The organism is Paenibacillus sp. N22P23, assembly GCF_059383735.1.
Window position 1 is genome coordinate 57,498 of the sequence record NZ_JBXENT010000003.1, and the last position, 57,671, is coordinate 115,168.

Genomic DNA, 57,671 nt, shown 5'->3' on the forward strand with positions numbered 1-57,671 from the left:
CCGAATCCGTAAATGGCTGTGTTTCGGTTGCCGAAGAAGTGCCGGAAGCTTGTTCCTTGCCGCCGAAAGCCAGCATTCTGTTCATCAGCACCGCCATCTCCTGACGGCTGATTGTCGCTTGTGGAGCAAACAAAGCAGCGCTTCTACCTTGAATTAGCCCATGTTCGAATGCTGCTTTTACAGCATCCGCATACCAAGCATCGGATGCGACATCTGTGAATACCTGTTTCGTATCTTCATCTGCCGATAGCTGCAATGCATTCACCATCAACTGAACGAATTCCGCTCGGCTAATCGCTTGTGTCGGTGCGAACCTATCACTGCTAATGCCTTTCACAAGATGATGCGCCGCAGCCTCTGTAACTGCCCCATAGGCCCAGTGTGTAGAAGGTACATCTTTGAATGCCTTCTTATACGTCATGACCGCATAGGTACTGAAATGAGAGAGTGGTGCAGAGATGCTGCCCCCTTGCTTATCCACCTGCCCACCTACATACTCCCACACACTAGATAACGAGTTGAAATAATAGATTCCCAATAGCTCCGGATTGCCGACTGTCTCAACGTTAACCGGAATTGTTAGAAGGATCGGCTTCTCAAACTTCGTCAGCTTGTGATGCTCCCCATCCTTCGTTACGATAGACAGCTCAAGCTGATAGACTTTACCTGCCAACTGATAGGCCGCTTGCAAAGGAGTTCCCTCGGTATTTTGTTCCTTGGATGCGAGTTGGAGAGAAATCGTCGCTTCCCCGCGTGCATTCGGTTCCACCTGTGCAAGTAAAGCTTGCAGCAACTCAGGAGCGATTTCTGCCTTAACGCCTTGAGCATCCACGACAAGGGTATTGCTTCCGAACATACTCGCCAAGGCTGCCGGAATCAGCAATTCATTCTTGCCGCCTTGCAGCGTAATCGAAACCTTGCCATCCTTGGTGCCGCTCTTTACATCCGCATCACTGAGCTTCTGCTGGGTTTGCAGCGCCTGATCCGGTACATAAACATAGCCCACACCACCATCACCATCATCCGGATCTTCCGGATCGACTGCTGCTTTATAAACGCCTATCGAATCCACATAAAGCGTACCATCGCCTACAGGTCCATCTCCTTGATTGATGTACAGCGAGAACTCTGCGAGAGAACCGAGATCAATGGTGCCGTTGCCTTTCGTATTCCACGGTGCATGCCGGAATTCCGAGAACGGAAGCTTGAGGATGCTAGCCTCTGTACCCGAGAGAACACGGTAAGCCTCCCATGCTTCGCCGTCCGGCTCAATAAATTGGATGGTCAGCTTGCGGCCCGAACCATCCGGCGTCAGCCAGAACGAAACGCCATCATAGCCTGCCCATGACATGCCACTCAAGTTCTTCGTCATACCGGCGAAATTCACAGCTTCCGTCAGCGTGTACGAATAACGAAGGCCGAACTTGCCGGCTTCCTTATGTTCGCTATCCGGCGTCAGTGTGACAGGTCCGCCCCACGTATTGCTCGTATAGGCTTTCTGCGCGAGCAGTTCGCCGCCTCCATAGTAGTCAAAGTTGTCGATAATCGGTACATTGCCGAGCTTCAGATCATCGACATAGAGCACATGACTGCCTGCCGAGCCCGCGCCTTTATTGACGAAAATCGAGTATTCCGTCAGTGCCGACAAGGAGAGCAAGCCGTCTCCGCTTGACCACTGGTTACGTGCAAAGCCGCCAAACGGCACTTCATATACAGCGCCATCCGATCCGGAAGGGACAAGCTGCGCTTCCCAATAGTCGCCGTCTGCGTCCTTCAACTGCAGCGTGACTCCATTCTGAGAGCCGTCACCTTGGAGCCATAGCGCAATGGCATTGCCGCCGGAGGCCAAGTTCATTCCACCAAGCGACTTGGTTACGCCGGCATATCCTTTCTCGTCTGTCAGCGTGTAAGCCAGCTTAAGGCCGTAGTCGCCTTCGGACTTATGTGCAGCATCCAAGCTTACGACGATCTCATCCCCGTAGCTGTTGCTCACATATGAGGCTGACGCTAAGCTGCTCGAGCCCTGATAATATTCAAAGCCCTCGATATCGCCTATCTTAGCAACTTGAATCGAATCGAAATACAACGTACCTTCACCCGCTCCGCTGCCGCCCTTCTCCACATAGAGAGAGAATTCGGCAATGGAGCCCAGGTCGATCACGCCATTAACAGGTGCGTTCCATCCCGGTCTGGCAAAGGCATGGAAAGGAATTCGTACGAGCCTAGCTTCATCGCCTGTCACGCGCAGCTTCGCTTCCCAATACTCGCCGCTTGTTTCTTTAAACTGCACGGTGATCCCGCGGTTCTGGCCATCAGGCTTATACCACAGCTCGATGCCATTGTTCCCGCTCCAATCGATGCCGTCCATATTCTTCGAAATGCCTGCATAGCCCTTCGCATCGGTAAGTGCATAATGCAGCTGCAATCCGTAATCTCCGCTATCCTTCACATCAGGAGTGAGGGACAAGCTCACGACATCTCCGCCGGAATTAGGTGTATAGGCCGCTTGAAGACGCGTATCATCTCCTTCATAAGATTCGAAGGTGTCGATAGTCGGAAGCCGGTACAGCTTGATGCTGTCAAAATAAACGGTATACTCCGCCGGCGCTCCATCCACGTATAGCCCAAAGGATGCTACCTTACCGGCATCGATTGCGCCATTGCCTTGCGATGCATGACTATCTTTCCACCACTGCGGAATGTAGAACTTGCTGAACGGTACCTGTACAAGAACCGGGTCGGTGCCGGAAATACGCAGATCCGTCTTCCACACCTCGCCTGCCGTATCAAGGCCCTCCGTTAATTGCAGCGTAACGCCCATATCGACTCCACCGGGCTGAACCCAGAACTGCATGCCGCTGTTACCCGACCAGTCGGCGTTGTCCAGCGCCATCTCGAGACCGCCCCAGCCTTGGCTCATAGAGGTCTCCAGCTTCAAGCCATAATCGCCTTCATTCTTATGCGATGAATCCAGTGTGAGCGTAATCGGCGAGCCGGACTCATTGACGGCATACGCGCTGCGAAGCGAAGCGCTCGAGCCGCTGTAGCCTTCAAACCCATCGATCAGCTGGCTCTTCGACAGCTCAGGAGGGGCTTCGAGCTTCTCATCACCTACGCCAATAGCAATTCTGCTCACTTGCGGGTTCCAGGTCTGATCCGCTTGGCTTAACGGGAACTGCACCTTCAAATACCGCGTTCCCGCAGGCAGCTTATACGCCGTATATTCGGTGCGCGTCCACCAGCCATCTCCGCCTTTACTTGCTTTCACAGCCGTGCCGTATTCCGTAAAACTAACCCCGTCCGCAGACGTGAAGAACTTGAAATCCCCCACGAGATACGCGCTTGGATCCTGCCTTGCATACGTAAGCAGCTTGAAGTAATTCATGTCGCCGCTCGTCTTGTACTGGAAGAACTCCTCCGTGTCGGAGCTGCGGGTAAGTCGTTTGTTATCGCCGCCAAAGTACGCATCCGGATTGTCCGAGCTGAAGCTCAGGTTGATGCTGCGGTCATTCATTTTGACAAAATTGTTCATATCATCGATCAGCACGCCGTTAGCCAGCTCCGGACGTTGGATGGAATCCGGGAAGGTCAGCGCGCTGCCGTCCGTGCTGTACTCGATTTCCACTTTGCCAAGCTGAGAGGCGCTGTAGTCGCTTGGAAAACCGATTTTCACAAACTTGGCCGCTGCGGGCAGGCTGCCCGAATACTGAACCTGATGCCACGGGCCGCCGTTATCAACTACTGCAGCATCAAGTGCTTCATAAGACTCGCCATCTGCGGAAGTGAAGATGCTGTAAGCCGTAGAAGCCAGCTTCTCAGGATCGATGTAGGCAGTCGCCTCAACCTGCAGTCCCGTTACTCCAGAAGCAGATGTCGGCAGCGCATACACAATATATTGCTCCTGCGAGGTCTCCAGCTGCTTGAATCGCGAAGGGTCGCCGCTGAATCGTACCGGATTCTTCGCTTCGAATTCCAAGTCGGTCGAATAATCATACAGATTCGAGAAATTGCGCATGACATCCTTGATGACATGCTTAGCGGCAACCGGTCCTACCACAGCCGAATAATCGGATGAGCCGGATGTGTTATTCGCTTTCAATCGATAGTAATACGAGGCGCCGGTAACGGCTGACGTATCATGGAACAGCTGTGTCTCTCCCTCAACCGCATCGGATACGCCGTCGCCGACAACGCTCCAAGGTCCATCCGCAGCATCCGCTCGTTCAACGGTATACGAGCTGGCTCCGACAGAACCGAGCCACGAGATCGTAGATACCTCTTCGATCGGCAGCAGCTGCGGCGTATCCGGAACCGGCAGCGGCGGTACCTCGTCAATGCCGCGGATCTGATAAGCGTGCTTGCTCAATGTCCGCAGCAAATTCGTCTCATCGAAGCCGTCGCCGGAAGGGAAACCCGGCCAGCGGTATGCTCCGTAGAAGACGCCATCCTTTACGCTTTCCGTATGCGGGTAGAAACCGCCATCGCGGTTATGCATGCGCAAGCTCCATACCATCGCGCCGCTTGCGCCGCTTTCCTCTACAATGCTCAAGAACTCATCCACCTGCGCAGTCGGCTTAAAGCCGAACTCACCGATGATGAATGCTTTCTTGCCGCGTGCCTTGCCCATATCTAGATTCGCCTGCGCACCATAATCGGCATAATGATCCGGGTAATAGTGATTGGAGACGATGTCGATGTTGGGATCGCTGAGCGAAGCATCGTCAATGCCGTATTTTCCGTCAATGACCAAGTGATTCGTATCCAGGCTCTTAATATAAGCGGCCATATCGCTGGTCCATGTTTGTGAAGCCGGCACCAGCTCATTGCCTGTCTCCCAGCCCAAGATGGCAGGATCATTCTTGTAAGCTACACCTGTGTAGCTGTTCACCCTGTTCAGTACATAAGCAATGACCGACTTGAAGTCCGCAATCAACTGCGGATCGCTCCAGAAAGCCGCTTCGCTCTTGCCGCGGAAGGCCGCATATTCCTTAATGCCGCCCTGCCACTGATACTGATCGACGAATGGCAGAATAATGCGCACGCCGTACTGATTGGCCAGCTGCAGCATTTTGTCCAGTGCCTTGAACACCTCTTCGTTAAACTGCAGCGGACCGCCCGGCGTGGCAGGTCCCATAACAGCCCGCTCCTCCGTCGTGTCATCCGCTTTCTTCACAGACAGCACATAAGGCCGCGTCACATTGCCGCCCATTTGCACGAGTGCTCGGAACGCATCCTCCTGCTCCCATGCAGTTGGAACCCGCCAATGAATATCTTCGATCATGCTGAGCGTTGGCACGTTGGCCGAAATAAACCGGAACGTCGCCTCGCCGTCCTTCAATGTATCGCCGTCACGCGTAATAAAATCCTCAAAAACGGATGCAGCGGCAGGCAAATTTTCCGCCTGAACCGGCCGCGGAGCCGAAAAAACCGATAAAAAAGATGACACCGTGAGAGCCAGGGTCATCAAAATAGGTATATAACGTTTGAGCAAGATCGTTACCTCCCGAACATGGAATGTGTGGAGAAGCAAAAGCTTATTTTACCGAACCGCTTACAATACCTGAGAAAATATAACGCTGCAGAAACAAATACATGATGACAGTAGGAATCAAGATGATCACGACAGCGGCGCTGATTAAATTCCACTGGGCGCTGTTCACCCCGGCAAACTTCATAAGCGACGTCGAAACAACGCCAAGCTTCTGCGCCGGCATGTACAGATACGGAATATACATATCGTTATAGATGGAAATCGTCTTAATGATCGTGACCGTTGCCGTTGCCGGAATGAGCAGCGGGAAGATGACCGAGCGGAATATCCGCACCAGACTCGCGCCTTCCATCATCGCACTCTCGTCGAGATCAAACGGAATACTGCGAATGAATTGCAGGAAGATATAGATTTGCACCACGTCCGTACCCAAATAAAGCAGCACCGGCGCCATATGCGTGTTGAATAGGCCAAGCTCCTTCACGATCGAGAACGTAGCGACTTGTGTGGTCACAGAAGGAATTAGCGTAGCAAGTACGTAGCCGCCGAGCAAATATTTCTTGAGCTTAAACTCAAATCGCCCAAGCGCATAGGCAGCCATCGTACCAATGATGATGTTGCCGATTAGCGCCAGCACGAGGATAATGCTCGTATTCCAGAACGCGCGCCCCATATGCCCGATTCGCATGACTGTTTCGAAGTTCTCCATGTTGAAGAAGCTGCGCGGCATCTCGAATACGGACGACGTGTTATATTCCTCCGTTCCCTTGAAGGCATTCAGAATGACGACATAAGGCGGGAAGAGAACGAGAAAGGCAGCCAGCGTCAGCAGCAAATAGTGCATGGCAAGAAAGGGATTGTTGCGTTTAAAGATCGACATGAGCTTCCATCATCCCTTCTCTTCCCGAAGAATAAATTTACGCTGGATCGTAATGACGACAATGACAATCAGCAGCAGCACGACGCCCATCGCCGAAGCAAGACCGTAGTTGCTGTAGTGGAAAGCCGTATCCACCGTCTTCGTCACAAAGGTATCGCTGGCTCCCGCCGGTCCGCCCTTGGTCATAATAAACGGCAAATCGAACACTTCAAGCGCACCGGTTACGGTGAGCAGCATCGAGAGCTCGACGATCTTGAGAATACTCGGCCATGTGATGTAGATGAAGGACTGTCTTTCATTCGCTCCATCAATCAGTGCAGCCTCATACAGATCATCCGGAATCGACTGTAATGCACCTAGATAAATGACCATATTAAAGCCGAGATACTTCCACATGGAGATGAAAGCCAGCGAGATATTGACCGTATGCTTGTTGCCCAGCCAGCTCGTAATGAGACTATCGAGACCGAGCGCGGTCAGCAGCCCGTTCAGCGAACCGTCCTGCGAGTCGTACACATACGAGAACATATACGCAATGGCTACGCTGTTCATGATGTAGGGCAGGAAGATCAGCACGCGATAGATGTTTCGGCCGCGCAGCTTCTTATTGAGCACGACGGCGAAGTAGAGGGCAAGGATATTTTGAATAATGCCGCCGAAGAAGTAATACAGGTTGTGGGAGAACACGCTGAAAATCTCACTATTGCGAAAGATCTCCCTGTAGTTGTCTAAGCCAACCCACCCCTTCACCGCACTATAGCCATCCCAAGAGGTTAAGCTTAAATAGAGCAGCATCACGCCCGGATACAAGGAGAAGAGGACCAATAGGGTGACAGGCAGCAGCAGAAAGGTGAATAGCACGATGATCTTCTGCTTCTTGTAAATGGAGGAATACATGCAAAGCCCCTTCCTGGTTCAGTAGAAACATGCAATAGAAACGGGGCACGACATGAACCGTTCACGTCATGCCCCTCTCTGCTCGTTATTTCGCTGCTACTGCGGCGCGTGCTTCTTTCCAGCGCTTGTTGTAATCGGCGAATACTTTGGCCACATCGTCTGCCATAATGACATCTTGTGCGAAGCCGCTTGTATCGAATTGCATTTTGTTACCGATGCTGACGTACTCGTCGCTCTCTGCCACCATTTCAACGACTGTCGGCTTGAAGGACATGAATTCCGCCAATTGCGGCAGCTTGGATTCTTTATCCTTCAGCACCGGAATGAAACCGCCGAAATCGTCATAGCCGGATTCCTCGACAAGCCATTTCAAGAAGGCTTTGGCTGTCTCTACATTTCCGCTGTTCTTGCTGACTGCGTATGCGTAGTCAGGGCTCAGAAGCGCTTTTGCTTCGCCGCTGTTGTCGATTGGAAGCGGGAAGAAGCCGACATCCTCTGACTTCGCGCCGTTATCGATGACTTGATTGATAACCCAGTTGCCAAGGAGGTACATCGCCGTCGTGCCGGAAGCGACATCCTTCTTCGAGCCTTCCCAGTTCGTGGACATGAGATCTTTCTCGACGTAGCCTTTATCTACGATGGTCTTGATAATGTTCATCGCTTTCCAGTGCGGGCCATCTACAGGGAATGGCTCGTCTTGACCGGCCATCGTGTTGTGCAGACCCGGGTCATTGGCGAACAGGAACGCTTCTTGATCCCAGCCCATCAGCGGCCATTTGTCCTTGAAGTTCGTGGAGAGCGCAACGATACCAGCTGCCTTGAGCTTCTCACATGCGGCATAGAACTCATCGAGTGTCTTCGGAACTGCCGTAATGCCCGCTTTCTCGAATGCTTTCTTGTTGTACGTAATGCCCATTGCGGAGCTTCCGGAAACGATACCGTAAGTCGAGCCGTCCTGCGTGTAATTTTCTTTAAAATAAATGCGGTCATTCAGGCCCAAATCATCCAGCGGTGCGAAGAACTCCGGCAAATTCGCTTTCGTTACCGTCTTCGGAACGAGAATGACATCAGGCAGCTCATTGGATGCCAGACGAACCTTCATGGATTCCTCATAGTCCTTGATCGCTTCGAACTCAACCGTTGCTTCCGGGTACTTCTCCTTGAAGCGCTTAGCGTATTCCTTCAGCTCGGTTTCTACCAAATCGGTACGGTTCGTCGCGAATACGATCTTCCCTTTAATCGCGCTCTCCGCAGCCGGTTCCGCCTCGTTCGTCGCAGCGGCATTCGTTGTTGTATTGGTTGTGCTCTCTGTCGCAGCCGCTTCTTTATTCCCCTCGTTACTTTCGTTGTTGCCGCCTGATGAACAGCCTGCAAGCGCAGCCCCAAATACGACCGTCGACAACACCAGTGATGCCCACTTCTTCATTTCCTTCTTCCCCCTCATCAGTACTAGAGCGTTTTGTTATCGTTTACATTTTGAATTATGGAGGAATTTGAGAACGCTTTCTATGCAGCCGTTTTGTATTTATTGTCTTCTTTTTGGGTTCACTGATTATTAGCTGCCGCTCGTCTGATTCCTATATTTCTGCGGCGTGACGCCGACTGTTTTCTTAAATAGCTTGTTGAAATAGATGCCGTCGGCGTAACCTACGAGCTCACCGATCTGATAAGCCTTGAGATCGAGCCTGTCCTTCAGATACTCCTTGGCTCTGGCCATCCGCACCGAAGTGATATACTCCGTAATGGTTTGATTCGTCTCCCGCTTGAACAGGAAGCTTAGGTAGCTCGCGTTCAAGAACACGGTCTCCGCGAGTGCAGTCAGCTCGATTTCCTCCTGATAATGCTCCTGAATCCACATCTTCACCGTCTCGATGACGCGCTTGCCGCTCGCGTTGCGGGTCGGTTCCAGCGCCTTCACAACTTGATCGACGATCGCGATCAGCCATTCCTTCAAATCTCGCATCGCAAAATGAGAGGCCACCGTCCGATGAAAATCAAACGTCGCCCCCTGCAGCTCATAGAGCGCATCCAAGAAGCCGTCGATCTTGGTCGTGAGCGTATAGAAGAGATGTCCGGCCATATGCATGATCTCGTCATAGCCGGCTTTCCCCCGCTCCGCTTCGGCAAAGAACAGCGGAATGACATTCTTGATCGTATGGGAGTCGAGCATCTCGCAAGCGGTCTTGAACTGTTCATCAAGCGCCGGCATATTGAATTTCCACAGCTCTGCCTTCACGGACGGATCCTTCAAATTCAGCGCGAATGTCTCGCGCTCCTTGTAGAACTGATGCCTGCTCGCAGCGAGCGCTTCTACGTATGCGCTGTGCCAAGTCCCGCCTTGGCCTTGCGGCAGCACGCTCTCCCCGATGGCGATAAACCCGCCGCTGCGGTTGTGCAAATAGTCCATCATACGCAGACTGATGGCTCGCACACTTTTCTCCGGCTGTTTATTGTCCTCCTGGACGGACAGCAGTACGGCGATCAGGTTATTGGCCATGACGACGACATGGTGGAAGATCCCTTTGATCTCATCGAGGTAATGCAGCAGGCTCTCATGTGCGAGCATGTTGGAGGTGCGGAATACCATCACGGCTCCGCGGCCGGATTGTTGAAGTTCAGGCTGGATAGGCTCTGCCTGATCGGTTGCGCCGCTTTGCAGCAGTTTTCTAAGCTGCTCCTCCAGTTCTTGCCCCTTCTGCTGTTTCGCGACTACAGCCAACTGCTCCTCGTTCTCCCGCCGCTCGGACAGCCGCCGGTCTACCGTTTGCAGCAGCTGCGACAGCTCCTGCATATCTACCGGCTTAATCATATAATCATCCACGCCAAACTGGATGGCTTTGCGCGCATATTCAAAGTCATTGTAGCCGCTCAGAATCAGGCACCGAATGCCGGGAAGCTTCTCCTTCACAAGCTCGATGAACCGCAGCCCGTCCATATAAGGCATCTTAATGTCCGTAATGATGAGATCTACCTGCAGATCCGGAGCGCCGATTGCTGCCAGCGCTTCGGCCCCGTCCTCGTAGCTGCCGACAATGCGGTAGTCGCTCGAGAATCTCGTAATCATTTTCTCAAGACCGAGTCTTATAATTTCTTCATCGTCTACGATGGCAATGTTAAGCATCTTACAAGCCCCCAATATTCTGATCTATGCTGTACGCGGTTGATGGATAAGGCAGTGAGAGCGTCACGATCGTACCTTCGCCGACACGACTGTCGATGGTAACGCCGTAAGCGTTCCCGTAGCGCAGCTTGATTCGCTCGTTCACGTTCTTCAGGCCAATGCCTGATTTCATCTCCGTTTGCTCCGTTTGCCCGTTCAAATACTGCTGCAAATGCTGCAAGGTATGCGGATTGATGCCGTTGCCCTCGTCTTGGATATGGATGTGCAGCATCTCCCTCTCCAGCGTCGCATAGACACGGATATGTACTTTCGCTTTCTTTCCTTCCACGCCATGCAGGATCGCATTCTCCACAATCGGCTGGAACGTCAGCTTCAGCATGTGATAGCGCAGCACCTCAGGAGGAAGATCCGCTTCCCACTGAAACTGATTCTTGAAGCGGTATTTGAGCAGATCGAGATAGTTGCCCAGATGCTGAAGCTCCTCCTGCACCGTCACCATTTCTTTGCCCCGATTGATGCTGTACTGCATCAGCTTGCCGAGAATGAAGGTCATATCGGCTACATCGTTATCGTCGTTCAAGAGCGCTTTCATCCGAATCGTCTCGAGCGTGTTGTATATAAAATGCGGATTGATTTGGCTTTGCAGCGCTTCGAGTTCGGCTTCGTTCTTGCGGTTCTGGATGACGTAAATCTCGTCGATCAGATCCTTAATGCGCCTTAGCATGCGGTTGAACTGCGTGCCAAGCACACCGATTTCGTCCTTATTCTTGACCTTGAAACTGATATCGAGATTGCCCTGCTGGACAGCTCCCATAAGGCTCGACAGCTTGCGAAGCGGGTGTGTAAGCCGGAATGAAATCACGATCGAAACGATGAGTGCACCAATCATGATGATGATGGTTGCGCCTGTTGTAAGGTTGCGCGTAATCTTGGCGTCCTTGTGCAGATGCTTGACCGGGATATAGACAATCGTGCGCCAACCGGTTATTTTGGATTCGTTGTAGGTTGCAATATAGCTTTCGCCGTCAATCGTCGTCTCCACGCTGCCCTGCGTTCCCTTGATATCTGCGAGCAGCTGCGGGTTGGAGAGTGGCTTGCCAATGGACTGCTTGAGGCTGTCGTAGATAACCTGATGCGCATTGTCGATGATAAGCGTTCTGCCTTTGGTGATCGAATCCATCTGCTTGACCGTATCCTCGATGATGCTGAGCTTCGTATCGACGATGATCGTACCGATCGACTTATAAGAGCTGACGTCGCGAATATCCCGAATAACGGAGAACACATAGTAGGGGGTATGGCCCGGAATCGATATTTCCTGCGTGCTCAGAATAACCGGATTGCCTTTGCTTTGAGCCGCCAGTTTCTTCCATTCGGGGAAACGTTCCTTCAGGTCAGAGCGGACTGAATCCGTTTTCATTCTGTAAAAGACGTTGCCGTAGAGATCCAGAATATAGGTGGAGCTCATATCCTTGTTCATATTGTTCATCAGGCCGATGTAGAAATCGATCTTCTTCTGCTTCGACAAATCGAGGCTCGGCGAGACGAGAAATTGCTGCAGCTCCGAGGAGAACAGCGGGATCTTCGTAATCATCATCATGTTGGAAATATTCTCTTCCAGCTTACTCTGGAAGTTGTAGATCGCTTCGTTCATGTATTTCGTCGTATTGTCATTGATCGAGCTGATATAGTTCTGGTAAGAAATATAGCTGATGGCAATGATGGGACTGATAATGAAAAAAAGAAACACTGCCGTCAGCTTCTTCTGCATACTGTTTTGCACCATAAAAAAAGACCATAACCGTCTTATCGCACCGCGCATGAGCCATCCTCACCATCATCCTATTTTCAGTTCATCGTACATCACCTCTCTTATCCTTTCAATGCAAATAATAGAAATAGAACGGTTTCAGAACGAGTGAAAACCCGCTCCTTCGTTAGGAAGGCCGCGGGTTCTCCAGTATTGCTGGGGGCTTCTATATGTTGCGCCGATACTGACCTCCGACCTCATAAAGCGCTTGTGTGATTTGTCCGAGACTGGCCACTTTGACCGTTTCCATCAGCTCCTCGAACAAATTGCCACCGCTGACTGCGATCTGTTTCAAGCGCTGCAATGCCTCGGGTGCGGCAAGCTTGTGCTGTTCATGGAAGCTGCGTAAGCCCGCTATCTGCTGCGCCTTCTCTTCTGCCGTCGCCCTGGCAACCTGCAGCTCCGCCACATGCTCCTTGGGTTGCGGATTCAGAAACGTATTCACGCCAATGATGGGGAGCTCGCCGCTGTGCTTCTTCATTTCGTAAACGTACGATTCATCTTGGATCTTTCCGCGTTGATACTGGGATTCCATTGCCCCCAGCACGCCGCCGCGCACATGCAGCCGCTCGAATTCCAGCAGCACTGCTTCCTCTACCATATCTGTCAACTGCTCGATGAGATAGGAGCCCTGCAGCAGATTCTCGCACCGCATGAGCCCGAGTTCTTTGTTGATAATGAGCTGAATCGCCATGGCGCGGCGGACAGCTTCTTCGGAGGGGGTCGTGACGGCTTCATCGTAGGAGTTCGTATGCAAAGAATTGCAGTTGTCCATAATCGCCATCAGCGCTTGGAGCGAGGTGCGAATATCGTTGAAGTCCACCTCCTGGGCGTGGAGCGAGCGTCCCGAGGTTTGGATGTGGTATTTCAGCTTCTGGCTTCGCTCATCGGCACCGTATCGTTCCCGCATCACGACCGCCCATATTCGCCGCGCTACTCTTCCGATTACCGAATACTCTGCATCCAGACCGTTGCTGAAGAAGAACGATAGGTTCGGCGCGAACGCATTAATCGGCATCCCTCTGCTGAGGTAATACTCGACATAAGTGAACCCATTGGCCAGCGTGAACGCAAGCTGCGTAATGGGATTCGCCCCTGCCTCGGCGATATGATAGCCGGAGATCGAGACAGAATAGTAATTGCGTACCTCGTGCTCGATAAAATAGTGCTGGATATCGCCCATCATCCGAAGCGCGAACGGCATGGAGAAGAGGCATGTGTTCTGTCCTTGGTCTTCCTTGAGAATATCTGCCTGCACAGTGCCGCGAACGGTGCGGAGGGTTTGTTTGTGGATTTCAGCGGTTTCCTCCGGGGCGAGTGTACGGCCGAGTTTGCTTGCTGCCGCCTCCAGCTGCTGCTCAATCGCGATATTGAGAAACATCGCCAGCAGCATCGGTGCCGGCCCGTTAATCGTCATTGATACCGACGTTGCGGGATAGCATAGCTGGAATCCGGCATACAGCTTACGCATGTCGTCCAATGTGCATATGCTGACGCCGCTCTCGCCGATTTTGCCGTAGATGTCGGGTCTGTATGCCGGGTCTTCCCCATACAGTGTCACGGAATCGAAAGCGGTGCTGAGCCGTTTGGCCTGCTCGCCTTTGGAGAGATAGTGGAATCTGCGGTTCGTCCGCTCCGGGGTTCCTTCGCCGGCGAATTGGCGCTTCGGGTCTTCGCCTTCGCGCTTAAACGGGAACACGCCTGCCGTGTACGGAAACTCACCGGGGCGATTCTCTTTGTATGCCCAGTGGATGAGTTGGCCCCAATCCTCATAAGACGGGAGTACGACCCGCGGAATATCCAGGCCGGACAGGCTTCTGGCGTACAGTTCAGTTGTGATCGCTTGACCGCGAATCGTACTGGTGAACGCTTGGGCTCGGTATGCTTCAACTAGTGCGGGCCACTGCTTCAGAACCGTTCGCGACGCTTCATTCAGCTTGGCGAAATACGTATCGCGCAGCCGTTCAAGTGAGGGAATCGCAGTCTCATCACCTTCCGAACGCGCCGCCTCAATTGCGCCATCGATGCGGTAAGTCATTCGCGCGGCCGCCGCTTGCTCTTCGGTTAGCTGCTTGTAGCGGCGGACGGTTTGCACAATTTCACTCAGATAGCCGCTGCGTTCGTCCGGGATGATTGTTTGTTTCTGTGATGGTTGACCGAGGTGACCTTGCCGGCCGGACTGGCCTGTCGGCGTACTTACGGCGGTAACGGTGGATGCTGGCAGCACGCACGCATCAGCGTTTCGTTCGCCAAGCTTTTGCATAATCGCAGCGAATAACCGGCTCATGCCGGCATCGTTGAATTGGCTAGCATTCGTGCCGTAAACCGGCATGTCCTGCCAATTCCGGTCAAACAGCTGCCTGCTTCGCTGAACCTGTTTCTTCACTTCTCTCAGCGCATCCTCGGAGCCTCGGCGGTCGAACTTATTGATGACGATCAGATCGCCGTAATCGATCATCTCGATCTTCTCCAGCTGGCTCGGCGCGCCGAATTCGCTCGTCATGACATACACGGAAAGGTCCGCGACTGCAGTGATTTGATTGTCCGCTTGGCCAATTCCGCTCGTCTCCACGACGATCAGGTCATAGCCTGCGGCTTTCGCCGTTATGATGGCGTCTGCTATCGCTGCGGACAGCTCTGATCTAGACCCGCGCGTAGCAAAACTACGCATAAAAACGCGATCCGAATACACCGCGTTCATCCGAATCCGGTCGCCAAGCAGGGCGCCGCCGGTCTTTTGTTTGGTCGGGTCTACCGACAGTACGACGATCGTCTTATCGGGGTCATGCTGCAGATAGCGATGTACGAATTCGTCGGTAAGGGAGCTCTTGCCTGCGCCTCCGGTGCCTGTAATGCCAAGAATTGGCGCGTTCCCCGCTGCCAGAGCAACTTCTGCGAACAGTAGTCTGAGCCGCTCTGCTTCATCCCCATCAGTAGCTGTCACCCGCTTCTCTGCTAATGTCATGAAAGTCGCGGTCGTACGGTCATTACGGGCTGCAAGCTTCGCTGGCGTATCCCCGAAATCGACCACAGTCGAATAGTCGCATGCTTCCAGCATGACATTAATCATCCCTTGCAGACCTAAACGCCTTCCATCCTCAGGAGAGAAGATGCGCGTTACACCGCAGCGATGAAGCTCATCTGCTTCTGCAGGCAGAATGACACCTCCGCCTCCTCCGAATATTCGAATATGGCCGGCCCCCGACTCCCGGAGCAAATCCACCATGTATTTAAAGAACGCCACATGTCCGCCCTGATACGAGGATACCGCGATCCCCTGAACATCCTCTTGAATGGCCGCTTTTATAATCTCGCGTACGGATCGATTATGCCCCAGATGGATGACTTCTGCGCCGCTAGCCTGCAATATTCGTCGCATGATGGTGATGGATGCGTCATGCCCGTCAAACAAAGCGGATGCTGTCACGAAACGAACCTGATGTACCGGCACATACCGACTGACCTCTTCGTTCATACCGATCGCCTCCGAATGCTACCGTTGTTTGTTATCTTTATGCGGCGAAGAGTGTCCTTATATCCAAAAAACCGCCCAGCGGCGAGACGGACCAAGCTCTCGTTCCGCCGACCGACAAAAAAAGCCGCCCCTTCAAAATGAAGAGGCGGCTTTGCCTTAAAAGCTAAGTTTCCTTGTTCGCATCCGATACGCGGTATGCACCGTAAATGGCCAAATCGTCCTCACCCAAATGGTCGGGAATATCGGTATTGGGCGTGCCGAGCGCTTCATGAATTCGCATCCAGAGCAGTGTGCGTTCATAGCGCTGATGAATGCTCCCAAACCGGTGATTCTCCAAGAGGGCCTTCGCTTCGGTCAGCGAACCCCGAGCGACTAACATAGCCGCTCTGCGCTCCACCAGCCCATCGTCTTGCAGCGCATCTACCTGCTTGAACCAGCGCTCCCGTTCCTCCAATGTGGAATGCCCAATAGCTTCGAGCGTCATATCCCGCTCAATAAACAGCTGCGGATGCAGCTTCCATGCAGTGGATTCGATGCTCTCGTACGCTATTCTTGACGCCTCGTACTCCTGCTTCACGACGCGCAGCAGCCTTCCAAGCAGCGCGTAAGCGCAGTCCACATTCAGCGTTTGCAGAAGCCCAATTGCATCATCTATCTGATCTTGCGCCGCCAGCCATACTGCATGGTAATAGCTCCAGAGCGAGCGGTTCGCTTCGCCCGGATCTTCCGCCCCTGCCCAGTACAGCGCTTCGCCGAGTCTCTCCATCCCAGATGGCGGCCAGCAGAAGCTCTCCGGTTCAGGCGGGGCAGGAAACACCTCGCATGTACCTCCGCTGTAAGCGGTCAGCAGCTCCAGCCAAGGCAGCGTCATCCCCCGCTTCACCCAATCGAATAACGGCACCCGGCTAAGCTCTACGAGCTGCGGAGCCGGAAGCGCAAGGCCCCGAATATCCAGCGGCACCGTGCTTGGTATCCAATATTCGGTATGCGTATGACGAGCACCGGGCTGCAGCTTCGTGTTGTCCGCCTGCTCAAGCAGCGGCCCCGCTTGAATCTCGACATAGCTCTCATTGCGCTGCGCAGTCTGATGCGCCCAGGCTTCATGTCTCCCTGTGCCGTATAACCACAGCTTCATCCCCGGTGTCTCCGCCGGGTCAGCGATATGGTATAAGCCGCTTCCCAAGCTCGGCGTGTACATCCCGAATGCCGTGCAGTCGGATGTCTTCCAGAAGAACCCCTGCATCCGATCGAAGTCCGTCAAACGGTATTCACGATCGCCGCTCCACTCCAGCTCTTCAAGCACATCCGCATGCCGAAGCACATGTCCTGTCGGAAAGTGAAACTGTGAATCCGCGCGCGCCGGGAGCGCAGCGTTCGACCAAGACATCCACGCATGCGCCTGCGAGGTGGGATTCATAAACGTTGTCCGCTGAGTTAAGAAGCGGTCCTTCTCGCCCAGCGAATATTCTACCGTCCAATGCATCCCGTAGCGCACTTCCCGCTCGCCGCACCACACATACAGCCGATCCTCGATTTGCTCGGCAACGGCATGCACGGCTTCGATCTGAACAGGTGTATGCGCAATAGGGAAGCTTACCTCGATGCCGCCGCTAATAAAAGCCATACGAGGCAATATGCGTACCGGCCGCACTGCTCCTGCGTTGAACAACATTTCCTTGCCGCTCTGTTTGTCGAGAATGGAATGGATTTTGCCGCCTAAATCCGGGCATACCGTAACCTTCAGCCATTCATTCTCAATGGCGATCATCCGCAGCTTGCGGAGAACCGGCCGCTCTGCCGTCTCACTAAAACTCACATACGGGTAGATGCCCTCTTCATCGCATACGGTTGGCACAGGCCCGCAAGGCTGCGACTCATGAACGAGCATCGGCTCCATCCACTCAGATTGTTTCAGCATGAGAATTCCCCTTGCTTGCAGCATAAATCCACTGATTCACGCGCTGACGCATGCGCAGCAGCCAAGCGCTGCCTTTCTCATAGTCCCTAAACGTGAGGGGACCCGCCATATTCTCTTCCAGCAGTGCAACCGTCGCTTCTTTGCCGATATAGCTCTCCAGCAATTGAAGCGCGCGAACATCTTGGAATGCCTCACGCAGAACTTCCAAACGAATGGACGTGATCGGACCGCTCTTGCCCGGATAGACCAAGAACGCGTCTCCCGAAGGGAAGGCATGGTCGGCATCCGTCACCGTGAACGGATCAATGGCTCGGCGCGAACGCTGGGAGTACCAGTGGTTGTAGCCCCAATGCAGAAACCCTTGTATATTGTGCTTGTACAGCTGCACGCCAATAATTCGGTTGCGCGCCGAAGGCATATTGAAGAAACGATTGGATTCGTTATGCTTGTACTCGCAGCAGCAATAATACGCCCAGAGCGGATCGGCCTCTCCGGCAATATAAGTGTGAATATGCTCCGTCGATACAACGGGATGCGTCAGCAGCCCTTTCTCATAGAACTCATATTCCGATAAGGCGTCAATGATCGGAAACTCGCCGTCAAATAACGAGCGGACAAGCGTACTTGCATTCGTATACGATTCCAAGTCATGGAGAGTCGGCTCATCGGACAAATGAAAATAACAGCTTTGCTCGAGGCCATGCAATCGAATGAACTTCACCAGTTCAGGAATGAACTGCGTGAGGAATTGTTTATATTCTTCTCCGGCGGCATCCGTCTCCCAGCCGAAAATTTGCACATGCTCACCCTCGAGCTCCGCAAAGATCTTCGGTGCATGCTTCGCTCCCCACTGTGTGAACAAATGGGAAAACTCAAACCGCTGAATTCCATTACGGCGGCATAGCGCAACCCATCTCTCCAGCAGCGAGAAATTAAACAGATACTCGCTGCCTATACGCTTCACGCCAATCAACTGGACAGTCGGGCGATATTTCCCGTAATCCAGCTCAAGCGGCGGAGAGAACAGCGGCGTCAAAATCAAATTCATGCCATATTCGGCATAGTGAGCAACATAGGTCTCGACGATGCTCCAGTGCGCTTCCGAGAACATCTCGACATTGTACTGGGTCGCAAGGCAATCGAAATAGAACCATTCCGTATGGAGAAGACGCTGTTCCGGCAGCTTGACGCCGATGACATCCAGTCGGAAAGTTTCCGACCCCAGTTCCACTCCCGCTTCATCCGTGAACCGGATGACAATAGGATGGACGCCGGGTACGGCATCGTTTTGGAGCTGAACGGTCACCCACACGGAGCGCCACTGCTTCGGAAGTGCATGTACAGTGCCATCCTCAAGCGGATACAGCGGATCCGGATAAAGCCCCGGCGTTGTCCGCAGCAAATAATCGTCGGGGTCGTTGTAGTTTGTAAGCTCGGACGGTACAAGACCGACACTTCTAATCGTTATCGCATCCGCCAAATCCGACGATTCGGCAATTACTCGAATGTTCTTCATCAGATAAGCGGCGCGGTAGGCGACCTGAAAGGAATAATACTCGCCAAGCAGCGCTGAGCCTTCATGAAATGCAGACTCCGGCAGCTCCTCGTCGGCAAATACCTTCATAAGCGAATGGACGCATCTCGTCTCAAAATTGGCAGTCTGTGTCATCTTATCCCTCCTCCGAAAGTGCCGCGAGCAGTTTAATGTGCACCTGTTCGAAGTGCGCCGGATCCTCGTTTGCCTCATTGAAGCTGATTAGGCAGCTATGCGTCAGTTCATCTGCGAGCGCCTTATCCTTCTTCGCAAGCTGCATCAGAAGCTCGTAATCCTCGATGCCTGCACGCATCGCCTCTAGGCGTACGCTTCCGATCGGACCGTTCGTTCCCGGGAACGTAATATGCGTATCTCCCGGCGGGAAGCAAAGATCTGTCTGCTCGTACGGGTCTTTATCGTCATCGCAATGGTTAAGTCCCCAGTGCAGGAAACCTTCCAAATCGTATTTATAGTTGCCCCAATGCAAATACCGCGTCCGCAGCAAAGGCATGTCCCACAAGCGATTCATCGAGGAGCCGCCCGGGAAGCAGCAGGTGTAGAACCACAGCTTGTCGCCAAGCGCTCTCAGCTTCTCGAACTGTTCGCGATGTTCCAAGTAGTAGATATTCTTCGGTACCAGAATGTCGACCGAACCGGCCAGATCGTAGGTTTCAACTGCTTCGAGCAGTGGAATGCCCGGCATGAATTTCCGCACGATCCCCGATAGGATGCGATACTCCTCGACGCTGCTTCCGATCGGCTCGTCCGCTACATGCTGTACCAGCTTGCTCAGCCAGCCATTCTGCTCGAGGAACGTACGCCACGCAGGCAGAAACTGCGACAAGTAGGCATATCCTTCCGTCGATATTGCCTTGATCGCCTCGCCGCCGTTCCATGTATTCCAAATAAAAAATTCCGAGCCCCAGAAATCTTTGCGCCCGGCGACCAGACCGCCTTCAATATGGGTAAACCCAAGGCTGAAGTACATCCGAATAAGCCGCTCCGCCCTAGCAAAATTAAACTGATAGCGATCCTCGCCGACAAGGCTGACCTGCACCGCATCCATCGGCACCCAGAAATGCGTTTGGCGTCCCCGGCGCATCAATCTGCCGTACTTCTCAATCATCGCCCAGTGCCCTTCCGACCATAGCTCAACGTTATAGCGCTTGGCCATATTCGGCAGGCTGAACCAGTTGGTGACGGCAAGTGTTTCCTCCTTCGGTACCACGGCCTGATAGACCTCCATTTCGACCGGAATGAGGCATGTCTCTTCTCCGATCGTAACAGCCACCTCACCTGTGAAATTTCCGGTCCCGGCATCGACCGGAATCTCCCAGCACAGATACAACGCTTCCGTAGCGCCGCGAGTCATGACGCCCTCAGTCAGCGGCTTCATCGCCTCATATACGCGAAACGGCGCTTGTCGCGTGGTATAGCCTTCCGCCGATTCACCTTCATTCACGCAGTGACTAATCGGACCCGTGTTCTTCTCTACATAAATATCAATTAATTGATAGACCTCCGGCTGACGCAGGAATACACTGCCCGTCGAACGCACAAACTCGCAATGAATCTCGGCATTTGGCACTGCATCGTTAAATAGAATCTGGCATGCAGCATAGCTGCCTCTTGCTGTTGCCAGCTTGATCGCTGTGATGCCGTCCTCCGAAACGACGCTATCCGGGTAGATCCATTCATTCATGCTGAATATTTGATATTTCATGCGTACAGTTCCTCCTGCTCTATTCGCTATTCATGCTCTTCGTTGACGAATCCGCCTTCATGCTTCGTAAACGATCGATAATCCTGCCTGATGAGCTCCCCGACAGGCTTACTCGTCTTGCGATCCATATGATAGATGCCGAAGGTATCAATCCAATTATTGTGGTTCACATACCAATCATACATAATCCAGTAGTCGATGCCAGCTAAGAATCCATCTTTATTTCTCGTCCCATCCGGCAAAATGACCGCTCGCTCCATTAACGCCTTCAACGTTTCCTTATAGGTCTCGATTTGGGTATCGCTCACGATGTTGTTCTCGCCGGACCAGTGTCCGTATTCGGTGTTCACGATTGGCTTATTCGGCCATAAGCGATGGGCATCCTCTAGGAACTGACGCGTTCCTTCGTAGTACGTGCTTCCATGGAAAATACCGAAATACATCGTCCAGCTCGCCACATCAAGCGGCTCCATCGATGGATCATGCGCGCCGGGCTGATCTGCCGCAGCGCTTTGCGTCGTCAAACGGCCGTCTGGGTAGCGTGTCTTCAGATCATGAACAAGTCGTTTGTTATAGACTGTCCGCAGCTCCACCTCTACCGATTCGTTCTGCGTGCTCCACATGAGCACGGAAGGACGATTGTATTGGGAGAATACCATTTCCCGCCACATTTGATCGCTCAGCCGTTTCTCTTCCTGCACCTCGAAATGCTCCCGTGTAAACTGCCACAGCGGAATTTCGCTTGCCGTGGCAAGCCCGAGCCGATCCAGCAGCATTCCCGTAAATACATGGTTTGGATAATGGGCGGTGCGCACGTAGTTGACATGCAACTCTTCGCGCATTTGTACCAGATCATCGCGAATCCGATCCCATGTCGCTGTCCTGCCAGTGTCCGGCCATTCCTCATGACGGGCAATACCGGCTAGAAAGATCGCGCGCGTGTTAAGCAGCATGTCCGTTCCTTCGGTCGTGATCGTCCGAATGCCGAATTGCGTATGGAAGCAATCCGTCTGCCCTTCGGTATTGGAAAGCGTGAATTCCCCTATATATAAATTAGGCTTCCAGAACGCCCACAGCTTCGCATCCTCCACGCACACGTCGAACACAACCGCTCTCGTCTCCCTCGCACGCAGCGCGAGCTGAGCAGATAGTTCGCCATTCCATGACGCCTGAGCGCCTTTGATTTGCGAGGCGTACGGGGAGCTGAGAAATGCCTCAGCGGTTTGATCCGCCTCAAACAACGAGCCTTGCAGCTTACAAGCAGCAGGCAGGTCTGAACGATTCTCCACGACCGCCGTCACGCGTATATTCCCCTCCACATCAAGAGGAACAACATCTACTCTCGCCAGATGGCACGCTGCACTGCCGCTCAAATATAAATCATGTATGACACCGGTATAGTTGAAAAAGTCCGTCCCAGCCGTAGCCGGAATAATATCGCTGCGGCTGCCCCAAGGCGGATTATCCACGCGAATGACGATGGTATTCTCTCCGCCATAGCGAACGTGCATGGAAAGATCGAGGGCGAAAGGCGTATAGCCGCCTTCATGATATCCGATCCATTTGCCGTTCACCCACACATCGGCAACGTAGCTTATGGACAGGGCATGCAGCGTAACCGCTTTGCCGGTCCATTCCGTTCCCAGCATGAACGAACGGCGATACCAGACACCATTCTCGTAGGTTTCGCTGGAGTTTGCCGCTTCAATGCCTTGGAGCTTATTCTCGGGAATAGGCAGCATGATCGTTTCCCATGCGGAATCATTGTAGCTGATTTCCGTACGGCCTCCCGCTTCCTCCCTTGCTTGAACGAACCAGCGCTCATCGCGTTCGGACATGGAGAAATCATGGTCAGCCTCGAAACGCTGCTTCTTCCATATGCCGCCCAAATCCAGCTTTAACCGCTCCTGTGGATCAAAGGAAGGAACGGGAATCCCGTTCTGGAACGGAACATGGACCCCATCTATCGGCTGCAAAGATAATGTCGTACGAATGCCGGTATAGGTGCAGATTGGATCTGTCATCGCAGGAAATCCCCCTAAGCTCGTTTAGATTGCAGGTCCATAATGACCGTCTTCCGGCTGATAAATACGAATATAGTCGACTTCCAGCGTCTGAGGAAATACGGTCGTCTCATCCGGATACCCCGGCCAATTGCCGCCAACAGCAAGGTTCAGCATCAAATAGAAAGGCTTGTTGAACGGAGCCGGATAAGGCTCGACTGCGGACGTTTCCGTCTCGCGCGTATACCATTCGCTGCTCTTATAGAACAACTGGCCATCGATGTACCAGCGCATCTGAGTTGGCGTCCAATCCACCGTAAATATATGGAAATCATCGGCGAAAATACCTTCTTCCAGCGTATAGCAATCCCCTTTATAGTAATGCGGGTTGCCCATATGAAGCGTGCCATGCACTTTGTTCGGCTCATGCCCGCACATCTCCATAAGGTCGATCTCGCCGGCACTTGGCCAGTCGCCATGAACTTGCAGGTCGGTAGACATCATCCAGAAAGCCGGCCAAATGCCTTGACCATACGGCAGCCTCGCGCGAATCTCAAAACGTCCATACGTCCAATCCACCTTGTTCCGCGTAACCAGCTTCGCAGAAGTATAAGGGCTACCCTCGTATTCCTCTTTGATCGCTTTAATAATAAGCTTAGAGTCCTCGATATAAGCGTTTCTGGCTTCTCTCGTATAATACTGCAGCTCATTATTCCCCCAGCCATGACCATCAATATCATAATCCCATCGCGTCAAATCAATCTCCGGCCCATCAAATTCCTCGTTCCAAACTAGCTTCCATCCGTTATCTGATACCTGTATTTTGTCAGTTGTCATTGTTGTACCTCCATTTTTTATTATGTGCGCGAAGCGTACATACACGCGAGCAAAGTCATACAGCGAGCGGCCCCCTGCTCTAAAAATCCGTGCGGGCAGCGCACGGGAGAGGTGTGGGGGCCAAAGCGGAGCAAGGCGGAGTCAGTGTGTAGAAGCGTCAGCGTTCGCCTTTGTCCTCGGAATTCATCTCCTACGGAGATTAATTCAAAGAATTCCGAGGACAACAGCGATCGAAACAATGATTCCGCACGCGCAGCGACCTAGCCCCCACTAGTCCTTACTCTCCCGTAATCCCCGTACGATCCACTCCCTCTACGAACCATCGCTGCAGCAAGAAGTACACAACCAACAGCGGCGCAATCGTCAACATCGTACCTGCCATCTTGATCGCCTCGTTCAGCTGACTTCCCGGCGTGCCCGGAGGGAACATCTTCGAGTAGCTGTCACTGAATCGCTGCAGCTCAAGCGGCAGAATCGTCAGCGAATTGCCGAAATACAAAGCCGCCAAATACGATTCATTCCAGTACCAGACGAACGAGAACAAGAAGACGATGATGAAGGCCGGACCGGCTGTCGGCACGGCGATGCGATAAAACATTTTAAAATAACCCGCGCCGTCGATCTGAGCCGCTTCTTCCAACACGGCAGGCAGCCGTTTGAAGAATTGATAGAAAATCATGATGAACAGCGCGCCCTTCAAGCCTTGACCCAGAAGTGCCGGGTAAATGAACGTTTGGAGCGTGCCCAGCAAGTGATAATCCTTGAACATCAAATAAGTCGGGATCATCGTCACCTGAGGCGGGATGATAAAGGTCGCGATCATGAGCACGAACCATAACCGCTTCAAGGGAAAGTCGAATCGCGCAAAGCCGTAGCCAATAACGGCTGACATGATCGTTTGTGCAACAGCAGGCACGCTCGCCACCAGAATCGTCTGCAGCAGTGATTTATTGAAGTCCAGTACTTGCAGCGCCTTGGTGTAGTTCTCGGTATACAGCTCGGTCGGTATCCATTTGACCATCGAGTTAACCAAATCATCCAAGCTCATAAAGCTGTTTACGAACATGTAAATCAGCGGATATAAATAAATAAAGCCGATTCCAATGAGAAGCAAATAGACGACCGCTTTAAAAACCAGTCCGTCATTCTCCCCTACGCCGAAAACGATCTTGCGGATACGGCTCAGCACGGCCTTTACGTTTGAATTCACCATACTGTCCCCTCCCTAACTCTTTCTCGTGCGCAGCAGTGCAGTCCAGATGCCGAGCACAATGGCGATAATGATGAAATAAATCCACGCGATCGCCGTTGCATAGCCAAATCCGGTTGAGGTATTGAACATGTTGTCTCGAATCATGGCGATAATCTCATTCAGTGCGAAGGTCGAGATATACACGATCGTATAAATGAAATTGACGACCACAAGCGGCATCAGCATCGGAAGCGTCAGCTTCCAGAACATCTCCCAGCGCGAAGCCCCGTCGATTCTTGCTGCTTCATAGAGCGCATGATCGACCTTTTGCAGACCGGCTAAGAAGATCAAGATTTGCACGCCCGAGAACCAAAGCACCATAATGATTTGTTTGAACAAGTACATAACCGGCCCGGCAACAGCGGGCGACAAGCTCTCCTTAACGAGCGCAAACATGCCGTATGATTCGATGTTCGGTATGGTCGTTACGCCTTGACTGAGCAGCTCGTTGATAACCGGGCCGCTCGTAATGATCACCGGCAAGAAGAATATCGTCCGGAATACCCCGCGGAAGTTAATCTTCTGATTGATCAGCATCGCGATGATCAGGGAGAAGGTCACGATAATCGGCACATTGAGTGCCATATCTCTTAAATAATGAAGTACCTTCTCGACGAACGTAGCGTCCGACACAAACGCGTATTTGTAGTTATCCCAGCCTACATAATCTGTCTTAATACCAAGCGGCGTCACTTTCACCTTCTGGAAGCTTAGATATAGCGAATAAATCATCGGCCGCAGCGCGAATAAGAAGAATCCGAGGATCCAAGGCGCGACGAATGCCGTACCCACTAATGCTTTTCTCCGTTTGTTCGTTAATCGAATGGCAGCCATTACAGATTCACCTCAATTACTTTAAAACCAAGCGCCGGCACGGAGCCGTTCTGGCTGTCATAGGATTGGTCGTTATAGTTCACGATAACGGCTTTCCCGTTTGAATAAGTAACCTGGACAACACCGTCCGTAAGCCATTCCCGTTTTTTCATGGTGGCGTATTGCACGGGTTTCAGCGCATCATTGACCATTCGGTATGTGCTCACGATATTCTCTTTCCAATCCGCGAACGACGACGCGTAGACGTCACTGGAATTGGTATGCATCAAGCGGAAAGACGGCTCGCCCGTTAAGTAATAGGAGGGGTACGAACCGGTTTCGATCATCTTAAGCACCTCTTTACGCGGATTGGCGAAGAAGTTGATCGGCTCGGCAAAATAGTTCCTGTATCCCTTCAGCACAATCTGCTCGAACGGCACTTCTTCGCTCGTATACGTATACTGCGAGGAGTGCATCGGAATATTGAGCAGCTCATCGGCATAACGGAGCATATAATCGTTTGGCCGGTACATCGCCATTGAAGTCATGGCCGGTTTGAGCATGTCCATGAGCTCGCCATAGGCGGCCGCCGTTTGGCTGCGGCTTGATACCGTACTGTCTACCCGCTCGGAGAACAACTCAAAAGGCGTAATATCCACTGCAACGGAGCCGATACCCTTATTGCTGTACTTGCCGAGATTATCGCTTACGACCTGCTGCGCATAGTCAGCCGACATGTAATACATCGAAGGGTATACTTCCTGATAAGTCGGAAGCGTAAGCAGCGACTTATCCAGTTTCCTTGCGGCTCCGGCACGTGCGGAGAAGTTCTTCGATTCTTTATAAGCGGTCGTGAAATCCGTATAGTAATAAAGCTTGCCGCCAAGATCATCAATGCGGCTCTTCAGTCCGGCAAAATCCGCTGCCGATCCGAGTGCCGATTCAAAGCTGACCGGAGCAGGATTAGTGCCCGATACTCCGCCTTTATTCCAGCCTTTATACACGACAGATGGTCGTTTGACTCCTTCTGAATGGAGCTGGTCCAGCATGGATTCAAGCTGCGCCGCCGTCGTCATCGGAATAATGCCATTAGAGAATAAGCCTTTCTCCGTTTCCGCTCCAAGGACGTCCAAATGAATCGGAATATCGAGTTCCCCCGCAGGCTGCGGCTCAGCCGGGAAAGCTTCCTGTTTAATTAGATAATTACGGTAATCGTTTGCCATTCCGATATAGCTCGCATCTTCTCCCTCCAGGAAGGAGTAGCGCAGCTGCATATCTTCCGGGTTGCGGTTCTTCTCGTAGACGACGATTCCGCCCATCGTGCGGCTTGTCGGCTGCAAATACGATTCGCGGATGAGAAACTGCGCAGTCGTCCAGTTATAAGGTGTGTTCACACCATTCGCGTAGCCGAGAATCTTGGCATTATAGCGGCCATTCTCTACAATCCCAAGCAGTGCATGCTTCCCTTCCCCGTGGACCATTCCGAATACCGGAAACTGAGCCGTATAAGGATCCTTCGCCCCGTCCTTGAGATTGTCCGTTACCCGCGCAATTTCTACCCCGTCATTCGCGCCGTATATTTTCGTTTCATATTGGGTTTTGAATTTACCTTTATTGTCCGCAAACTTGATTAACGCGCCTGACCCGTCCGGGATAAACATGTAGCCGTCGATATCTCCGCCTTTCGTTGCGCCGAGAAACGGATATAGAATCAACGAAGCAAGCTTGCTGTCCGCGCCTTCAATAATGCTCTTCTGCGGAACGTCGACGACAACTTGACTGCCTTCTAGCTTCACGACCAGGTCTAGGCCGATCTTCAGATCGTTGAAGCGAATCGTCGCCTGAAAGCCTTGATCGATCGGCTTCACTTGCACGCTCTTATTCGTCTGACTGGTCAAATCTGTGCGAATCGGGTTGTTGTCGGCTTTATTGAAATAATCAAAGGAAATCGCTGAATGAATGAAATTCAGCCACGTTTCGTTCGCATCCGGCTTGGCGATATCGGAAGCCCAGACGTAACCCGACTGTTTATTTACCACTTGAATGCCAAGCGTATCTTCCTTCAGCTTCAAGATCAGCCGCTCGTTCTCCGCTACCTGCCGATAGTCGGAAGACTGCGGACTTTGGGGGGCAGGCTTGTCTGGAAAAGCAGCTGCCAGCACTTCGGCCGAAGACGTATCCTCTTGTTCCTTCGAGGATCCGCCCATATACAGATGTGCAAAGAAGGCCACGCATGCGGCTATCAATGCGAATGACAGCAGTCGTTTGATCCATTTATAGTTCCGCACGCGTAATCATCTCCTGTATGACAGAGTAACCGAAGTCGTAAACCTGATGTAAAATGACGTACACGATAAAGACCACCAAACTGACGATAAGCATCGTGAACAACGTGATGAATAAATTGCGGAACGTTTCCCGAATCGTATAGTCATGCACTTCCTTCACCATGATGAAGAGAAGGATGGCACACCATGCCGTAATGATCGTATTCGCGAAGCTAAACAGAAACGAATCATTCAGCGTCAGCCAGTTGGATGCAATGACTACGAAAGGATGAAAGATCAGATAAGGCGCAAGGGAATAGATCGTCCCTTGATAGACCTCGGAGAACTTTCCCTCACCTTCGCTGATCGTGCTCACGAGATAGTTCGAAATCACCCACACGGCAAGCGGCACGATCATCATTGCCAGCTCTTTGGTCAGGTTAATGGAAGTGGAATCAACTTGATTAAAAATAAAGCCGGTATTATACAGCGTGAACACATATTCGATCAAGAGCAGCGCATAGAGCAGCGTTGCGGATAAATTCGATACTTTGCCTTCTTCCTTCATGCCATACAGACCGTCCATCGGTTTCTTGATGAATCGGAATAGGAAGAGAAGCTCTTGGATGATTCGGATGTTCAACATACGTTTGTTCATGCGGATTACCGCTCCGAATGCCCCTGTCTTGCGATGGATACGCTTTAGAATTGAACGCAGCAGCATAAGGCCAATGACGATTAAGATGACATTCAGCAGATGCTGCTGCAGCCAGCGGTTGCGAATCTCCCAGAAGGCGTTGGAATAACCGTCAACGTCGTTTGCTTTCTTGTATTCATCCATAGCGTCAGCGTATTGCTGCTGCTTAATATAAGCATCGCCGAGCCCTCTGTGCGCCAGGAAGAATAGGCTGTTTCGCTGATCTACTTCGTGCCAAGGCTGCTGGCTCTTCACATAGAAGCCTTCCTTGTACAGATCCAGCGCAGTATGGACAAGCTCTGCAAATTCGGTCGGCTCGTACATTTGGATGATATTTCGTTCTTTATCCGTAATGTAGATATGACCTCTGGAGTCAAGTGCGATGCCAGACCCGTTCAGCAGTAAGCCTCTGCGGGACTTGCCATCGTCAGGCGACCCGGATTGGAACAGCAAGTCGCCTTCAGAGCTGATTTCATAGAAATAGCCCTTCTGACTGACTAGGAAAATATTGCCGCTGGCGGAAACGAACATGTCCGTGTAGGTGGGGTCCCAGAATATCCCCGAAGGAAGCAGGTTATACCCGGAAATGTTCAGCCGTTTGATCGATTCGCTCGAATCCCCCTGCGTCACGGTGTAGACTAATCCTTTGCCTTCAATCGCGATATTGGTTGGCGTGTTCGGTACGCTCTTGAACAGCTTCTCCATCTGCTTCTCGGTGAAGAAGAACCGCTGCAGCCTCAGCTTCAATGTCGGCTGGGTTTGGTTGGTTCCGAAGAAGCCCACAAAATCGCCGGCCGGACTCATTTGAATGACCCCGTTGGTCGTACCCTCGCTAATGATATAGACGTTTCCCCGTTTATCTACGGTGACCTTCATCGGCTTGAACGGTGTGCTCTTTCCATACAAGGGTGAGTCGGGCCTAATGAACTTCTGCACCACTGAACCTTCGCTGTTAAACTTTAAGACTTGCTCCAAGCCGTTGTCCGCTACGAAGATTGCGCCATTGGTGTCCACGAATACACCTGTTGGCGACTGGAGCACGTCCGTGCCGATCGATCGGATCAGCTTGCCGTCTCGCGTTAGCTCGACGATTCGTTTGTTGCCCGTATCTGCGACATAGAGCACGTCCTTCTCGTCTATGTAAATATCCGATGGTCCCACGAAATCGGTATCTCCGGCTTTCTCGATCGCGCCTACCGGTTCATAAGCATCGGGTGTCCGGAACGCATCTTGCGAATATGTTTTATAGGTTGCTTCTGCATGTGCAAAGCCCGGAAATAGCGATAGGCAGATTGCAAATGCAGCCATAAGCATGGATATGGATAATAATCGCGTTCTCATGAGTGCCTCCCTGCCTACTTCAATCCGGAATGTGCCATGGTATTCATGACCTTGCTCTGCAAGAAAATAAAGATAATCAAGTTCGGCAGGAACATCAGCAGCGATGCGGCTGCGGACATCCCTTGTCCGGCAACCGTATTGCCATTCGTGCTGACCAGCGTGCTCATATAGAAGCCCACTGTTTTCAAGCTCTCGTCATTGACGTAGTACGATGATGTATCGATGTTATTCCAGACAGCCTGAAACGCTAGAATCGCTACAGTGGCCAAAGCAGGCATAATAACCGGAATGATGACTTTGCGGAATACGAGAAACTCGCCGGCTCCGTCCATTACCGCCGCTTCCTTCAATTCATCCGGCACCTGATCGATGAACTGCTTGAGCAGGAACAGACCGATCGGCATCGCCAGCAGCGGCAAAATATGAGCCAGATAAGTATCCATAATGCCGCTCTCATCCACGACCAGAAACCGCGGGATCTGTACGGCAATCGGCACAAACATGAGTGCAACCGTATTAATCTCAAACAAAGTCGCACGCAGTTTGAATTTCATTTTGGACAAGGTGTATGCCGCTAATGAACTGATGAATACCGATAGAAACATGACGCTTAACGTAACGAACAAGCTATTGAATACATACCGGCTAAACGGAATCCCCGAATCACCCGTAAATCCCGCAAGCTGCTGGAAGTTCGCAAGCGTTGGATGATGAACGAGAAACTGCGGCGGAAACGCGAACAGCTCATTGACCGGCTTGAATGCATGAAACACGATAAAGACAATCGGAAGCATCATCACCATCGCAAGCGGGATTAAGATGACATAAAATTTCAACTGACTAGGGTGGAATTTCGACGGATTTATTTTCGTGCCCTGATAAGACATGAAGCGTACCTCCTCAATGATTTCCTATGGAAAACGTCCTTCGTAAAGCCGCAAGACGAGCCAGGCTTACTCTTTCTCGCCAAACAGCTTCCAGGAAAACTTGGACAATCCATAGATGCCAACCAGCAAGATAACCGACAGCGCTGAGGCGTAGCCCATCTCGTAACGAATTAATCCGTAATCGGCAATGTGATTGACCATTACCTGCCCGGAGTTCTGCGGTGTCGGGTTACCGCCTGAGAGCTGCACCCCGAGATCGCCGGATTGAAAGGTTGTGACGACCGCCATAACGGCACCGAACAGCATTTGCGGTTTCATAGACGGAATCGTAATATGAATGATTTCTTGGAATCGATTCTTGATGCCGTCGATATAACCGGCTTCGTAGATCGATTGATCGATGTTCAGTACGCCGGCAAGCATCGCAAGGAAACCTACGCCCATGCTGCCCCATAGCGAGACGATAATCATGATCGACATTAAGTACTCCGGCGATTGCAGCCACTGAATCGGCATATTAATGAGCCCTATGCGCATTAAGAACGCATTCAAATATCCAGTCTGATCCCCACTGAAGAAGATCGACCAAACGACTGTCATTGCGACACCGATTGTCATCGACGGCGAATAAATGATCAACGCCAATATGGTCCGCGGCTTTGGCGAAATTTGCGCCAGCATCCAAGCGAGCAGAAACGAGATGACATAACCGCCCGGCCCTACGATAAGCGCGAATTTAATCGTATTGGGAAGGACGTTCTGCATAAAAACATCGTCCTGCGTAAAAATCGCCGTATAATTCTTGAAGCCGATCCACTTGGGCAGCTCGATCGTATTGAAGCTCGTAAACGACAGATAGATCGCTACTAAGACGGGAACGACGATAAACATGAAGAACATAAGAAGGTAAGGCGATAAATACCAATAGGCTTCGTATTTTTTTGGTTTCTTCATTTCTTTTCAACCCACTTATCTATCGTATTGATTGTCGGAACCGGGTTTGGTTTCACGAGTTTACCGTCTTTGTAGAACCCGAATTCCTCCATCTTCTTATCGATCTCGCGATTCGCCCGAATGACGGAATCATCGATAGCGGTACGCGGATTATCTCCGCTGAACACGACGCTGTTGTACACATTGCTGAGCTCCCGCTCTACCATATAAGCGCCCGGTACACGCGAAGCTTCGCGTACCCACTTGCTCTGTTCGAGAATGACCTTCTTATCTTCCTCCGGCCATGCGGACTGGGCGAAAGCATCCATGTTCGCGCTGTTCCACATAAACAGCGGCCCAAACGTCGTTTGCTGCAAGTTGGCATACTCCACCTGAACGCTCGTGGATACCCACCATTTCAGGAATGTCCACGCCTCATCCTCATGTTTGGAGCCTTTAAAGATCATGCCTGTTGCGCCGCCGGCAGGTGACCAGCGCTGCACGACACCGTCTTGGAGCATGCCGGGGTGAAGCGCGATCTTCCAGCTGTTCGCAATTTCCGGAGCAGCCGCTCTAAGCTGCAGATAGCTCGTCAAATCGGAGATCCCGATCGGCAGTGTTCCATTCCGGAAGTGCTGGTAGAAGCTCGGTACATCCTGCGGCAGGTTATAGATGGTAAACAGGTCGGTCATGAATTTAATGCCCTTCAGCGCCTGCTCGCTGTTGATCGCCGTCTTCGTTCCCTCGCTATTAAACAACTCACCATTCGCCTGATAGATGAACGGGGTCGTAGCATTCAATGGTTTAAAGCCTTTGTACTGGGCAAGCGGATCAAAGAAGTTCATGCCTAAGCGCTGCAATTCGGGCAGCATATTGACAACATCATCCCAAGTGTCCGGCACGGCAAGCTTCAAATTATCCAGAATATCCTTACGATAAAACATCACCCAGAAGTTCTGCGTCTCCGGAAGCGCATAGATTCCGTTCCCATAAGCAAGCGGAATCATCATGCCTTTGGAGAAAGGCTTCACGACTTGATCGAAATCATCGAATTTGCGTAAATCGACTGCCGCATTACGTACAGCGAGATCGTAAGGGATCCAGCTCTCTACACCTAGCGCCGCATCCGGCTGACTGCCCGTTGCGTTAGCCAGAACAAGCTTGTTCTGATCCGGCATGATCGAGAGCTTAACCGCTACTCCCGTCTCCGGCGTAAATTCCTCATCGATGAGCTTCTGCATCAATTCGACTTCAGGTCTTGAGCGATTGATCCACACGTTCAGCTCTGAGCTCGACTTTGCCGAGGCGGAATACGACTGTTTCGTAAACGAAAGGAAGAACCGTTTAATCGATTCTTTCAAGTGGGTAAAAAAGCCTGCGCTTGCCTTCGGCAGCTTCCCTTGCTGGTAGACGTAGAGCTTGTCCATCAGCATTGGAGACTGGGAAACTCGCTGCAGCAGATCGCCTAACAGCTGCGAAACGGAAGACCCGCCTTCCGAGAATAAAGGCATCCGGTTAGGCAGCTTATCCGGTGCTGTCGCAAGCGAACGAAGCTGCTTCGCCGCTGTCTTGAGGTTGACTAATTCGACGATTTCATCCGAATCAGGATTCAGCTTCTGAATCGTGCTGTACGCCTGATCAAGCTGATCTGCCCATGCGTTCAGCGTTTGATCCAGGTTCGGAATATACTCAGTCAAATTCCAATCCCGATAAGCATCCATGCGATTGCCGGTCAGTTTCTTGATCTCCAGCGACAGCCGGCTGATTTCTTTCATCTGGCTCTCGATATCTTCGATCAGCGGCCTAATCGGATCTAAGTCAACGGTCATCGTGAATAGATGCTTGCCTTTGGTCAAGTAGAACTCATAAGGTTTGCCGTCCGCTCCCAGAGTCTCGTTCTGCCATTTCTTGCTGTAGAGAAACGCACTATGCGCTGCCTCTTGGAAAGGGACTTTACCGTCTACTTTAATTTCACGAAAAACAGGCATGCCTTTCAAAGCGTCTTGCTTATATTTCATAGCAATCTTGTAGTAGCCATCCTGCGGGGCATCGATTTCCCATGAAGCGGCTTGTCCGCCGTCCATCCATGAGCCGCCAAACGCATTAAGCAGCCGCCTCTTCGTATCGTAAGGGGTCATACCCGGTTCAGTGACGGGAACTGCCCGCATCGAGGAGCTGTTCTTATACTTCGGGTTCTCCGCTTCAATGACAAGCGGTGTCTGCATGTCCTTGCTGTCGTCTGACTCGTCCCTCTGCTGTTTCGAATACGTCTCATAACTATCTATCTCAGAAGGGGAGTCTACTGTGATGTCGCCCAGCAGCAAATCTCCTCTTGTACTAGCAATGGTTATGGTATTTAAGCCTTTGTTCAATTTGTACTTAAGCGGTCTCATGTATAGGTAGCTCGCGTCCATCGCGTAGGTATGCTGCCATACTTTCACCTTCTCCGGACGGGGCAGCAATTCATTGCCGTAACGGTCGTACTTTTCTTTGAGCAGCTGGTTCTCCCACAGATTCGGGAAAAGAATTCTACGGCTTTCATAGAACGGATAGCTGTGATTGACCTGAATATAGCCTTCTGTCGACATAATGCCGTCATCGGTTACAAGATAGTCAAATCCAATTTGATAGAGCCCTTCTTGCTCGACTTCGACCTGGACGGTCACATGCGAGCCTTGCGATAGTCGTACAGTTTCGGATGGATAACCTTGGCTGCCCGACATTGCGACAACAAGGTCTTTGTTCTGGGGATCTGCACTGGGTTTCACGAGCTGATGAGCATGAGGAATGACAGGAACTTTCGACCATTCCTTCAGCATTTGGGAATAGGTTTTCTCAAGCTGCATCGCTTCAGAGGTCTCAGTCTTGGCCAGCGTAGATTGCTCATTGGCGGCAGCTTCGCCTTCAGCTGCAACCGGCAGCGGATGACAAGCTCCGATAAGAAGAGATGCGATGAGGGATGTTGAAAATAAAGTGCGCAACGGTTTTTTCATAGTTTCTTCCCTACCTATGCTTATTAATGCCATAAGTGTGAAAGAGGATATCTTTCACACTTATGGGCGATATTTGCTATGAAATTTATTGATTCTCGAGCATCTTCGCTCTTGCGCTTGCAACAAACTCGTTTACTTTATCCTCGAACTCTTTGGCTTTGTCAGCAACTTTATATTCGCCGGACATCAGCTTCTCCGTGAACTTGTTCTCGGTATCCCATGCCGCGAAATCGTTCCAGCCCGGAACAATCGGATAAGGAACCGCGTTCGCCATCAGCTTCATGACTTCTTTCTCGCCCGGCAATGTAAGGTTGGCTTCTAGCTTCGCCCATACCTCTGGTTGATCGGCTACCGGATACTTCGTAACCGGCTGTCCGGCAGCTTTCTCGATGTCGATACGTTTCAAGAAGCCTTCTTGACCCCATGTCATGAATTTAGCCAGCTCGTAAGCCGCTTCAGGATATTTGGTCGTAGAGGAAACGCCTACGAAGTCAACAATAGTCGGAATGCGCTGACCCGCTTTGCCGGCAGGCATCGGATAGAAATCAACATCGCCGGCGCCTCCTTTCTTCATCTCACCCGGGATCCAGCCCATGTTCCAAGAGAAATCGACTGCCATCGCAACATGTCCCTTTTGGAATGTCCACGAGCCTTCGTCGCCCCACAGCTTCTTCTTCTCTTCGCCTGTCATCACATCGTCGACTTTCGTGCGGCGAAGCTCTAACTTCAAATTGTAAGCGTCGATCCATTGCTGGTTCGTAAAGTGGAACTTCTCTCCGTCATACGTGTTCCAACCGATTTCATTGTCATTGTTCATCGGTACCCACTCTTGGAAAGCCAAATCGCCCCAAGGTCCGCCGATTCCGTAGTAGTGTTGATCCGGCTTCGAGAACTTCTTCGCCAAATCGATCATTTCGTCAAACGTCCAGTTATAAGTAGGCAATGGAACATTGTTTTTCTCAAACAGCGTCTTATTCACGAATACGCCTTCTGCAAATTGGAAGTTTGCCATCGCATAACGTTTACCGTTAAATACCGCCATTTCGGCAAGGTTCTTATACACTTGTTTGGATTCCTCGTCTTTATCCCAGTAAGGGCTCAGATCGAGCAGCCAATCGCTTGTAATCGCTAGTGGAATATCTTTCATCCCGAAAACGTCAGGCATCGTGCCGGCTGCAGCTGCAGCTGTCAGTGTAGGCTCAGGCGGGAATGTGATGCTCTTGTCATGCTCGACCGTAATGTTCGGATACTTCTCCATAAAGGCCTTCATCATGTCGTCTTCGATCTTGCTGTCGCCGCCATCAGCGTATTTCAGCGTAAACGTCTCCGTCATCCATGCCGGCTTTTCTTCCGGTGCGTTCGTTGCTTCGGTTGCCGTTTCATTGGCCGGTTCCGTGCTCGCTGTATTATCAGCGGCATTCTCGGTCGAATTGTTCTTGCCTGAGCATCCTGCTAGCATGGACGATACAACTGCGAGAATCATAAACACAGTGACAAACTTGCCGGATTTCATTGAGAATCCCCCACTTCGATTTATGTTGATACACACATAAAGTGTGATGTATCCGATAGTAACGGAAGGCTGCTCGCCTTCAGAAATATTGGAATCGATTTCATAAATTAATCCATTAGAAACGATTCAATAGGACTTAATACTCATCCCATTAGTGAAATCGATTTCAATTTCACTGGAATAGAAACGCATGATCACGCTCTATTAAACTCCGATGATTGACGTATGATCAATTGAGACTCCACGATCGACACGCGCGGCAAGTCAAACATGCCGTTCATACTGCGGATCAGTTTATCCGCAATTAAAGAACCCATGTCGTTCTTCGGTTGGTTAATCGTACTTAAGGAAGGGGTCAAATACTTGGATACCCTGTCGTTATCGACGCCGATAATCGCCAGTTCGCTTGGGATGCTGATCCCTGTTTCGTTGCAGTATTCGTACACGCCGAGTGCCATTTCATCATTAGCCGAGAAGATGGCCGTAAATGCCGCACCTTTCTCCCTCAGCCGTTTCATCGCCGCATAGCCGCCGGTTTCATTGAAGTTGCCGTTCTCGACAAGCTCCGGGTGAAACGAGATACCGTGTGCGCCTAATGCTTTAATATAACCTTCCAGGCGATCATAGCTGTCCTTGGCATTGGCATACCCGCTTAGGAAAACGATATCGCGATGCCCTTGTGCAATCAGATGCTCAACTGCTTCTTTAGCCGCTTTCACATTGTCCGTATGTACGCTAAAGACGTTCTCATGATCCATGCTGCGACCGACAAGGCCAACCATATAGCCTCTCTCCGCGACGTTCAGTACTTCCTTCTCCGGCAGAAGCGAGGCGACCAGAATCAGACAATCGACACTCCGATCCGTGAGCAGCCGCAGATATTCACGCTCAATCTCCATATCGTTCTGAGTATCACAGATTACGACTTTATACTTCTGGGAATAAGCCTTATTCTGAATGCCCTTCACGATATCCGCATTGTAGGAAACCTTGATGTCCGACACGATAACGCCGATGGTCATCGTTTTCTGCTGCCTTAAATTCTTGGCGGCAGCATGCGGCACATATTTCAGGTCCTCAATGACTTTGAGAACCGCATCTCTCGTTTTCGGTTTCACGATCGGATTGTTGTTGAGCACCCGGGAAACCGTCGCCTGAGAAACGTTAGCGATTTTTGCGACATCTACAATCTTAATGTCCATTTTGCATTCGCCTTTTCTCTAAGTTTAGGACACCTGGTCAGCAACTGGTAAATCCAGTCTTGTATACGCTTTCTTTGGTGCCACCGTTTTAAGATACCATCCTTTGAAATCGATTTCAATAATTTATTTTAAAAGACTGGAGCGGAAACCTATACTCAGGCCTCCACTCCAGTTACGCTGCTATTTAGTTCTCATCCTTGAACTTCTCGTTCACTTGATCGATCGCAGCTTGCAAGCCAAGACCCATCTGCTCATCGGCAAATTTCTTAAGCGCTGCTTTAATATCCTCATCGCCCATAACAAGCTTGGTTACCAGACCATCAATATCTCCGCCGCCTGTGCTAAGCGAGCTTGCAAACGAATTGACAACCCAGTTCACAGGAGCTTTCTCACCGGTTTTCAGCGCCTCTGCCTCAACGCCATCCAAGTACTGTTGTACTTGCTCTGTCTCCGACGGACCATAACCTTCAATGTAACGCACGCCGTCACCCCAGATGGACAGACCGTTGAACACGGTTGAAGACGGGTACTTCTTCGCTAGATCAAAGCCTTCTTCACCTGAATGTTTATTGGTGATTTTATCGCCGTTTGGCTCCCAGTCAACGCCTTCAAGTCCGTAGAACACGGTCTTCTGGCCTTCTGGGGACGCAAGCCAGTCCAGCAGGGCGAGAATGCGTTCTTGCTTCTCGTCACTAACTTCACCGTTAAAGAGTGTGCCAGACCAGTAGTCAAAATAGCCGTACAAGTAGTTTTTGCCGTCCGCTGCCGGAATGTTTGGCAAGATTTTCACGTGATCGATAATTTTCAAGCCCGGATTTGCTGCTGTCCAGCCCGGAATCATACCTGTCATCGTTTTCACCGTTGTTACGATTGCAGCTGCCTTACCTTGATTAAACTTGCCGTCTGCATCCATGTTCGGAACCGCGAAATCCTTATCCATCAGACCGGATTTGAACAGATCTCTCTCGCGTTCAACCACTTCGGCATAGCCATCCGTCATCCAACCCGGAATCCATTGGCCGTCTACCTTCTGCCACCAGCCGCCGCCCGGAGCAACGTTGTGGAATACGCTGTCATGCGTCCAGCCGATATTGTTAGTCGTAAGTCCGATTACGCCTTTCTTATCAGCCAACGTTTTCAACACATTCTTCAGCTCATCGTAGGTCGTTGGATCCTTCAGACCCAGCTCTTCCATCCAATCCTTACGAATCAGAATACCGCGGTCGTTCGGAAGCTCATTGCGGTTAGCGAGCATCCTTGGCACGAAGTAACTCTTGCCGTCGGCAGCATTCGCACCTTGAACATCCGGAAGATCGATATACTTCTTCAAATTCGGGAATCTGCTCATATCATCAGGCAGCGCCTTTATGATGCCTTGGTCAACCCATTGATTGAACAAGTCACCGCTTGTCGCATCGGAGAAGAATGCATCAGGCAGTTGACCGGAAGCGGCCCACAGCTTCGTTCTGTCCGAGTAATCGCTCCAAGATTCGTTTACCGGTTTGATTGTAATATTGAATTTATCTTGAATCATCTTGAGCATATCATCTTGTTGGCCATCTTTAATCGCGGAAGCAATGTCAAAATACGCGATGGACACTTCCAGATGTTCTTTGTACAGATCAGCTTCAGCAGCGTTGCCATTCCCCGTTGCCGCAGCATTGTTCGTAGCATTATTCGTAGCAGCTGTATTGCCCGAATTGTTCGCTGTATCATTATTCGACCCACAGCCTGTCAGCAATCCGGTTGCAAGCAGCGCTGCGCTAAGACCTACGGTAAGAGTTTTCTTGTTCTTCATATCTCTTGTTCCCCCTCAAGTAATGTATCTTTCAAGGCCCCGTTACTGGTAATCAGCTACAAAGGAATTATCCTTTGATCGAACCGATCATCACCCCTTTCGTGAAATACTTTTGCAGGAAGGGATAGACGGCCATAATCGGTAAGCTTGTTACCATGATCGCAGCCATTTTGAGCGAATCCTGCGGAATTTTCACTTTCGATTGGTCGATAACCGATACGCCGTTATTCATGCTTAATATTTGAGAAATACTAGTCAACATGTTGCGCAGCATAAGCTGCATCGGATATTTATCCGCGTCGGTCAAGAACAGCATCGGCGTATACCAGTCATTCCAGCGATCCACCGCATAGAAGAGCGAGATGGAAGCAATGACCGGCATCGAGGTCGGAATGACAATGCGCATCAGGATCGCGAAATCCCCTGCCCCGTCGATCTTGGCCGACTCCTCCAGACTCGCCGGAAAATCCCGGAAGAAGGAGAGCATGATCCAGATGTAGAACGTATTGAGCGCCGATGGGAGAATCATGACCCAATAGCTGTTCTGTAAGCCAACGCCCTTAATCGTCAAGTAGTACGGAATAAGGCCGCCTCCGAAGAACATGGTGAAGATGATAAAGCCCATGATATATTTCCAGCCCGGCATCCCTCTCTTGCTGAGCGCATAAGCGGCAACCGTCGTTAGAAACAAGCTGATGAACGTACCTAGGATTGTAACAGACATCGAGACCGCGAAAGCTCTGCCGACGCCGTACTTAATAATCTGCTCGTACCCCTCAAGTGTAAAAGTCGTCGGCCAAATCAATCCTGTTGGCGTTCCGAATGAGCTGATTAATACGGTGTAGAACGGAAATATGGCCGCTACTGCTGCGATGATAAACATGGCATGCAGCAGGATATCTGCTTTGCTCTTTCCCCTATTTGCCAAACGATGCTCTTCTTGACCGCCGACATTCTGATTTACAACTGTAGTTTCTGCCATTACATCAGCCCCTCCTGACCCATACGTTTCACGAAATAATTAGCAATCAGCAAGAGGGCCAGACTAATAACCGACTTAAACAGTCCAACTGCCGTAATAATACCGAATCCAAGATTGACTTTGCCTGAGAACGATAAGCGGTACATAAACGTATCGAGAATATCCGCAACATCGTAAACACCGGGACTGTACAGGTTGAAAATTTGGTCAAAGCCGCCGTTCATGATGCCGCTGACTGCCAGAATAAGCATCATTGCAGCAACGCCGTTAATCGATGGCCATGTAATGTGAAGCATTTGCTTCCATCTGTTTGCGCCATCCATATAAGCAGCCTCATACAGCTCAGGACTAATCCCCGCAATAGCGGCGAGATAGATAATGGCTCCCCAGCCGGCTTCTTTCCATATATTCGTCGAATACAGCAAACCTCTAAACGTATCAGGATCAGATAGCAAACTGACATTCTCAAGGCCAATATGCGAAAGCACCAGATGAACTGCGCCTGTGTTACCAAGGATGTTCACGAGAATACCGCCAAGCACGACCCAGGATAGGAAATGGGGAAACGTGAATACGGTCTGGTACAGCTTCTTCAGCTTGGAGCCTGCGACTTCGTTAAGCAGTAAGGCTACGATAATGGCCATCGGAAACTCGATGATGAGCCTGCCGATACTGATGACAATCGTATTCTGGAACGCCGTCCAGAAATCGGAATACTTGAAGATGTATCGGAAGTTGTCCAGTCCAACCCACGGACTGCCCAAAATACCTTTGTTGTACATGAATTTCTTGAAGGAGAGCGTGACGCCATACATCGGGATGTACGCGAATATCGCGTAGTAAACGACAATCGGCACCAAAAACAAATAAAACATTTTATACTGCAAGATCCGCTTCCAAAGCACAGTACCGTTCAAATGAACCATCTCCAATTGTATATATGTCGAATTCCCTGCTGATCTGTTTGGTATAGAACTATATTAACTACTTTTGAAAGCGCTTCCCATGTACAAAACATAGCAGCTTTTGTCCTTATAATCGGACATTTAATGCGAAGCTTGTCCTTTTATCTAATAAAAAGACAAGAATACATAATAATTGTCTATTTTCGCAAAAAAAGACGGCTGTATGCCGTCAATCCGAATAATCGGCCCAGTATTCGGAAGCGAGGGATGCTCTAACGAACCGTACGGCGCTTATTTGCCCATTAATAGCTCCGATAATTTTCTAACGAACCGTACAGGCTCTATTTGACGGTTTTGGCTTAGTTCGGAGCCGATGATCTCCCAATAAGGCCTCTACGGTTCGTTAGAATCTCGAAGCCCCGAAATTCGGCCAAATAAGGCCTCTACGGTTCGTTAGATTTTCACGGCATGGCCGTCTCCTACATGCTCGCCCGATATTCTCGCGGCGTCTTGCCGACAATTTTCTTGAATATTTTGCTGAAATAATAGGCATCCGGATAACCGGCACGTTCCCCGACACGGTGAATGGGCAGATTGCTGTTCCTCAGCAGTTCACAGGCATGCCGGACGCGAAGCTCAGCCAGGTAATCGGTAAACGATTGGCTGACATGCTTGATAAACAACTGACTGATATAATTTCGGTTCATATAGAACTCATCCGCAAGCATCTGAAGCGATAAATTCTCATGGTAATGGCTGTTCACGTACTCAATGAGCGCCACGAACGCATCGCTGCGGAATTGCCCTTGATGATACATGCCGCCCAAGTACGCACCGGACATCCGCTTCAAATCCTGGATCAAATCTCCGATACCCTGATACCGCTCAATTAATCGTTCGTAGTCCACCAGCAGGTATTTAGCTAGATTATCCGATTCGTTATTCTGCGAGTGAATAATGGTCGTTAATACCGTGTTATGGAGGAAGAAAGCATGCTTGATCTGATAAGAGCCGGTACGGAACAATTGCTCATACTGATCATACAGGGATAATAATTCAGACAAGTCACGGTTCTGAAGCGCAGCTGGCAGCTGCTTAAAATCCGAGAACCCTCTCGTCTCTCCCACTTGAAGAACAGTTGGTTCGCCGGTTATAAAATATTGAAAGGCTGCCATCTCCGCATCCTCGATCGCTCGCTTCAATTCGGATACGTCATAGAATAAACCGCTGATCCCGATGCCACGGAACGTGGATCGGCTATCCGTCAGATGGTCGTACAGCGATATGGATTGACCTTCTTCCATCGCAATATACAAGCTTTTGCCGCCGCCGAAGCTCAGCTTCATATGATGAAACGGACGCAGCAGATTCGCATCCATAACGTCTAGGCCGACAACAATGCGCAAGCCGCTTGTAAGATCCAAGCCGGCATTGTTCAGCAGCTTGCCCACCCGCTCGATGCCTTCTTGCTTATCCTCCATGATCCAATCCAGCACAGAGGGGACATCTTTGGCAGAACGCTCATCCAGCCTCTCCTTCGCTTTCTTAAGAAGAGGAATGATTTCCTCCTCCTCAATCGGCTTCAGACAATACCCAATCGCACCCAGGTTCATACATTTCTGCACGTACGAGAATTCTGCAAAGCCGCTGACCACAATGAACAGCGTGTCCAGCTGCATCTCATTGCATTTCTTAATGAGCTCCAGGCCGCTGATCTGCGGCATCCGGATATCGACGAAGGCCAAATCGGGACTTATCTCTTTCATGAGTTCAAGCGCTCGTGGACTTTGCGTTTCGGTAGCGACGATCTCAAAGCCAAAACGGGACCAATCAATGGTATCCAGCAAATTTTTGACGACCCACTGCTCATCATCTATGATCATAGCTCTATACATAGTCAGCTCTTCCTTCCATCTGCACGGGGATCCGGATCGTAACGATGGTGCCTTTATTTTCTTTGCTCCATATATCCAGCCCGTAATTATGGTCATAATGAAATTGCAGTCGATGATGGACATTCAGCAGTCCAACGCCTGCTGTCTTCGCGGCAACCGACGACACTTGACGATTCGAATGAAGCTGGTTCCTCAGTCTAGCCAGCCTCTCTTCGTCTATGCCAACGCCGTCATCGCGGACGGTCAGAATCAGATCATGCCCGCTGTTAAGATCGTAGTGAGCGGTTATAGTCAATTCGCCTTGTTCATATCTCGGTTCCAGCCCGTGATAGACGGCGTTCTCGACAAGCGGCTGCAGGATCATTTTCGGTACAACAGCATCCTTCAAGCTCTCCGGAATCTCGTAATGAAAGGTAAATCGATTCGAGAAACGAATCATTTGAATGTTCATATAGGCTTCCGCAATGCGGATTTCATCCGATAGCGACACGGTATCTTGACCTTTAATGCTATAGCGGAAAATGCGTGACAACGCCCCGGTCATCTCGCGAATTTCCGGCACACCGCGCTCGGATGCCAGCCCTCGGATCGTATCAAGCGTATTGTAGAGGAAATGCGGATTGACTTGACTCTTGAGAAAATCAAACTCGGCCCGCTTCTTCTCGATTTCCGATTTTAACAGCCGTTCATTGGAATCAACCAGCTGATCCGTAAGATCCTGCACGTCTGAGAGCATTTGATTGTACCGGATGCCGATGACTTCCGCTTCCGTTGATCCTTGCAGATCCAATCGTTTGTTCAAATCGTCTTTATGATGGATCCTCATATAATGATAGAGTTTGCGCAGCGGCAAAATCATATTGTTCAAGATCAGCACAAACGGAATCATGAGCAGCAGAATTCCGACACCTAAGGCGATCATCGTCTGCTTGCGCAGCTTGCGGATATCCTTGAAGAAGACATCATCCGGAATCAAACGGACGAATTTCCCGCCGATCTGGGGCAGTTCCTTCACTTGAATATGCTGCAGCTTGCCATCTACCTTTACGACACCGCTCTTATCGCCATCGCTTGGAAGGTTGAACGGCTGCCCGATCTGATCATGAACATTGCTCATGAATATCGTGTTCTTCCGATCCAGCAAGTAAACGCTAGTTCCGGGCTGCAGGGACTTGAGGTCATAGCCTCCGGTAAGTGTCGTCGCATCGATAAGCAAGATAATCTGACCGATCTCGCTTGTGTAGCTGTTATGGATGTCGCTGGAGAAGATGTTCGTCCCAACAGCGAAGCAGTAACGCTCGATCCCTATGTTGTTGCAGGTTTGGATCGCAGAGAAATACGAATCCGCTCGCTTGGGCATCGCTTCCTTAATCTGACTCAGCGTACTGCCCTGCAGCGAGAAAGTCTCCCCATTCTTACCAATGATCAGAAAATCTAATATCCCCGGCTTAACCGTAGATAAGTTGATAAACAAGTTCTTTATCGTCGGAAAACGCTGAAGTTTGGACAACGTATCCTCGTCTAGCAAATAATCCTGGATGGACTTGTTATAGGCAACATTGTAGGTCAGCCATTTGACGACATCATAGTTCGAGAGAATCGTCTGCTCGATCTGGCTGAACATATCGTTTGTGTACACTTCGTTGTTCTTCGTCAGAAACGCAGCGCTCCGGCTGTAGTTAAACAACAAGATCACGGCGATAAGGCCCATCGTCAAGACGGCAATGAGATACATTTGCCCCCGAATCGGCAGCTTGCGCAACACATTCATAGTCTGTCATCCTGCCTCGATAAGTGTATTGAAACGTTTCGACTCTCATTATAGCACACAAGATGAAACCGCTGTCAGTGTCCTTATATGGGAAAATAAAAAGCGTGCAATTCCTATTCATCGAAATGAAAGGAATTACACGCTTCATATTCATGCTTCTTATTTCACAAGCAGTTTAACTGCATCGTCCATCATTTGCTCGCCGGCGATTTTACCGGAGTAGAGCCAAGCGCTTGAAGCCGGTACTTCGTAAACATGATTGTTCTTCACAGCAGGGATGTTTTTCCATACCGGGTTTTTCAATGTTTCAGCCGCATCGGTTTTGTCGCTGTTCACAAGAATGATGTGATCTGCAGTCAATTCCGCAAGTTTCTCCATCGCAACCGGATTCCAAGATGCTTTGGTTTTCTCTGGAATTTCATTCACCAGGTTCGGAGACGTCACGCCGAGATCCTTGTACAGAACCGCGCCGCTTGATTTCGTTTCGTCTACGATGTAGAAGTTCTTCGCTACAAGCCATAGAACGGCTACGGACTGTTTGTCGATTGCGCCAGCCAGCTTCGCTTTCGTGTCAGCTGCTTTCTGATCGTAGTCGGCAATAGCTTTCTCTGCCTCATCGCTCTGATTGAGCAGGCCGCCGATTGTTTTAAGCGTTTCACGCCAGTCGTTGTTTACTTTGTCGCCAAGCACGTACGTTGGAGCGATCTTCGCATATTGCTCGTAAAGGCCTTTCTGTACGGCAGACTCAGAACCGACGATGATCAAATCAGGAGTCAAGCTCAGTACATTCTCAACCGGCAAATCCCAACCAATTGTCGGAACATCCTTCAATTGCGGAGCCAAGTAATCTTGAATGCCGTTTGCAACCGACCACTGTGCGACCGGTGTCTTGCCTAGGGTTACTACCGGATCTTCTAGGTAAGAAGCGAGGATACGCTTCGGTTCAGCAGGAATTGCAACATCGTGGCCCATAGCGTCCTTAACCACTTTCTCGGTTGGAGGCTCAGCCGCCGTGTTGTTGCCAGCGTTATCAGCAGCGGTATTGCCGCTGTTCTCCGTTGCCGTATTGCCGCTATTGTTCTCGGATTTGTTTCCGCATGCGGACAGAACCAGCATAATTGCCAGCAATCCCGTCATGATCAAACTGAACTTTCTAATCGTACTTGTCTTAAACAATGTAACTGCCCCCTGATGGTGAATGATTTCTTTACTATACTGCATGATAATGAATCTCATTTTCAAAGTCAAGACGGATTGACATTTTAAATTAAGAACGGGCGATACGGTTGTTCCAACCAAGCAGCATGTCCTGATAGACACCGATTACGGCCGCTTCCTCCGCTGATAATATGTTGTCATGTTCCCCCTGCTTACGCGCATAGTGTTCTAAGATATAGGAAATGGTCATGTAACGTTCTCCTCCTTCTCCCGTCTTGATGAAACTTGTGGTACGCTTGTCATAATGATGCTATCAAGGAGTGCCCTTCATGCCAAATCAAACCCTTTCCCCACCGCGGGAAATGAAGCCGCGCCATATATTGTTTACCGGCGGAGGCTCAGCAGGACATGTGACCGTAAATACGGCACTGATCCCGACACTGCTTGAGCGAGGCTGGAAGGTCTCGTATATCGGCTCTAAGAATGGTATTGAGAAGCAGCTCGTGAGCCGACTCACTAACGTTGATTATTATGGCATTTCGACGGGAAAGCTGCGCCGATATATCGATTTGGAGAATGTGAAAGATCCCTTCCGTGTCGTCAAAGGCGTCTTCCAGGCTTTCCGTCTTATTCGAGGGCTGAAGCCCGACGTGCTTTTCTCCAAGGGCGGATTCGTTTCCGTACCGGTTGTCATTGGAGCTTGGCTGAACCGGGTGCCGGTCATTATCCACGAATCGGATTTGACTCCCGGGCTTGCCAACCGAATCGCAGGACCGTTCGCCAAGCGAATCTGCATTACCTTCGCAGAGACTGCCAAGCATATTAAAGGCGACAAAGCGGTTCATGTCGGACCTATCATTCGCAGCGAGCTGCGCAAGGGAAGCGCGTGGAAAGGCATCCAGTGGTGCAAGTTCACACCAGGCAAACCCGTCCTTCTCATTATGGGCGGAAGTCTCGGCTCCCAGCGCATCAACGAAGCCATTCGGCGCAATGTCGCTGAACTTACACGGACTTATCAAATCATTCATATCTGCGGCAAAGGCGAGCTGGATGCAAGCTGCGACGGCATTCCCGGCTACCGGCAATATGAGTATATCCATGATGAACTGGCAGATGCGCTCGCTTGTACCGAATTGGTCATTTCGCGTGCAGGCTCGAATTCGATCTTCGAATTTCTTGCACTCGGCAAGCCGATGCTGCTCATTCCATTGTCAAAGGAAGCGAGCCGCGGTGATCAGATTCTGAATGCCGAGTCGTTCCGGCAATCCGGTTATTGCGAGGTGCTGCAGGAGGAAGAGCTGACCGATGAAGCGTTCTTATCCCGGCTTGCCGAGCTGCATCGCAATCGTGAGGCAATCAAAGCCCGGATGAAGCAGCACGGGCAAGATGATGCCGTCAGCCGATTAATTACATTGATTATGAAACAAGGTTAATCGGCTGACGCCGTACTTTGACGGCGTAGCGCGTTTCATTCCGGAGATTTCTAAGCTCATGTATAGATGTGAAACTTATAAATTCTTAGAAATTGAAAAATGGCTCGTTCGCAGATTCCTGCAAACGAGCCATCTTAATGTGGGGTTACAGCTTGATCGGACTAAGGTCCGTAATAAATGTAAGGTCAGCTTGTGTGTAGCGTTGATTTTCGACCAAGTTACCAAATTCGTCGAGTCCGGTTACAGACATCAGTGCATTCGCGACTTGCAGCGAAGTCACCGACAATTGCACTTCATACGTGACATTGCCTGCAATAAAAAATTCCCGTACATCATACGAATCAGCAAGTACTTCATACATGGAATAATATAACGTATAGAAGTCACTGGAATCGACGGAAGCGAAAATTTGAGCAATAATCCAAACCGAATCTTCGGTATCCAGATTCCTCGTGTTCACCACGATATTGGAAGCTGCGGTTCCGAATGCTCGGGTATTGGTAACTACACCTGTTGAATAAGCCAAGCACATCAACTCCTTTCAAGTAGACATGCTGTATTATATGACAAGCTATCTGAATTGACTGGGGGTTTATGTAATAATCTAGGAACCTTTCTTCCTCGCGTTCAAGCTTACCATCATCTCTGCATAACGGCTTTCAGTTAATCGATAGAAGGAGATACACATGACACAAAGCAGCAGTCCAATGGCCGGTAAGATGGACATCATCACATGAATACCGGTCAACACGGAATCCGTTTGCTCTTGATCAGCCACGTAGCCTGAGAGAGAAAGTCCGTATCCCGCTATCGCTCCTGCGATCGCAGAGCAAAGCTTCGCATTGAACGTTCCGACTGAGGTCACGATGCTCTCTGAGCGTTTCCCCGTTTTCCACTCTGCATATTCAATGGTATCCGCCTGCATCGATGTGATTAGGACAAGAATAAACCCGAGTCCGAACATACTGATCGCATTGACGGCGAATAGGACCAACGTATTCTCAGGCTGGATAAAGAAGAGCACCAGATTGGCTGCAATTCCAATGATACCCCCGATAATAAAGGTCGTTTTCTTCCCTCTCTTCGCGGCAATCCTCGGCGTAATACCCATCGCTACGAGCATCAGAAGCATAGCGCTTAGTAGAAACAGCGGAAGCTTGTCTTCGTCACCAACATTATATTTCATAAAATAAATCGCCATCGTATTCTTCAATACCAGCGGCGTTGTAGCGAAGAAGCTGGCCAGCGTCACAATAAGCAGCGGCTTATTTCGAATCACCACGTTTACGCTGGCTTTCAGCGACTCGTGCTCCGTTCTTGTTCCAGCAAGTCGCTCGTGCGTGTTTCTGAACATCAGCATAATAAGCATGGTGCATATAAGTGCAAAAATAATCGCGGTCCACAAGTAACCGTTTGCATCATTGCCTCCGCCAAGCGCCTTCACGATCGGACTGACCGCTCCGCTGGCGATAATGATGCCGACTGCACCGAGAATTTTGGGAAAGGCGATAATTTTGGTGCGCTCTGCCGGGTCGTTCGTAAGCGTTGGTGCAATGGACCAATACGGTACGTCGAATAGGGAGTACGCGGTATTCCAAAGCATATACGTGACATAGATGTAGACAATTTTCATTGGCATGCTAAGATCCGGCGCATAGAAACACATGACCGTAAGCAATGCGACGATCATGCCTCCAAGCAGGACGAACGGTCTGAATTTGCCCCATCTCGTATGGGTGCGGTCGATAAAGACAGCCACTACCGGGTCAAGCACAGCATCCCAAATACGGGCAATAAGAAACAACGTGCCGACAATAGCTGCATCAATACCGAACTCATCCGTGTAGAAAACCATGAGGAATGTAGATACGAGACCATAAATCAGATTTTGCCCAAGTGCGCCTAATCCGTAAGACCATTTCTCCGTTGCGCTTAATGCCTTCATCCCGCTGTCTCCTCCGGTTCATCTTTCATTGCTGCCTACTATAAGTACTAGTACTACTCGCCTATCAGTGTAATTTGGTTGACCGATTGTTGCAAGATGGTATGCTTGAATTCTAGTGATCGCTCAACGAAAAAAGATGCCCACCGCCCCGGGGAACTCCCGTACGATTGACATCTTACTAGTACAGCAGCTTCTTTACGCCAAGGATGATGATCGCCCAGAGCGTTAGTGATACAGCTATCGCTGCAAGATAGCTCCATTTGAACCGCATAGCCGCAAACTTCACCTCTTATCTATCCCAATAGTATCGCCAAAACTGATTCTGCACAATCGTGCCGCCTCTGGAAGAAGCAGCCGTTCGAGATATCCAGACATCGTTTGCAAGGAGGAATCAACAGCTAATGAAGCTTACGATTACGTATGAGCATGAAATTTCGATTAATGCCTTCTATTGGACGCCTAAATCCTATCGACAGCCTCTGCATGCCCATACGAGCTTAGAGATGGGGTTATGCATGTCGGGTAGGGGGACGTTTTATTTTGGCAATAAGCAGTATCATGTCCGGGAAGGCGACTTCTTTCTTGTTAATAACGAGGAGCTGCATATCGCGCAGTCCGATCCTCATCATCCAAGTCATTACCTGTTTCTGAATTTCGACAGCGACCTGCTTATGAAGGAAGATCCGAGCCTGCTGCTTCCTTTCTCTTACCATTCGGAGCATTTCAGCAACCTCATTGCAGCAGATACCCCGCTTGCCGCGGCCATTGCACCCTGGATGACGATGATCGAACGGGAGCTCCGTGAAGGAAAGCCGGGTTATAAAGCATTGGCCAAAAGTGCGCTCATTCAGCTGTGCTGCCTGCTCCTGCGGCATTACCATAGCGGACTTACCGCCTCGCAGCAGCGAACGATGGTTCAATCGGTCAACCAGACCAAGGCGCTCGCTTCGCTCGTTGAGCAGCGCTACCGCGATTCTATCAGTCTGCAGGATATCGCGCAGGAGCTCGGCATCAGCGTCTCCCGCGCCAGCCGCGTGTTTCACGAGACGACGGGTCGGCGCTTCGCGGACTATGTCGCGATGCTTCGGGTCCAGGAAGCAAAGCGGCTGCTTGCCGGAAGTGACAAGCAGGTGGCCCATATCGGATTCGAATGCGGCTTTCAGAGCTTAGCGACCTTTTATCGTGTATTCAAGGATTCGACGGGCATTTCACCGGTCCATTTTCGACAAACGCTCGGCCTTGACCCGGGGGCAGGTCCCGCAAAAAATGAGAGTTTCCCGCCTGTACCTTGAGAAGATGCGATCATCTAATTCCGTTACAATAAAAGCATGATTGAATAGAGAGGAATGGTGCAGCAATGGCGGGATGGGATTCGTTGTTCCCACTGATTCAACTAGAGATCAAACAGCGTGGAGAAGAAGGCTGTGATGTGACCGGATTCGAAGAGAAGCTGCAAGCGGCTGACAAGAACGAATCCGCACTGATGGAGGTCTATAGGGAACTGATGGCACTGTCGATTCGAGCGGATTTCCCCTACTCGGAGCCCTCTGATCTGGAGACCATACGCGCTGAAAGCCCCGTAGGGCCGACAATTGCAACGCCTTCGTTGACCGATGATGAATGGCTCAATAAATTTAACGGCGCATGGCTCGGTCGTTCCGTAGGCTGCGCGCTCGGCAAGCCGCTCGAGGCAGGTCCGTACATGAGCGGTTCGGGCGGCAGACCCGGCTGGGCGAATGTAAAGCTGTGGTTCGAAGGCGCCGATGCATGGCCGATTCAAGGCTATACACCGGTCGAGTCCGCAAGCGTCGCAGAGTACCCCGATCTTCATATTTCGATGTGGTGCAAAGCGAGCACGCGCGAGCATATCGCTTATATGGAAACGGATGACGATATTCGCTACACCGTGCTCGGCCTTCATATGCTGGAGGAACGCGGTACCGATTTTGACTCATGGGATGTCGGCAAAATGTGGCACAGCAAGCTCAGCTACGCCCAAGTCTGCACGGCTGAAACACAGGCGTATTTGAACTTCGCGCAAGTGACCTCGCATATCGGCGATTCCAGCCCGCAAGAGCGTCTTGCCTCCAAGGATTGGGTGAGAACACACCTGAATCCGTACCGGGAATGGATCGGCGCGCAAATCCGCGTCGACGGCTATGCCTACGGCGCTGCCGGCAATCCGGAGCTGGCGGCGGAGCTTGCTTGGAAGGATTCCTCGTTCTCCCATGTGAAGAACGGAATCTATGGCGCAATGTTCTGCTCGGCTATGATTGCCGCTGCTTTCGTAGAGACTGATGTTCGCCGCATCGTCGATATCGGGCTCAGCGTCATCCCTGCGGGAAGCAGACTAGCACATGATGTTCGGTTCGCCATTGAAATTGCAAATTCAACGACGGATCAAGTTGAGCTTGTCAGCCGCATCTGGGAAGCGTTCAAGCAATACGATGCCGTGCATACGAACAATAACGCGGCGCTCTGCGCGGCTGCCCTGATCTACTCCGGCGGCAATTTCGAGAAAGGTATTACAACTGCCGTTCTCGGCGGCTGGGATACCGACTGCAACGGCGCGACAGTCGGCTCCATACTCGGTGCCATGCTTGGAGCCGGCGCACTGCCTGCTTCGTGGACGACACCGCTGAACGATAAGCTGTACGCGGAAGTGACAGGTTTTCATCCGATTGCGATTTCGGAATGCGCTCGGAGAAGCTATGACGTGTTCCGCAAGATTCAAGCACAGACGTCGGCGGTTGAAGTGTAGTGATGTGGAGCTAAGCGGCTTGATGCGCTTAGCTCTTTGTTTTTTTGGGGCATCCATTTGCGTGCTATGCAACCTGTAGGTACTCCGCTTTTTGAGAAAATGCTGCAATTCCTGCAACATTAATGGTATTTTTCCTTTGATAGGATCGATTTGTTGCCTCATCTGCAACATTGTCGCCTCGATCTAGCCCATGAGTACTTTTATATGAGCAAATGTTGCATTCTCAGCAACAAATAGTGAATGGAGGCATTCTCGAGGTGGATTTGTTGCATTTCAGGCAACATTCCGATGATTCTGACTCAGCATGGATCCACCTTGCAGCGACGACATCTACCGCCGTAGAACAAAACAAGGACCGCCTCAAAAGTCGCCATGCAACTTTTGAGACGGCCCTTGTATGCGGCCTGCTACGAAGCAGAATAAGACTTGGACTTGTCTTTCTGATCCTTCTTCATGCCATGCTCTTTGCAGGCTGCATGGATTTCCTCGCGAAGCTGCTCGGCTGTTTTCCCTTGCGTCTGGATGCCCAGACGTGTCGCTTTTTCCTGCAGATGCGCCAATCGCTCCGCCTTCTTCGCTGCCTTGAACTTCTCCCACTTCGTAGGATCTTTCTTAATGGCAGCTTTGAGCTCATTGTGCAATTGCTCCGCTGTTTTTCCTTCGGTTGAGATCCCGAAGTAAACGGCCGCTTTCTGCAGATGCTCCAGCTTGCGGGCTTCACGATGCTCACGGCCTTTGCCGTGATCGCCATGCTTCCAGTGCTCTTGCTTCTGTTCATGCTGCGCCTGCAGCTGGTCGGAGGATGGTATCGCACCTTCAGCGCTATTCGCGCATACCGTTCCTGTCGTCAGAATCAGCGCGGCAGCTGTGCCGAGGATGGCCAGCCGCGTACGCAAACGATTTGTTGTCAAGTACATCAGCTCCTTTCGCGGGCTGTGAAACTGCCCATTCTGCGATAGCTTACCCGATCTTTCAATGAATTATCCAATTGTTTCCTTATGTTATAAAAAAGCTGCCCTTGTCATCTCGCACTCCTCATCTTGCATGCCGCGAAAATCTAACGAACCGTAGGGGCGTTATTCGGCTGAATTTCGAGGCTTCGAGATTCTAACGAACCGTAGGAGCATTATTTAGGGATAATTGGCTCCCCGCTGCTCCAAAACCGTCAAATAGAGCCCCCACGGTTCGTTAGCATGTTTTCGGAGCCAATAATGGACAAATAAGCGCCGTACGGTTCGTTAGAGCATTTCGCACTTTCAAATTACAAAAAAGCAAACCGCCCGAGCGAAGTTCGCGGATGCCAAAGAGCTCCACGGACTTCACAATTGCTGGTTTCGCTGAAAGATAAAAGTAAAATAGAACTAGTAGATAACGAGAATTTATCCATGATTTATAATTAAAAAACCCGCGAATTCGCGGGTTTCGACTCACCTTATAGGCCTTACGTATTCGTTTCGAGCTGCAGCAATTCGGCTTCCAAGACATCCTTGGCAAAATGCTCCCCGATGAACACTGCAACGTCATTCACAGTTCCCTGAGGCGTAATCCGAATAAATTCTACTTCACGATAGGCGTATTGGAAGAGGAAACGACTATTCGTATCGCTGAATGTGACGATCCCTTTGGCTCTATATACTTCCTTCGGCAGTCTGTTAATGAGCGCCTCGAAAGCGTGGCTGTCAACCGGCCCAGCCATATAATGCGTCAGCGTCATAACATGCGCATGCGAATTGTAGGGCTCATCTGCATGGTGCTCGTGATCATGATTGTGTTCATGGTCATGATCATGCTGGCAGTTGGCGCCGCAAACATGGCCGCTTGGCTGTTCCGGCTGCGCTGCGGCAGTAACCGGTTTCGCTTTGGCCGCCGCCGATTGATCGAACATCCCCAGATCGACGACACAACGAACTGTCACCGTCAGCGGTGCGTAGGCATTCAGCTCGCGCACCAACTGCTGGACCTCAACGAGCTCCTCCGGTGCAAGCTTGTCGGCTTTGTTGACAATCAGATCGGTCGCACAGCGAATTTGATCCTGCATGAGCTTGAAGGTTTTGCCGCCTCGGCGACTGCGAACGAGCAGCTCCGGTCCGTCGACGACAGTTGCTATCGTACGCAGATCGATGCGCATGAACATAGCCGCCTCTGTGACCGCGTCGATAATCTCCATCGGATTGGCTGCACCTGTGGATTCGATCAGCACGACGTCAGGCTGGTGTTCCTCGATCAACTCTTTCAGCTCGATGCTGAGATCGCCGCGAATGGTACAGCAGATACAGCCGCTCAGCATTTCTGCCATTGGCACATCCTGATCGACGAATTGTCCGTCTAAATTGACGTCGCCGAGCTCATTCATAATAATGGCGACTTTCACATCTTGGGCTTTATAGTAATCTACGACATGGTTTAGGAGCGTTGTTTTGCCGCTGCCCAAGAAGCCTGACAGTAGATGGATTGGAATGGCATTCATAGTCGTGTTCGTCCTCTCGTTAATGGTTCAGAGAACAAATCGCTTGAGCGTTGATTTGTTCTCTGAACGAAGTTGGCTAAATTATACCGTTTTTTTTACGCATTTAACAGCTTGTGCGGGTTAGGACGGCTCTCTTTCACTCTCACTGCTGCACGGGTTGGAGATTATGTCGAAGAGGTTTTATTTTGGCCGTATGCCGCATATCCTTCTTTGAATGTGGACCTTGGAGGGAGTGTGAGCGCTCGAACATGGAACAATCAGCAATTCCGGTAATCGTATTAAGCGGTTTTCTGGGCAGCGGAAAAACAACACTGCTTCTGAGGCTGCTGCAGCATGCCAAGGCTACTGGTTTACGCGCATCAGTACTGATGAATGAAATCGGAGCCGTTGACGTGGATGGAACGATGGTGAGCAGTGCATCTGCAACTCAGATGCTGGAGCGGATTACGGAGGGCTGCCTGTGCTGCAGCAAGAAGAGCGAATTGGCCTCTTGTTTGGAGCGGCTTGCGCTGATGCAGCCGGATGTAATCGTCATGGAATTGACCGGGGTGGCGAACCCGGAGGAAATTGCGGAGGCGATTACGGAACCGTCCATTATCGGCAAGGTGCAGCTGCACCGCATCGTTACGGTGCTGGATGCCGAGCATGCGCTCGACTATAACAGCATCTTCTCCTCTGACCGCGAGCTGATTCGTACGCTGCGCAAGCAGATCGAGGCGGCGGACTTTATTATCGCCAATAAATTCGACCTCATTTCCAATCGAACCGCGGATAAAGTGAAGCAGCTCATTCGGGATCGCAACCAGGTCGCCGACTTCATCTCGGCAACGCGCTGCGAGATCGATTCCGCGCTTGTGTTCGCGGGAATTTCCCCTTCGCCCGTGAGGCGGCAGCCTGTAATCTCCGGCACGCGGACGGCCATCGCAGCAGGCGGCCGCGTGCTGCCGGAGAAGCTGCCGGAGAAGCTGCCAGGCAGCGGCAGCGCCGGCAAGTCGCAAGCCGCGGCCGCGGCGGCGAGCAAGCAGGCGGCCTCCACCGCAACCAAAGCGCCGAGCTCGTATTCGCGCATTCGAACGGCGGCGATTTACCCCGGTGCAGATGCAGCCGGGCTTACGCGGCGTCAGTTCGAAGCTTTTATTAGCGGGCGCGGGAACAATTGCTTGCGCGCCAAGGGCTATTTGCCGTTCGGCAAGGATGGCAGCCTGATGCTGTTCCAACTGACGGGCAAACGGCTGGAATGGTCGCCGAGCAGCTATGATGGCGAGCCGTATTTTGTGATGATCGGCATTGAACTCGATGAGAGCAAGGTCAAGCAGGAGTGGGCACGGTTCACTGCTCGCAAATAAATAAGGGATATCTCGCCGGCCGTCACTATAACGGCTTGGATGAGATATCCCTTTTTATCAAACAAAGGCTAGCAGTCCGCCCCCGTCATCTCGCTCGTGAACATGCGTTTATACTCCTTGGGACTGATCTTCTCGGCAGTATCCGGCGCATAGTGAAACTGCAGCGCACGGCGTCGCTTCTGCGAGAAGTTGAATGCGGTGCCATGCATGAGCAGCCCATGAAAGAACAGCGCGCTGCCCGGTGCAAGCGGCACAGCGACGTTGCGCTCAACAGGCACAACCGTATCGCATAGCTGCCAATCTCGCTCCGCATAATGCGGAATGCCGCCGTTCATATGCGAACGGGGGATAATTTGCATGCAGCCGTTATCAAGCCCCGCTTCATCAAGCGCAATCCAGACGCCGATCACAGGCCGATCATACGCGAGGTTGCCGTATGCCATATCTTGATGCCACGGCTTCTCGCCTCCGCCCTTCGGCGGCTTGAGCAGCGCAATATCCTGCACAAGCTTCGGCTTTGCACCGAGCAGCTTCTCCACAACAGCCAATAAATCAGGATGATAGGCTACCGCTCGCAGCCGTTCATCCACCTCCACAAATTCATACAATTTGCGGACGGCGAGTTCACGCTCTTCGTCGCTGTGAAGCTCGCTCCTTGGCTTCACAAACTGCACTTTCACAGCCGTCTGATCTGCGGCGATATGCGCCATGATCGCTTCGATGGCACTCTCGATCTCAGCCTCGGACAACACATCCAATACCGCCTCATACCCCTGCTGCCGATAGAACTGAATCTGCTCCTCGCCGATATCGGTAACGCGGTGAACAGCCTTATGAACCTCGCCATGCGGATACAACTGCCTGTTGATTTCATCGGGTGACGTCAGTTTGCCCATCATGGTATCCCTCCTGAACCTGAATGGTCATCGACCTCATCACAAACTAGAAACGAAAATACCCCTTCGCATTCTCGTAACACACCGCCTGTACTAACCCGCCAAGCAGCTCCGCATCATTCGGCACTTCGCCGTTTTCCGCCCATTCGCCCAGCAGATTGCAGAAAATACGCCGGAAGTACTCATGCCGCGTATACGAGAGGAAACTGCGCGAATCTGTCAGCATGCCGACAAAGCGGCTGAGCAAGCCTATATTCGCAAGCGACTTCAACTGCTCCAGCATGCCGTCCTTCGTATCGTTGAACCACCAAGCGGCGCCAAGCTGGATTTTTCCGGGAATGCCGCCTCCCTGGAAGCTGCCAATAAGCGAAGCCAGCACATTGTTGTCTGCAGGGTTTAGCGAATAGACGATCGTACGAGGAAGCTTATTGTTCTCATCCAGCTTGCTCAACAGCCGCACAAGCGGCACGGCTACCGGACTATCGTTCATGGAATCAAATCCCGTATCCACGCCCAGTTCCCGAAGCGTTCGAGCATTATTGTTGCGGTGCGCATTCATATGCAGCTGCATGGACCAGCCAAGCTCCGCATAGAGCTCGCCTAAGTAAACCAGCGTATAGGATTTGTATTTCTTCTCCTCCTCAAGCGTAACGCCGCCACCCTCAAGCGCACGGGAGAAAATGCCCGCTGCTTCCTCTCGCGTCGTCTCCGCCCAAGGCACATAATC

At 51.1% G+C, this 57,671-nt stretch carries 38 protein-coding genes (2 of these 38 cut by a window edge); 4 read left to right on the plus strand and 34 right to left on the minus strand.

Going from position 1 to position 57,671, the window contains the following annotated elements; genetic code table 11:
• From AC506A_RS15795 to AC506A_RS15930, 28 genes are all read right to left on the minus strand, one after another.
• Positions 1-5,491, minus strand: partial view of a CIA30 family protein gene (locus AC506A_RS15795; RefSeq protein WP_495461973.1) — the 5' portion only. The gene continues 152 nt to the left of window position 1, outside the view; the window shows 5,491 of its 5,643 coding nt (coding positions 1-5,491); the start codon lies at positions 5,489-5,491; its stop codon lies beyond the left edge, outside the window.
• Between the two features lie 43 nt (positions 5,492-5,534).
• On the minus strand, positions 5,535-6,371 hold the full coding sequence (locus AC506A_RS15800; RefSeq protein ID WP_495461974.1) for a carbohydrate ABC transporter permease: 837 nt from the start codon (positions 6,369-6,371) through the stop codon (positions 5,535-5,537).
• A gap of 9 nt (positions 6,372-6,380) precedes the next feature.
• Positions 6,381-7,268: a carbohydrate ABC transporter permease gene (locus AC506A_RS15805; protein ID WP_495461975.1), complete on the minus strand. Its 888-nt coding sequence runs from the start codon at positions 7,266-7,268 to the stop codon at positions 6,381-6,383.
• Positions 7,269-7,353: 85 nt separating this feature from the next.
• The gene (locus AC506A_RS15810) at positions 7,354-8,694 is read right to left on the minus strand and encodes an ABC transporter substrate-binding protein (protein ID WP_495461976.1); all 1,341 of its coding nucleotides are present in this window, start codon (positions 8,692-8,694) and stop codon (positions 7,354-7,356) included.
• Between the two features lie 129 nt (positions 8,695-8,823).
• Positions 8,824-10,389, minus strand: coding sequence for a response regulator (locus AC506A_RS15815; RefSeq protein WP_495461977.1), 1,566 nt, complete (start codon positions 10,387-10,389; stop codon positions 8,824-8,826).
• Between the two features lies 1 nt (position 10,390).
• Positions 10,391-12,160 carry a cache domain-containing sensor histidine kinase gene (locus AC506A_RS15820; protein ID WP_495461978.1) on the minus strand — a complete coding sequence of 590 codons (1,770 nt, stop codon included), beginning with the start codon at positions 12,158-12,160 and terminating at the stop codon, positions 10,391-10,393.
• 205 nt (positions 12,161-12,365) lie between these two features.
• Positions 12,366-15,674 carry a fused isobutyryl-CoA mutase/GTPase IcmF gene (icmF, locus tag AC506A_RS15825; protein WP_495461979.1) on the minus strand — a complete coding sequence of 1,103 codons (3,309 nt, stop codon included), beginning with the start codon at positions 15,672-15,674 and terminating at the stop codon, positions 12,366-12,368.
• A 163-nt stretch (positions 15,675-15,837) separates the two neighbouring features.
• Positions 15,838-17,592, minus strand: a complete 1,755-nt coding sequence (locus AC506A_RS15830; protein ID WP_495461980.1) for a DUF5107 domain-containing protein — start codon at positions 17,590-17,592, stop codon at positions 15,838-15,840.
• Complete coding sequence (locus tag AC506A_RS15835) at positions 17,576-19,261, minus strand: DUF4091 domain-containing protein (RefSeq protein ID WP_495461981.1); 1,686 nt, start codon at positions 19,259-19,261, stop codon at positions 17,576-17,578. The genes AC506A_RS15830 and AC506A_RS15835 overlap by 17 nt, the downstream gene beginning before the upstream one ends.
• A gap of 1 nt (position 19,262) precedes the next feature.
• A complete protein-coding gene (locus tag AC506A_RS15840; RefSeq protein ID WP_495461982.1) occupies positions 19,263-20,849 on the minus strand; it encodes a DUF4091 domain-containing protein in 1,587 nt (528 codons plus the stop codon).
• A 26-nt stretch (positions 20,850-20,875) separates the two neighbouring features.
• Positions 20,876-22,873: a glycoside hydrolase family 2 protein gene (locus tag AC506A_RS15845; protein WP_495461983.1), complete on the minus strand. Its 1,998-nt coding sequence runs from the start codon at positions 22,871-22,873 to the stop codon at positions 20,876-20,878.
• 24 nt (positions 22,874-22,897) lie between these two features.
• Positions 22,898-23,689 carry a glycoside hydrolase family 16 protein gene (locus AC506A_RS15850; protein ID WP_495461984.1) on the minus strand — a complete coding sequence of 264 codons (792 nt, stop codon included), beginning with the start codon at positions 23,687-23,689 and terminating at the stop codon, positions 22,898-22,900.
• Between the two features lie 277 nt (positions 23,690-23,966).
• Positions 23,967-24,902: a carbohydrate ABC transporter permease gene (locus AC506A_RS15855; protein ID WP_495461985.1), complete on the minus strand. Its 936-nt coding sequence runs from the start codon at positions 24,900-24,902 to the stop codon at positions 23,967-23,969.
• 12 nt (positions 24,903-24,914) lie between these two features.
• Positions 24,915-25,775 carry a carbohydrate ABC transporter permease gene (locus AC506A_RS15860; RefSeq protein ID WP_495461986.1) on the minus strand — a complete coding sequence of 287 codons (861 nt, stop codon included), beginning with the start codon at positions 25,773-25,775 and terminating at the stop codon, positions 24,915-24,917.
• Complete coding sequence (locus tag AC506A_RS15865; protein WP_495461987.1) at positions 25,775-28,042, minus strand: DUF5696 domain-containing protein; 2,268 nt, start codon at positions 28,040-28,042, stop codon at positions 25,775-25,777. Before AC506A_RS15865 ends, AC506A_RS15860 begins: the two co-directional genes overlap by 1 nt.
• Complete coding sequence (locus AC506A_RS15870; protein WP_495461988.1) at positions 28,029-30,059, minus strand: YIP1 family protein; 2,031 nt, start codon at positions 30,057-30,059, stop codon at positions 28,029-28,031. Before AC506A_RS15870 ends, AC506A_RS15865 begins: the two co-directional genes overlap by 14 nt.
• A 14-nt stretch (positions 30,060-30,073) precedes the next feature.
• Positions 30,074-30,946 carry a carbohydrate ABC transporter permease gene (locus AC506A_RS15875; protein WP_495461989.1) on the minus strand — a complete coding sequence of 291 codons (873 nt, stop codon included), beginning with the start codon at positions 30,944-30,946 and terminating at the stop codon, positions 30,074-30,076.
• A 66-nt stretch (positions 30,947-31,012) separates the two neighbouring features.
• Complete coding sequence (locus AC506A_RS15880) at positions 31,013-31,900, minus strand: carbohydrate ABC transporter permease (RefSeq protein ID WP_495461990.1); 888 nt, start codon at positions 31,898-31,900, stop codon at positions 31,013-31,015.
• On the minus strand, positions 31,897-34,872 hold the full coding sequence (locus AC506A_RS15885; RefSeq protein WP_495461991.1) for an extracellular solute-binding protein: 2,976 nt from the start codon (positions 34,870-34,872) through the stop codon (positions 31,897-31,899). Before AC506A_RS15885 ends, AC506A_RS15880 begins: the two co-directional genes overlap by 4 nt.
• Before the next feature lie 85 nt (positions 34,873-34,957).
• Positions 34,958-36,385 (minus strand): ABC transporter substrate-binding protein, encoded by a 1,428-nt coding sequence (locus tag AC506A_RS15890; protein WP_495461992.1) that lies wholly within the window; start codon positions 36,383-36,385, stop codon positions 34,958-34,960.
• Positions 36,386-36,579: 194 nt separating this feature from the next.
• Positions 36,580-37,587: a LacI family DNA-binding transcriptional regulator gene (locus AC506A_RS15895; RefSeq protein ID WP_495461993.1), complete on the minus strand. Its 1,008-nt coding sequence runs from the start codon at positions 37,585-37,587 to the stop codon at positions 36,580-36,582.
• Between the two features lie 184 nt (positions 37,588-37,771).
• Positions 37,772-39,385, minus strand: coding sequence for an extracellular solute-binding protein (locus AC506A_RS15900; RefSeq protein WP_495461994.1), 1,614 nt, complete (start codon positions 39,383-39,385; stop codon positions 37,772-37,774).
• Positions 39,386-39,452: 67 nt separating this feature from the next.
• A complete protein-coding gene (locus AC506A_RS15905) occupies positions 39,453-40,367 on the minus strand; it encodes a carbohydrate ABC transporter permease (RefSeq protein WP_495461995.1) in 915 nt (304 codons plus the stop codon).
• A complete protein-coding gene (locus tag AC506A_RS15910) occupies positions 40,367-41,284 on the minus strand; it encodes an ABC transporter permease (RefSeq protein ID WP_495461996.1) in 918 nt (305 codons plus the stop codon). The genes AC506A_RS15905 and AC506A_RS15910 overlap by 1 nt, the downstream gene beginning before the upstream one ends.
• Positions 41,285-41,751: 467 nt before the next feature.
• The gene (locus AC506A_RS15915; RefSeq protein ID WP_495461997.1) at positions 41,752-43,167 is read right to left on the minus strand and encodes a response regulator; all 1,416 of its coding nucleotides are present in this window, start codon (positions 43,165-43,167) and stop codon (positions 41,752-41,754) included.
• Positions 43,160-44,938, minus strand: coding sequence for a sensor histidine kinase (locus tag AC506A_RS15920; RefSeq protein WP_495461998.1), 1,779 nt, complete (start codon positions 44,936-44,938; stop codon positions 43,160-43,162). Before AC506A_RS15920 ends, AC506A_RS15915 begins: the two co-directional genes overlap by 8 nt.
• A gap of 159 nt (positions 44,939-45,097) precedes the next feature.
• Positions 45,098-46,159: an iron-hydroxamate ABC transporter substrate-binding protein gene (locus tag AC506A_RS15925; RefSeq protein ID WP_495461999.1), complete on the minus strand. Its 1,062-nt coding sequence runs from the start codon at positions 46,157-46,159 to the stop codon at positions 45,098-45,100.
• 46 nt (positions 46,160-46,205) lie between these two features.
• A complete protein-coding gene (locus AC506A_RS15930) occupies positions 46,206-46,346 on the minus strand; it encodes a hypothetical protein (RefSeq protein WP_495462000.1) in 141 nt (46 codons plus the stop codon).
• A 79-nt stretch (positions 46,347-46,425) separates the two neighbouring features.
• On the opposite strand from AC506A_RS15930, the gene murG reads away from it, so the two are divergent.
• Positions 46,426-47,529 carry an undecaprenyldiphospho-muramoylpentapeptide beta-N-acetylglucosaminyltransferase gene (gene murG, locus AC506A_RS15935; RefSeq protein WP_495462001.1) on the plus strand — a complete coding sequence of 368 codons (1,104 nt, stop codon included), beginning with the start codon at positions 46,426-46,428 and terminating at the stop codon, positions 47,527-47,529.
• Between the two features lie 145 nt (positions 47,530-47,674).
• Here murG and AC506A_RS15940 read toward each other — a convergent pair whose 3' ends face one another.
• Together AC506A_RS15940 and AC506A_RS15945 are read right to left on the minus strand one after the other, a co-directional pair.
• On the minus strand, positions 47,675-48,055 hold the full coding sequence (locus tag AC506A_RS15940) for a hypothetical protein (protein WP_495462002.1): 381 nt from the start codon (positions 48,053-48,055) through the stop codon (positions 47,675-47,677).
• A gap of 78 nt (positions 48,056-48,133) precedes the next feature.
• Positions 48,134-49,474 carry an MFS transporter gene (locus AC506A_RS15945; RefSeq protein WP_495462003.1) on the minus strand — a complete coding sequence of 447 codons (1,341 nt, stop codon included), beginning with the start codon at positions 49,472-49,474 and terminating at the stop codon, positions 48,134-48,136.
• Between the two features lie 401 nt (positions 49,475-49,875).
• Here AC506A_RS15945 and AC506A_RS15950 point away from each other — a divergent pair, with 401 nt between their 5' ends.
• A complete protein-coding gene (locus AC506A_RS15950; protein ID WP_495462004.1) occupies positions 49,876-50,766 on the plus strand; it encodes a helix-turn-helix transcriptional regulator in 891 nt (296 codons plus the stop codon).
• A gap of 65 nt (positions 50,767-50,831) precedes the next feature.
• Positions 50,832-52,235 carry an ADP-ribosylglycohydrolase family protein gene (locus tag AC506A_RS15955; protein ID WP_495462005.1) on the plus strand — a complete coding sequence of 468 codons (1,404 nt, stop codon included), beginning with the start codon at positions 50,832-50,834 and terminating at the stop codon, positions 52,233-52,235.
• Positions 52,236-52,642: 407 nt separating this feature from the next.
• On the opposite strand, the gene AC506A_RS15960 is transcribed toward AC506A_RS15955, so the two are convergent.
• Both AC506A_RS15960 and AC506A_RS15965 read right to left on the minus strand, forming a co-directional pair.
• Entirely contained in the window at positions 52,643-53,146 is a 504-nt protein-coding gene (locus tag AC506A_RS15960; RefSeq protein WP_495462006.1) for a hypothetical protein, read from the minus strand.
• A 530-nt stretch (positions 53,147-53,676) separates the two neighbouring features.
• Positions 53,677-54,702 carry a CobW family GTP-binding protein gene (locus AC506A_RS15965; protein ID WP_495462007.1) on the minus strand — a complete coding sequence of 342 codons (1,026 nt, stop codon included), beginning with the start codon at positions 54,700-54,702 and terminating at the stop codon, positions 53,677-53,679.
• Positions 54,703-54,950: 248 nt separating this feature from the next.
• Here AC506A_RS15965 and AC506A_RS15970 point away from each other — a divergent pair, with 248 nt between their 5' ends.
• Positions 54,951-56,048, plus strand: a complete 1,098-nt coding sequence (locus AC506A_RS15970; protein WP_495462008.1) for a CobW family GTP-binding protein — start codon at positions 54,951-54,953, stop codon at positions 56,046-56,048.
• Between the two features lie 68 nt (positions 56,049-56,116).
• On the opposite strand, the gene AC506A_RS15975 is transcribed toward AC506A_RS15970, so the two are convergent.
• Both AC506A_RS15975 and uxaC read right to left on the minus strand, forming a co-directional pair.
• Entirely contained in the window at positions 56,117-56,947 is an 831-nt protein-coding gene (locus tag AC506A_RS15975) for a phytanoyl-CoA dioxygenase family protein (RefSeq protein ID WP_495462009.1), read from the minus strand.
• Positions 56,948-56,990: 43 nt separating this feature from the next.
• A protein-coding gene (uxaC, locus tag AC506A_RS15980; protein WP_495462010.1) for a glucuronate isomerase crosses the window boundary here: on the minus strand, positions 56,991-57,671 show its final stretch. Its footprint extends 729 nt past the window's final position; 681 of the gene's 1,410 nt are visible here — the last part of the coding sequence; its start codon lies off the right edge, out of view; its stop codon occupies positions 56,991-56,993.

Bases quoted from the DNA above. Each gene is read 5' to 3' on its own strand.
- AC506A_RS15930 (WP_495462000.1), bottom strand. From the start codon at position 46,346: ATGACCATTTCCTATATCTTAGAACACTATGCGCGTAAGCAGGGGGAA.
- AC506A_RS15970 (WP_495462008.1), top strand. From the start codon at position 54,951: ATGGAACAATCAGCAATTCCGGTAATCGTATTAAGCGGTTTTCTGGGC.
- AC506A_RS15875 (WP_495461989.1), bottom strand. From the start codon at position 30,946: ATGTCTTATCAGGGCACGAAAATAAATCCGTCGAAATTCCACCCTAGT.
- AC506A_RS15840 (WP_495461982.1), bottom strand. From the start codon at position 20,849: ATGAAATATCAAATATTCAGCATGAATGAATGGATCTACCCGGATAGC.
- AC506A_RS15850 (WP_495461984.1), bottom strand. From the start codon at position 23,689: ATGACAACTGACAAAATACAGGTATCAGATAACGGATGGAAGCTAGTT.
- AC506A_RS15880 (WP_495461990.1), bottom strand. From the start codon at position 31,900: ATGAAGAAACCAAAAAAATACGAAGCCTATTGGTATTTATCGCCTTAC.
- AC506A_RS15895 (WP_495461993.1), bottom strand. From the start codon at position 37,587: ATGGACATTAAGATTGTAGATGTCGCAAAAATCGCTAACGTTTCTCAG.
- AC506A_RS15955 (WP_495462005.1), top strand. From the start codon at position 50,832: ATGGCGGGATGGGATTCGTTGTTCCCACTGATTCAACTAGAGATCAAA.
- AC506A_RS15890 (WP_495461992.1), bottom strand. From the start codon at position 36,385: ATGAAATCCGGCAAGTTTGTCACTGTGTTTATGATTCTCGCAGTTGTA.
- AC506A_RS15975 (WP_495462009.1), bottom strand. From the start codon at position 56,947: ATGATGGGCAAACTGACGTCACCCGATGAAATCAACAGGCAGTTGTAT.
- AC506A_RS15920 (WP_495461998.1), bottom strand. From the start codon at position 44,938: ATGAATGTGTTGCGCAAGCTGCCGATTCGGGGGCAAATGTATCTCATT.
- AC506A_RS15915 (WP_495461997.1), bottom strand. From the start codon at position 43,167: ATGTATAGAGCTATGATCATAGATGATGAGCAGTGGGTCGTCAAAAAT.
- AC506A_RS15810 (WP_495461976.1), bottom strand. From the start codon at position 8,694: ATGAAGAAGTGGGCATCACTGGTGTTGTCGACGGTCGTATTTGGGGCT.
- murG (WP_495462001.1), top strand. From the start codon at position 46,426: ATGCCAAATCAAACCCTTTCCCCACCGCGGGAAATGAAGCCGCGCCAT.
- AC506A_RS15860 (WP_495461986.1), bottom strand. From the start codon at position 25,775: ATGGCTGCCATTCGATTAACGAACAAACGGAGAAAAGCATTAGTGGGT.
- AC506A_RS15905 (WP_495461995.1), bottom strand. From the start codon at position 40,367: ATGGCAGAAACTACAGTTGTAAATCAGAATGTCGGCGGTCAAGAAGAG.
- AC506A_RS15900 (WP_495461994.1), bottom strand. From the start codon at position 39,385: ATGAAGAACAAGAAAACTCTTACCGTAGGTCTTAGCGCAGCGCTGCTT.
- AC506A_RS15965 (WP_495462007.1), bottom strand. From the start codon at position 54,702: ATGAATGCCATTCCAATCCATCTACTGTCAGGCTTCTTGGGCAGCGGC.
- AC506A_RS15950 (WP_495462004.1), top strand. From the start codon at position 49,876: ATGAAGCTTACGATTACGTATGAGCATGAAATTTCGATTAATGCCTTC.
- AC506A_RS15870 (WP_495461988.1), bottom strand. From the start codon at position 30,059: ATGAGAACGCGATTATTATCCATATCCATGCTTATGGCTGCATTTGCA.
- AC506A_RS15820 (WP_495461978.1), bottom strand. From the start codon at position 12,160: ATGCAGAAGAAGCTGACGGCAGTGTTTCTTTTTTTCATTATCAGTCCC.
- AC506A_RS15835 (WP_495461981.1), bottom strand. From the start codon at position 19,261: ATGACACAGACTGCCAATTTTGAGACGAGATGCGTCCATTCGCTTATG.
- AC506A_RS15885 (WP_495461991.1), bottom strand. From the start codon at position 34,872: ATGAAAAAACCGTTGCGCACTTTATTTTCAACATCCCTCATCGCATCT.
- AC506A_RS15945 (WP_495462003.1), bottom strand. From the start codon at position 49,474: ATGAAGGCATTAAGCGCAACGGAGAAATGGTCTTACGGATTAGGCGCA.
- AC506A_RS15830 (WP_495461980.1), bottom strand. From the start codon at position 17,592: ATGCTGAAACAATCTGAGTGGATGGAGCCGATGCTCGTTCATGAGTCG.
- AC506A_RS15845 (WP_495461983.1), bottom strand. From the start codon at position 22,873: ATGACAGATCCAATCTGCACCTATACCGGCATTCGTACGACATTATCT.
- AC506A_RS15800 (WP_495461974.1), bottom strand. From the start codon at position 6,371: ATGTCGATCTTTAAACGCAACAATCCCTTTCTTGCCATGCACTATTTG.
- AC506A_RS15925 (WP_495461999.1), bottom strand. From the start codon at position 46,159: ATGCAGTATAGTAAAGAAATCATTCACCATCAGGGGGCAGTTACATTG.
- icmF (WP_495461979.1), bottom strand. From the start codon at position 15,674: ATGAACGAAGAGGTCAGTCGGTATGTGCCGGTACATCAGGTTCGTTTC.
- AC506A_RS15815 (WP_495461977.1), bottom strand. From the start codon at position 10,389: ATGCTTAACATTGCCATCGTAGACGATGAAGAAATTATAAGACTCGGT.
- AC506A_RS15855 (WP_495461985.1), bottom strand. From the start codon at position 24,902: ATGGTGAATTCAAACGTAAAGGCCGTGCTGAGCCGTATCCGCAAGATC.
- AC506A_RS15805 (WP_495461975.1), bottom strand. From the start codon at position 7,268: ATGTATTCCTCCATTTACAAGAAGCAGAAGATCATCGTGCTATTCACC.